We start from the raw sequence: 57,671 nt of genomic DNA, 5'->3' as shown, positions 1-57,671 counted from the left end.
TTCATCTGAAACAGTAGAACCAGTAATTCCTAAGGTAACATTAGAAGTTTCCCCATCTTTTCTTATTATGGAATCAACTACTCTTAAGGCATCATTTATCTCTATTGCATAATATATTCCTTCTTTTGAAAATTTCTTGGTAAAATATAGACTGTTTATTCCGATTACAACTCCATTATAATCACATAATATTCCACTATTATTTTCTGAATTTATTAAAGAATTAGTTTCTATAAGACTTAGAGAATCTGAATCATTATTTTCATCTTTTCTTAGCTCAAGTTTTTTTATAGGAGAAGTTATTATTCCATTTGTAACAAAACCTAAAGGCTCTTCACAACTTGAATTTCCTAAGGCAGCAACCTTTTCTCCTACTTCCACAACTTCTAATTCAGATGTTGAAATACTTTTTAATCCATTAGCACCTATTTTTAAAACTGCAATATCTGTTTCTTTGTCAAATCCAACAATTCTAGCTTCAAAAGGATTGATATCACTACCTGATATCTTAACATAAACTTTTGAAAATTCTTTTATGGCACTATAACTAGTTATTATGTATCCATCTGTTCTCACAATAGACCCTGAAACGTTTTTATCAGATTCTTTTTCTGACGATAAATTACTACTATCTTCACTAATCGTAACTAAACTAGACCCTGATTTATTAACTAAATTAGTTATATCATACCTTCCATCTTTTATCTCATTTAAAAGACTTTCTTTTTGTTCTTTAATCGTTAAATCTTTAGTATAGTGTTTAAAGGCAATAAAACTCACTAAAACAACTAGAATAATAAAACAAAATAACTTTAATAAGTTTTTTATCCAAAACCTTTTTTTATCCTTTTTAATCACTATATTGTCATAGTTATTTTCATTTACTCCATGGGTCTCCTTCCCCTTTTTAGAGTTTTTAAAAAAATTCCCCATAAAGCCCCCCTATGCAATACTTATTTAACTTTAGTTAAAGTAAAATTAAATCTAACACCTATTATTTGACCATTTTTATTTTTTACATTTTCAGCCCAAATATCCTCTTCTAATTGAAGAATTATATTTTTAACAATTGATAGACCTAATCCTGTACTAGTCTTATTGCTTCTTGCTTTGTCGACTTTATAAAATCTATCCCAAATATGGGTTAAATCATACTCATCAATTCCTTTGCTAGTATTAAATATACTAACAACAATTTTACCGCCTTTTGTTTTAGTTGATATTTTAACCTCACCATTTTCATCACAGTATTTTATTGCATTATCAACTAAATTAGTAACAACTTGTATAAGTCTATCATTATCACCATAAACATATTGTTTTTCGCTCTCTAGTAAAACTTCAACCTTTATGTTTTTACTTGTTGCCTTTTGATTCATCTTTAACACAGTTGTTTCTATTATTCTATTTAATTCTAACTCACTTATATTAAACTCAAGTTTTCCAGCTTGCATAGCTGATAAGTCTAATAAGTCATTTATAAGTCTAGTTAATCTACTTATCTCATCGTTTACTATAACAAGATAATACTCTTCTTTATCTTTAGGAATAACTCCATCTAATATGGCAGTTATAAATCCCTTAATAGATGTCATAGGAGACCTTAACTCATGAGACACATTAGATATAAATTCTCTTCTATTCAATTCTGCTTCCTCAATAGAAGTAGCCATTATATTAAAAGACTCTGCAAGTTCACCAACTTCATCATCATAAGAGACATTAACTCTATTTCCAATTTCACCATTAGCAATTTTTTTAGCAGCATTATTTATAACCTTTAAAGGCTTTATAATAATCTTCTTAGAAATAAAATATATTGCTAATCCTGAAAAAATTATTGCTACAGCTACACACATCCATACTATCTGATTAATTCTAACAAGAGAATCTGACAATGCACTTAAAGGTGTTACTATAGATATAGCTCCAGTAAATACACCTTTATAGAATATAGGTTTAGAATATATAAATTCTTTTTTCTTTTTTCTCTCTATAGATGTATTTTCTTTTAATACCTTCATATCTTCATCATCTATTTTTGTTCGTTTTAGATAATCATATTTTTCATTTGAAACTGAATATATGTAACCGTAACTATCAACTAAATAAATATCTGCTTTTAGTGAATCTCCAATAAATGATATAGACTTGTCTAATTCACTTAAAGTAGTTTCACTATTCATAAATGAATTTACAACTTGTTCTATAACCTTAGCCTCTCCAGATAAAGTTTTTAATCTTTCTTGATAATATTCTTTTCTAAATAAGCTAGAGAGTATTATACCAACAATAAAGAAAGTAATGCATATTGTTACGCTTAGTGTTAAGATTAACTTTGGAACTAAGCCACGACATCTCATTATTTCACCTCAAATTTGTACCCAACACCCCAAACAGTTTCAAGTTGCCAATCCTCTCCACCATTTAACTTTTCTCTTAATCTTTTTATGTGAACATCTACAGTTCTTGAATCTCCTGGGTAATCATATCCCCAAACCTCACATAAAAGTTGATCTCTTGTGAAAACTTTATTTTTATTACTTGCTAAGTAATGTAAAAGTTCAAATTCCTTAGGTGGAGTTTTAACTTCTTCTCCATTATATATAACCTTATAAGAATTAGCATCTATAGTTAAGCCTGGGAAGTTTAATACTACATTATCAGGTTCTTCTCCTGAATATCTTCTCATTACAGCTTTTACTCTTGCTAATAATTCTTTTGGTTCAAAAGGTTTAACTACATAGTCATCAGCACCAATTTCTAAAGCTAAGACTTTATCAAAAGTTTCTCCTTTAGCAGTTAACATTATTACAGGAACATTACTATCTTTTCTAATCCATTTTAAAACTTCCATTCCATCAATTCCTGGTAACATCATGTCTAAAACAACTAAGTTAGGGCTAAAGTTTACAAACTCTTCTTTAGCAGCTTTTCCATCATGTGCAACTTTAACATTGTAGCCTGTAGTTTCTAAGTACATTTTTATTACTTCGCATATATTTTCATCATCGTCTACAATTAAAATCTTTCCTAATAAACCTTCCATAAAATTCACCTCTTAAAATCCTTTCTGTAACTATTCTACATTTGTCCTTATTTGTGCAATTTTATACTTTAAAAATAAAATATTTTTCATTAAAAATATTATTAATGTATATAAATAAAGTGTAAAACATTTATTGATTTTTATCAATTTATAATTAACAAAATTATTTTATTTTTACATTTTAATCAAATTTAAACGTTTTTGTTTAAAAAATGTTTCATTTTTTAGTGAATTTATAAAAAAAAAGAGCGACATAAGCGCTCTTTTTTTAATCTTGGAATAATCCACTTAATGGTTCATCATCATAAATTCTATTTATTGCATCTGCCATTATAGGTGCTACTGATAAAGATTTAAATTTTTCTAAGCCTTCTGTTTTAGGAAGAGCTATAGTATTTAGCATAACTAATTCTTCAATAGCACTATTATTTATTCTTTCAAAGGCAGGACCTGATAATACTCCATGAGTACAACAAGCATATACATTTGTTGCTCCTAAATCTTTAAGCGCATTTGCGGCGTTAGTTATAGTTCCTGCTGTATCTATCATATCATCTATTAAGATACAAACTTTTCCCTTAACCTCACCTATTATATTCATAATTTCAGATACATTTGCTTTTGGTCTTCTTTTGTCTATTATAGCTATAGGAGCATTAAGCTTATCTGCAAATTTTCTTGCTCTAGTTACAGAACCTAAATCTGGAGACACTACAACTACATCGTCTCTATCAGCTAATCCTTTATTAACAAAGTATTTTGCTAATATAGGCGAACCTAGTAGATGGTCTACTGGTATATTAAAGTATCCTTGAATTTGAGCTGCATGTAAATCCATTGTAAGAACTCTGTCAGCACCTGCTGCTGTTAATAAATCTGCCACTAACTTAGCTGTTATTGGATCTCTTGACTTAGCTTTTCTATCTTGTCTAGCATATCCATAATAAGGTATAACAGCGTTTATTCTACCTGCTGAAGCTCTTTTGAAAGCATCAATCATTATTAATAGCTCCATTAAATTATTGTTTACAGGACTACAAGTTGACTGTACTATAAATACATCACAACCTCTAACAGTTTCTTTTATATTTACTGATATTTCTCCATCACTAAAAGTTCCAACTTCAGCTTTACCTAATTCTATGTTTAAAGCCTTTGCAATTTCTTTAGCTAATTCTGGATGAGAATTACCTGTAAATATTTTTATGTTTTTTAAATGATTTTCCATTTAGTGAAGACCTCCTTAAAATTAAACCTAGCCTTTGGCCTTTGTATATTTAATGCTTATTTAAGCTTTTTTCTTTCAACCCAGCCCTCTATATTCTTTTGTTTAGCTCTTGCTATAGCTAAACTTCCTTCTGGAACCTCTTTAGTTATTGTTGAACCTGCTGCTATATAAGTATTATCTTTTACTTCAACAGGAGAAACTAAATTAGTATTACATCCTATAAATGAATCATCACCTATTATTGTTTTATATTTATTCTTTCCATCATAGTTAACCACAACTGTACCACAACCAAAGTTACATCTTTCTCCAACTTCAGCGTCTCCAATATAAGTTAAATGTGAAATCTTTGTATTATTACCAATAGTTGATTTTTTTATTTCAACAAAATCCCCAATTCTAACTTGTTGCCCTACAACACTTTCTGGTCTAACATAAGCAAATGGTCCTACAGTTGTTTCATCACCTATTTTACTCTCTAAAATAACTGAACTTTGAATTTCAACACCATTTCCTATTACACTATCTTTAATTCTTGAATTAGGATATAAAATGCAATCTTCTCCAATTTCCGTTTTTCCTTCTATAACATTACCTGGATATATTATAGTATCTCTTCCAATAACTACATCTGGTTCTATATATGTGTTTAGAGGGTCTATTATAGTAACTCCATTATCTAAATGAGTTCTATTTATTCTATTTCTCATTATGCTTTCAACTCTAGCAAGTTCAGCTCTTGAATTAACTCCTAAAGTTTCTTCAAAATCTGTTATCATAGCTCCAACTTTTTTGTTTTCTTTCTTTAATATTTCTATAACATCTGTTAAGTAATATTCTCCTTGAGCATTATTATTTGAAAGCTTTTCTAGAGAAGATAAAAGACTTTCTATATCAAAACAATACATTCCTGCATTTATTTCTTGTATTTTTATTTCTTCTTCATTACAATCTTTATGTTCTACTATTTTTTCAACTGAATCACCACTTCTAACTATTCTTCCATATCCTGTTGGATTTTCTATAATTGATGTTAAAAGTGTAGCAGAATTATCTTCTTTTATATGTGAATCTATTAGATTTTTAACAGTTTCAGCTTTTATTAAAGGAGCATCTCCTGTGAAAATTGCCACAACTCCTGTTTTTCCTGCTAAAAATTCTTTCGCACATTTTACTGCATGGCCAGTACCTAACTGCTCTGATTGTAAAGAATAACTGACATTTCTTGATTTTGTTCTTTCTTTAACTAAGTCAGCACCTTTTCCTATTATTACGTTAACATCATCTATATCTGCATCTCTCATAGCATCTATTACATGGTTAACCATTTCTTTTCCACAAGCTTTATGTAAAACTTTTGGTAACTTAGATTTTATTCTAGTTCCTTGACCTGCTGCTAATATTATAGCACATTTATTCATAAAAACACCTCTTTGTGATACTCATTTTATTATATAAGCTATACTATTTAAAATTAATCTCTTATTTTTTTAAGAAATCTTTAAATTTCTCATTTTCAATTATATGTTAATAAATATCTTATTTCAACATTAAGTTACCACTTTTACCCTAAATAAAATATTAGAATAAAAAAATAAAAGGAAGTTAACTTCCTTTTATTTAAATTATTCCTGAGTATCTAAATTTTTAACCTTTTCATATTCATCAAGAATAGCTTTTTGAATTTTTTCTCTAGTTTCAGTATTTATAGGATGAGCTATATCTTTAAACTCTCCATCTGGTGTCTTTCTACTTGGCATTGCAATAAAAAATCCATTTTGTCCTTCTATAACCTTTATATCGTGGACTACAAATTGATTTTCAAAAGTTACTGAAACTATAGCTTTCATTTTACCTTCTGAAGCTATCTTTCTAATCCTTACATCTGTAATATTCATTATGGTACACCTCCAGTTGTTGTTATTATGTATATTCTATGAAAAATTTTGAAATCCTTCTTTTTTTCATATTTTTTGTAAATTATTTTTTAACATAATAACATTTTCTTATTAAATAGAGGGTACCATTTTCACTCCGTTTTCATTTATCTCTATAATATCTATTAAAGAAACATAGTCCTTAGTTATTTTGTTTGTAGATAATTTGTTATCTATTAATACACCAATTCCAAGAAGTTCAGAATCAAATTCCTTTAATAAATCTACTAAACCTTTTGCAGTTCCGCCACCTCTCATAAAATCATCTATAAATATACATTTACTTCCTTGCTTTAAAGATTTTCTAGATAAACACATTTGTTGTATTTTGCCTGAAGTTCCTGAAACATAATTAATAGAAACTGTAGAACCTTCTGTTACTTTACTATCTCTTCTTGCTGTTATTAATTGAACACCTAAACATTTGGCAACTTCATAAGCTAAAGGAACTCCTTTAGTTTCTACAGTTATTACATAGTCTATATCCATATCTTGAAAATAAGATGCCAATATAATAGAAGCCTTACTTATTATACTTGGATTAAACATGATATCGGTAACATATAAAAAATTACCTGGAACAACTCTGTTGCTTTCACTTGCAATATCACAAAGTTCATCTAAAAACTTTCTTTTTTCTAAATCTCCAACTTCAGGAATATACTTTATTCCACCTGCCGCTCCTGCTATTGTTTCTACCTTTCCCATAGAAAACTTAGATAAAACCTCTCTAACTATAACTATATCTTCACTTATAGTTGATTTTGCCGCATTTAAAAGATCTGAAAACTTATTTAATCCTATTATTTTATTAGGATTTTCTATAAGAACTTTTGTTATAATCGATACTCTGCTATTTCTACTTAACTTCTCCATATTAATCACCTGACCTATATAAATTTCCAGTACACAAGTATATATTTTTCCACAATTTATTGATATTTTCTCCTAAAAAACCACACACATTAATATAATTAACCATTAATCCTACATTTAAAATAATTATAACAAACTTTGTTAATACTGTTAACCAGTTATATATTACTCTGTGCGAATTTTAATTTTTTTTTATTAATAATTATTAACATTTTCCTTTTTAAGTGTATAATTATCTATTATTCTATTTTCACTAAAATAAGTAAATTATCATAAAATACTTTTAAAAATAATTTTTTTGTGTGCTTTTCCAAAAAAGTGTATATAATTATTAGTGTATATAAGTAAAGGAGTTGGTATCTTGTCTTTCGATTTATTAAAAGATATTGATAAAAAAGTTCATTTTATAGGAATTGGCGGAGTTAGTATGAGTGGCTTAGCTGCTGTACTTCTTAATGCTGGTTATAAAGTTTCAGGGTCTGATTCAAAAGAATCAGAAATTACTAATAGATTAAAGGAAGAAGGAGCAAAAATATACATAGGTCATAAAAAAGAAAACCTAGAAAATGTAGATATAGTTGTATATACTGCTGCTATTTCAGATGATAACCCAGAAATAATTAAAGCTAAGGAAGATAACCTTATCTTAATGGATAGAGCTGAATTTTTAGGCCAAATAATGAAAGGGCATAAATTTAATGTTGCAGTAGCTGGAACTCACGGAAAAACTACTACAACATCAATGATTTCTCATGTTGCTCTTAGTGCAAACTTAGACCCTACTATATTAGTTGGTGGCGATTTAGATATAATAAATGGAAACTTTAGAGTTGGTAATAGTGAATACTTTATAACTGAAGCTTGTGAATATAAACAAAGTTTCTTAAGATTTTTCCCATATGTTGGTATAATATTAAATATAGATGCAGACCATCTAGATTTCTACAAAGATATAAATCACATAAAGGATACATTCAAAGAGTTTGTTGCACTTATTCCCGAGGATGGATATATAATAGGAAATGCTGATGACGAAAAAGTCTTAGAAGTTATTAAAGATGCTAAATGCAATGTATTAACTTATGGAATTAATAATGGAGATATACAAGCTAGAAATATTGAGTTTAACGAAAAGGGTTGTGCTACATTTGATGTATTTAAAGGAGAGGAAAAACTTTTATCACTTTCTTTAAATGTTCCTGGTATGCATAATGTATCAAATTCATTATCTGCTGTATGTGTAGGTGAAATATTTAATATAGACTCAAAATCAATAATTTCAGGACTTTCCTCTTTCGGTGGGGCTCATAAAAGATTTGAATATAAAGGTACTAAAAACGGAGTAACTGTTATTGATGATTATGCTCATCATCCTGTAGAAATAAAAGCTACTTTAAGTACTGCTAAAAAAATGAAAAATAATAAAATAATTTGTGTATTCCAACCACATACTTACACAAGAACTAAGACTTTATTTGATGATTTTGTTAAATGTTTTGATGATTGTGATGAGCTTGTTTTAATGGACATATATGCTGCTAGGGAGAAGGACTTAGGAGAAGTAAGTTCTGACCAATTAGGAGAGGCTATAAGAAAACATGGAGTTAAGTGTAAAAATGTACATTCTCATGAGGAAGCACTAGATTATGTAAATGCTAACTTATCAGAAGGAGACCTACTTTTAACAGTTGGAGCTGGCGATGTAGTAAAAGTTGGTGAACTTTTTTTAAAGTAAATTAAAAAAAAGACTATTTTATTAAAAAAATAGTCTTTTTTTATTTGCATTCTTGTAAAAATAATGTTATCATTTACACATAGTAATCCTTTTTTTGTACAATTTTATGTAAGCGATAACACAGAAAATCAAATTAAATTTTTATTGGAAAATATTTGTTTAATTATTTTCTCAGTTAATCTATAATATGTACAAGGGGGTGAATGAAATGTCTGTAACCATAAATAACATTGCAAAAGAAGCAGGTGTTTCCTTAGCAACAGTTTCTAGAGTTATAAATAACTCAGGATATGTTAAAGATGAAACCCGCGAAAAAGTTATGCAAGTTATAAATAAATATAATTATACGCCTAGTGCAATAGCTAGAAGTCTTTCTAAAAGTATTACAAATACTATAGGCGTTATTGTTCCTGATATTACAAACCCCTTTTTTGGGTCAATAATAAAAGGAATAAGTGATGTTGCAGAAAAACATAATCTTAATTTAATTCTTTGTGATTCTAATGAAAGTATAGATAAAGAAATTAAAGCTATAAAAACTTTAAAAGAACAAAGAATAAGAGGCATGATAATTTGTCCAACCTCTGTTGAAAATGATTTAAATAGCGAATATTTAAAAACAATAACAAACTTAGGTATTCCTGTTATATTAGTTGATGGAAGTCTTAAGTATCATAATTTCAATGGAGTTTTTGTAGACAATATTAAAGGTTCTTATGATGCAGTTGAGGCCTTAATTAAAGCTAACCACAAAGAAATAGCTATAATAACTGGTCGCATGACATCTAAACCTTCTCAAGACAGACTATTAGGATATGAAAAAGCTTTGCTCATGAATAACATTCCTATAAATAAAGATTTAATTTTTTACGGAAACTATGATGAGGAAAGTGGTTATGAATGTACAAAAAAAATACTAGCAATGAAAAATAGACCAACGGCTATTTTTGTATGTAATAACCTTATGACTTTAGGGTGTTTAAAAGCTTTAAGAGAAGCAGACCTTAAATTATCAAAAGATATTTCATTAATTTCCTTTGATAATATACCTATTTTAGATACCTTAGGTGTAAACCTTAGTCATATAAATGGTCCTACTAGAGAACTTGGAGAAATTGGCATGAACTTGCTAATAGAATCTTTAAAAGACGATTCAAAAAAAGAACTAAACAGTATAATAATAACTCCTGAACTTGTTTTAAAAGGTTCAGAGAAGTTACTAAAATAAATTAAGTTTAATTTAGAATTCTATACATTTTAAAGTAAGCGTTACCACAAACTAGAAATATTCCACAATTAAAATTATTACTAAATTAAAATTTTATTAAAGAGGTGTAAAGTTATGGATTTATCAATGAAAATTAAAACAGCTGCAGAGTACATAAAAGGAAAAAGTAAGTATAATCCAACATTAGGATTAATTTTAGGATCTGGCTTAGGTGCTATAGCAGACCAAATAGAAGATGCTGAATACTTCCCATACAATGAAATCCCAAATTTCCCTGTATCTACAGTTGAAGGTCATGCTGGAAGATTAGTTATAGGAAAATTCCAAGGTAAAGAAGTTGTTGCAATGCAAGGAAGATTCCACTTCTATGAAGGATATTCAATGCAAGAAGTTACTTGTCCTGTAAGAGTTATGAGATTATTAGGAGTAGAAACTTTAGTAGTTACTAATGCAGCTGGTGCTGTTAATAAAGATTACACTCCTGGAGATTTAATGATAATATCAGATCATTTAAATTTATCTGGCTCAAATCCTTTAATAGGTAAAAACTTAAGCGAATTTGGTACTAGATTCCCTGATATGTCAAATGCTTATGATAAGGATTTAAGAGAACAAGTTAAAGATATAGCTAAAAACCTTGGTATAGAAGTAAAAGAAGGTGTTTACGCTATGTTTAGTGGTCCTACTTATGAAACTCCTGCTGAAGTTAGAATGGCTAGAATTTTAGGAGCAGACGCTGTGGGTATGTCAACAGTTCCCGAAGTTATAGTAGCTAACCATAGTGGAATGAAAGTTATTGGTGTATCTTGCATGACTAACATGGCTGCTGGTATTTTAGAACAACCACTTAACCATGAAGAAGTTATGGAAACTTCAGCTAAGGTTAGAAAAACATTCATAGAACTAATGACTAACATAATAAAAGAAATTTAATTTTTATTAAATTTATATACTTTAAATAAAATAATATAAAAAACATAAGAAAAGGAGAATAAATGTGGATAGGTTTATTGGTGTAATTGGTCTTATTTGTATTATTGGTATAGCTGTTCTTTTTTCTGAAAATCGTAAGAAAATCAACTGGAGATTAGTTGGTACTGGACTTTTATTACAAATAGTATTTGCCTTACTAATTCTAAAAGTTCCAGCTGGTAGAGCAGTTTTTGAATGGATTAGTAGTGGAATAACTAAATTATTAGACTTTACTAAAGAAGGTAGTTCATTTTTATTTGGACCATTACTTGATACAGACAAATTCGGAATGATATTTGCTCTACAAGTATTACCAACTATTATCTTCTTCTCATCATTAATGAGTGTACTTTACCACTTAGGTATAGTTCAAATAGTAGTTAAAGTTATTGCTAAAGGAGTTTGTAAGGTCTTAGGAACAAGCGGTGCTGAAACTTTCAGCGCAGTTGGTAATATATTCTTAGGTCAAACTGAAGCTCCTCTACTAGTTAAACCATACATAAAAAACATGACTAAGTCAGAAATATGTGCAATTATGGTAGGTGGTATGGCTACTGTTGCCGGTGGTGTTATGGCTGGTTATGTTGCTATGGGTGTAAATGCTGGTAACTTATTAGCTGCTTCAATTATGGCAGCTCCAGCAGGACTTATATTAGCTAAGATATTAGTGCCTGAAACTGAAGTTCCTGAAACTAAAGGTGGCGGAACTTTAGAGCTTAAAGTTGAAAGTGAAAATGTTATTGAAGCTGCAGCAAATGGTGCTGCTGAAGGTTTAGGATTAGCTTTAAATGTTGGTGCTATGCTTCTTGCATTCGTTGCTCTTATAGCTATGATTAATGCTTTATTCGGAGCAATAGGCGGAATTTTTGGTGCACCTTGGTTAAGCTTAAACTGGATTCTTGGTAGATTATTCTCTCCACTAGCTTTCATTATGGGAGTTCCTACTAAAGACGTTTTCGCAGCTGGTGACTTACTTGGAATTAAGTTAGCAGTTAACGAATTCTTAGCTTACTCACAATTATCAAACTATATAGCAAATGGAACTTTAGAGCCAAAGACTATAATGATATTAACTTATGCTCTTTGTGGTTTTGCTAACTTAAGTTCAGTTGCTATTCAATTAGGTGGTATTGGTGGCTTAGCTCCAGAGAAGAAACCAATCATAGCTAAATTAGGATTTAAAGCACTTTTAGGTGGTGTATTAGCAACTTGTATGACAGCAACTATAGCAGGTATCTTATTTAGCGCTTAATACTTTAATTTAAAAAATTACCTAAAAAATAAGAGAACATTCTTCAAAGGAAGAATGTTCTTTCTATTTTAAATACTATTTTATAACAACAAATTCTTTATTTAAATGATTTAATCTCTCGCAACCATCTTCAGTTACTAAAACTAAATCTTCTATTCTAACTCCCATATCTCCTTGAAGATATATTCCTGGTTCTACAGAAAAAATCATTCCTGGTTTTACACAATCAGTATTAGTTGAACCAACATCTCCAAAATCATGAGTTTCTATTCCAATTGAATGACCAGTTCTATGAGTAAAGTATTTTCCATATCCTTTGCTTTCTATAACATCTCTAGCTGCCTTATCTATATCACAGAATCTAACGCCTGGTTTAATCATTTTAATAGCTGCTTTATTTGCCTCTAAAACTATATTGAATATTTCTTTTTGATGCTCTGTAGGCTCACCAAAGAAAACACATCTAGTCATATCTGAGCAATAATAATCTTTTCTACATCCAGTATCTATTAAAACTCCCATACCTTTTTTCAACTTTTGGTTTCCTGATTCTGCATGTGGGTCTGCTGCATTAGCTGCAAAAGCAACTATAGGTTCAAAAGAATATCCTTGACATCCATACTCCTCATATCCCTGTCCTAAAACTGCTACCACTTCTTTTTCTGTCATTCCTTCTTTTAAGCTCTTTATTGCTTTTTCAACTACAATATCATTTATTCTTGAAGCTTCTTTCATTAAAGCTATTTCTTCATTATCCTTTATCATTCTAACTCTATCAATAATAGGAGAACCATTTACAAATTTCTTAGCTGAATTTCTATCTAATAATTGAATTAGAAAATGAGCCTTCCAATCCTTATCTATTCCTAAAATTTCTTCATGGTCTATTATTTTATCTAAGATATCTATAGGATTCATAGTATCGTTATACCATAAAATATCTATTCCTAAATCTTCATTTATAGGAAATAATTCATTTACTACAAACTTATTTTCTCCTTTTGTATTTAAATAAAGTGTTACTAACCTTTCTCCTGGCTCTATCCATTTACCTGTTAAGTAAAATATTGCTGCCGGTGATGAAACTAACATTTGAGGTATATTATTCTCTTTCATAGCTTCTATAATTCTTTTTACTCTTCCCTCTTTCACCTTAATCGCTCCTCTCTAATAGTTAAACTCTTTAAATAAATTATACCATATTTAAATATGCCTAATGCCAAGCAATTTATACATAATATTCTTATTTGTAATATTTATTTTTCATTTTGTCCACTAAATTGTTATATAATGTTTATAAGGAAAATTTTTAATAAATAAGGAGGTCTTTAAATTGAGAATAGCAGTAATATCAGATATACATGGAAACTTATATGCCTTAAGAGAAGTTCTAGAAGATATAGATAACCAAAATATTGATTCCATAATATGTTTAGGAGACTTAGTTGGTTATGGGCCTCATCCTAATGAAGTAATAGCACTTATAAGAAGAAGAAATATATTGTGCTTAAAAGGGAATTATGATGCCTCTGTTGTTGATAATGATTATACATACATTAGAGATACAGAAATAAACTCATTTTCTCTTCCATGGACAGTAGAAGAACTTAGAACTTCTAATAGATATTATTTAGATAATCTTCCTGATAACCTATCTATGAATATCTGTGGAAAATCCATTAAATTTGTACATGGAAGTCCAAGAAAAATAAATGAATATTTAACTGAGAACTCTCCTTGCTTAGAGGAAATAATGAATGAACTTTCTGAAGATGTTTTAGTTTGTGCTCATACTCATATTCCTTATGCTAAAAAACTAGGAAATAAAGTTATAATAAATGATGGAAGCGTTGGGAAACCTAAAAATGGTAAACCTAATGCAACTTATGTTATATTAGATTTCTCAAATGAGTTCAAATTAAAAGTTGAAATGAAAAGTATTCCTTATGAATATAAAAGAACTATGAAAGACATGGAACTTAAAAATTTCCCACAAAAATTAATCTATTCTTATGAATCAGGTAAAGAATAAATAAAAAGCTAGACCTATTTAAACAATTAATTAAAACTAAAATATATCTTATTAAAGTTTTAATTTAATTGTTTATATGGCAATCTAGCTTTTATTTTACTAAGGTAATTTTAAATTAATAGCTATTTTTAATTTTCTATATGTTTTCCTCTAATAGATTCTTTAAATTCATGAAGAATCCCTATCTTTTTAGCTCCTTCTAAAATCTTTTTATCTCCTCTATATTTATTCTTAAATTCTTTTGTAAGATCTTTGCCTAAACTTAACCCCATATTCTTTAATATATTTACTAAAGGTAAATTACTTATATCATAAACTATTCCCTCTATGGCTATATAATATAAAGAACCTTTTTCCCCATTATTCTTTGAAAGTTCTTCTAAAGGAATTATATTTAACTCCTCTTTATTAAAATTATCTTCCTTATCCTTAATAACTTCTTCTTCATAAGGTTCTGCTAAAAGAGCAACCTTATGAATATTTTTAAGTATGTCATAATTTCCATCTTTAAGTAAATTGTTATATTCTTCTGTTACATCACTTCCAGCCTTTAAAGAATTATATGGACTTTCTTTAAATTCTTTTAAATTTGAAATATCATAAATTACTCCTTCTATAGCTATATAAATTTTTTCTTTATCCTTGCCATTAAAGCTTGCTAATTCCTCCCTAGTAATAATAGGGAAAGTCTCTTTATTAACTTCATCTTTTTCTAAAATAAATTCCTTAAAAACCTTCTCCAAGTTCTCCCTATATATATTTTTTTGATTTTCCTCTTTACAAAATGTCATTAAATATTTTATTTTGTTTATTTCCTCAAACTTTTCATCAAAAAAATTACACATAAAAACTCCTATATTACGCACTATATCTATATATTTCTATGCGCTTAATATTGCAAATGTTAATATTTTATTGTAAAATCATTATTAATTGAACTAAATAGATTTTATTTACTATGAAGAGAAGAGTAGTTTTAGGATTTAACTTTAAGCGAGCAGATTATGGTGTAAGTTCTGTAGTGTGTCCTATTTTGAAGAACATCTCTGAGTTTCTAACCGAAATCCCTTAGGAGAGTAGACTTAGACGGTTTCAGGCCGTTACACTTGAGGAACATTTTAGTGTTCATAAAGCCGGCTATTTTATAGCAATTTGGGTGGTACCGCGAATAATGCCATTCGTCCCATTAAATATGTGGATGAATGGCTTTTTTATTTGGAATAAAACTTAATTAGGAAAGAGAGGAAAATAATAATGAAAGACGTAGTTTTAGTAAAAAGTCTTTACAGAAATACTAGTGAATACAGTGATAAAAAAGTAAAAATCTCAGGTTGGATAAGAACTTTAAGAGCTTCAAATGCTTTTGGTTTTATAGAAGTTAATGATGGTTCTTTCTTTAAAAACGTTCAAGTAGTTTTTGATAGTGCTAAAATAGCAAACTATAAAGAAATTTCAAAACTACCTATAAGTTCATCAATATCAGTTGTAGGTACTTTAGTTGAAACTCCAGATTCAAAGCAACCCTTTGAAATTCAAGCAGAAGAAATAAATGTAGAAGGTATGTCAGATTCTGATTATCCTCTACAAAAGAAAAGACACACTTTTGAATACTTAAGAACAATTGCTCACCTAAGACCTAGAAGTAACGCTTTCTCAGCTACATTTAGAGTAAGAAGTGTTGCAGCTTATGCTATTCATAAATTCTTCCAAGACCAAGGATTTGTTTATACTCATACACCAATATTAACAGGTTCAGACTGTGAAGGTGCTGGAGAAATGTTTAGAGTAACAACTTTAGATATGATGGCTCCTCCTATAACTGAAGATGGTGGGATTGATTTTTCACAAGATTTCTTTGGAAAAGAAACAAATCTTACAGTTTCAGGTCAATTAAATGCTGAGTGTTTTGCATTAGCATTTAGAAACATATACACATTTGGCCCTACATTTAGAGCTGAAAATTCAAATACAGTAAAACATGCTGCTGAATTCTGGATGATAGAACCTGAAATGGCTTTTGCTGATTTAATAGATGACATGGAAGTTGCTGAAAACATGTTAAAATACGTTATAAAATATGTTATGGATGAATGTCCTGAAGAAATAGCTTTCTTTAATCAATTCGTTGACAAAGGATTATTAGAAAGATTAAACCATGTTGTAAATTCAGAATTTGGAAAGGTAACTTATACTGAGGCAGTTAAATTACTTCAAGAATCAGGTAAAGAATTTGAATATCCAGTTGAATGGGGTATAGACCTTCAAACTGAACATGAAAGATATTTAACAGAACAAATCTTTAAAAAGCCTGTATTTGTAACTGATTATCCAAAAGACATTAAGGCTTTCTATATGAGATTAAATGAAGACGGAAAAACAGTTGCTGCTATGGATTGTCTAGTTCCTGGAATAGGAGAAATAATAGGTGGTAGCCAAAGAGAAGAAAGACTTGATGTATTAAAAGCTAGAATGGCTGAATTAAATCTAAATGAAGAAGATTACTGGTGGTATTTAGAACTTAGAAAATACGGTGGAACAATTCACTCAGGATTCGGTTTAGGTTTTGAAAGATTAATAATGTATATAACTGGAATGGCTAATATAAGAGATGTAATACCATTCCCAAGAACTACTGGTACTGCAGAATTTTAATAAAAAAAGAAGTGGATTAATTCCACTTCTTTTTTATTAAACAAAGTTAAATTTAAAGAACTTTAAATTTATATAGTTTTAAAATGATTATTTACATCTTCTATTAACTAATTCATATAATGTTCTAACACCAGCACCTGTACCACCAACTACACAATAATCTGTATTTTTCTCAGTAAAGGCAGGACCAGCTATATCTAAATGTAACCATGGTTTATTTTGAACAAATTCTCCAACAAATAAACCAGCAGTTATTGCTCCTGCGTATCTTCCACCAAGATTTTTTAAATCTGCTATGTCAGACTTTATAAGCTCTTTATAATCTTCAAAGTTTGGCATTTGCCATACCTTTTCTCCTGTATCCTTAGCAGCTTCTTTTAATTCATTATAAAATTCATCTTTATTAGTTATAACAGCTGTTACATCTTCTCCTAAAGAAACTACAGCAGCACCTGTTAAAGTAGCCACATCTATTACTTCAGTAGCATTCTCTTTTTCTATTGCATAAGTTACTGCATCTATTAAAGTAAGTCTTCCCTCTGCATCTGTATTTAAAACTTCTATAGTTTTTCCAGCCATAGAACCTATAATGTCACCTGGCTTATATGCATGACCTGAAATTAAGTTCTCACAAGCAGCAACTATAGCTATAACATTTGCCTTTAATTTTTTCTTAGCTATAGCACTTATTGCACCAATGACTGCTGCTGCACCACCCATATCAGATTTCATTGTAACCATACCATCTGTTGGTTTTAAAGAATATCCACCTGAATCATAAGTTAAGCCCTTTCCAACTAAAGCTAATCTCTTATCCATATTTTCTGTATCACCAAAATATCTCATAACTATAAGTCTAGGTAAATTATCTGAACCTTTTCCTACAGATAAGAAAGCTTCCATTTTAAGTTCTTCTATTTCCTTCATTTTAAAAACTTCAACTTCAAAGCCATATTTTTCTCCTAGAGTTTTAACTTCCTTAGCTAAAGTTTTTGGATAAATTTTATTAGATGGTTCATTTACTAAATCTCTTGCTAAAGAAGTGGTTTCTGAAAGTAAGATTGCCTCATCAATAACTTTTTCACAAAACTCTACTTCATCTTTCTTTATGTTATGTCCTCCTATATGAATTGTAACTTCATAATCTTCTTTTTTATCACTCTTATATTTATCAAAGGAATATGCACCTAAATTTAATCCTTCAACCATAGCCTTTAATGTATTTTCTAATCCTATGCTTTCTGGAAATTCAACTCTTATAAAAACACTTTTGCTTTTTAATCTTTTTATTTCCTTTGAAGCTTTTCCAAAAGCTCTTCTAATTTTTTCTTTGCTTATTTCCTCTTCTTTTCCAAGACCTAATAAAATAACATCTTGTAATTCACCATCAGCAGTTGTAGTTATATTAAATATTTCTCCATAAGCACCTTTAAATTGTCCTTTTTTATTTAAAAGCTCTACTCTTTTACTTACTTCTTCATTAGTTATATTAGTTTTCCCTTCAAAATAAGGTATTACTAATGCTTCTACATCTATACACTTACACTTTAATTTTTTAACTAAATATTTATACATTATTATCCACCTCTCTTAAAATTATTAATACTTATAATTTATAATCTACATTTAATATATACCTAATTAAAACTAAAATATGTGACTTAAATTACTAAAATAATAAAAAAAGCTTAACTAAAAAGTTAAGCTTATGCTAATCCTATGATAGATAATATACGTTCTCTAACTTTATTTCTATCACTATTTATTTTGTTTAAAAAAGAAATACGTTCTCTCTTACTATAAAAAGCCTCTTTTGGAATTGAAATATAATCAATTGAGGATATAAAAAAGTATATGTTTCCTTTAAAAGAAAATACCTCCCTTATTATCTTCCAAGGATATATTCTCTCTACCTTTCCTTCATTATATTGAATTCTTATCCCATCACTTAAAACTTCAATTTTACAATTTCCAAACATGTCCCTTTTTTCTAAGAATTCAACTTTCTCTTGTATATTATGTTCCATTATTTTTTTATTTTTAACATTGCATATAATTGAAAAAACTAGCCAAATCATTAAAGTTATAATATAAAAGCTGTTATTTAAATTATCGCTTGCCTTAATAAAAACCATAGACATTAATAATACAAATATTGCACCTATGATTTCAAAGAAAATCCAAAAGAAAAATTCTCTAATTATAAAATCTTTTCTACAACTTACAAATTCATTTTTATTTAAAATAAATTCTAACATATTCGCTTTCTACTCCCCTTAAGCATTTAATATCAACTATTTCCAAAATTTATATAAATAATTTTACCACAGCTTTTTTAGATAAACTATTATGAACATATTACAATTAAATTTATTAAAAGTCCAATTCTATAACTTTTCCTTCCTTTAGACTTTCTTTAACATCTATTATTCTTTGATTTGAAGAACCTCTAAATTTAAGCCCTTCCTCTTTTTTATTTATGTCAAACTTTCCATCAACTAAAACATCAATATTTTCTAAGTACTCTCTCCACTTGTTAATATCATTAGCGTTTTCTAATAAATATTCAAATCTATATCCTGTATAACTCCAAATATTTAATCCTAATTTTCTTGCTGCCTTAGCAATATAAATAAATTTACTAGCTTGTTCTAAAGGGTCTCCTCCACTAAAAGTTACTCCTTCTATAAATGGGTTTTTAGATAAATCTTCTATTAAATAATCCATATCCTTTTCTTCCCCACCATTAAAGTCATGAGTATCTGGATTAAAACATCCCTTACAATTATGTTTACATCCTTGTGAGAAAAAAACTCTTCTTATACCTGGTCCATTTACTAAACTTTCATAAGCTATACCTGATAATCTAATAGTATTACTCATAAAAATACCTCCTATTTATGTATATGATTATTTTTTTTAATTTATTTGTTTAAAAATGTTAACTATTGTTAATCCTTAAAATAAGTAATAATTAGGGGGTACAAAATGACTAATAAAAACTTATTTTTAGAAATAGAAAAACATTTATTAGAGGATAAAAATCCATCAAAATTTTTAGAACAAATTAAAAATGAAGAATCTTTTAAAAATTCTTCCTTTAATATTTTCAACCAAATTAATGAGGAAAATCAAATCGAAAAACTTAACCCTTGGTCCCATACATTAAATGTAGTGGATATTGCTACAAAATTCAAAGCTTTATCTAGTAACCCTAAAGCTTTTATGTTAGCTGCATTTTTTCACAATATTGGTAAATCAAAAACATTAAACTCAATACACCCTAAAATAGGTGGAGAAATTACAAGAAGAATACTTAGAGAATACATAAATGATAGTTATTTAACTAATGAAATAATATCTTTAGTAAAGCACCAAAATGCACCTTTATTTATAGTTAATAGAATTTCCTATAGCATAATAGATTTAATTGATACTACTAACATTTTTGATGTAGCTTTATTATCTTTTTGCATAAGCTTAGGAAGCGAAGATTTTAAAAAAGAAAATTATGATAAATTCCTTTTAAATAGTAATAAATTTCTTAGCATAATGTCAAAAAAGACAAACTTAACCTCTGATAAAATAGTTATTTAAAATAAAAAATCTATATTAATAGAACATATTCTATTAATATAGATTTTTGTATTTACACAGTTATCAAGGAATTTTTCTCTTCATTTTCTATATCACCAATAACATTTTTTATCCATTTTCCTGATTTTAATCTTGCTAATTCAAATATAATTTTTAAAAATTCTTCTGTACAAATTAAGAAGTAAACTCCATAAACAGGTAATGAGAAAACAGTAGCGCCTAAAAATGCTATAGGAACAGCATATAACCAAATGGTACCACATTGAACTAACATAGAATATGTAGTATCTCCACCACCTCTAAATACTCCAACTATCATAACCATATTAAAGGCTCTTATAGTAAAGAATATTGCTATTACTCTTAAAACCTTAACAGTATCTAAATAAGTTTCACTACTAACATTAAAAGGAGTTAAAACTAAAGGTGCTGTTATATATATAATAACTCCTAATATAAATCCTATTAATACGGAAATAACTGCAATATCCTTTGCATATAATTTTGCAGTTTTCTCCTCGTTAGAACCTATTTTGTTTCCTATCATAATAGAAGATGCAGTTGCTAAGCCTATCAAGAAAACCATAAACATATTATTTAAAGTTGTAGCAATTTGCATACTTGCCACAGCATTTGTCCCTATTCTTGCATAAGCTATAGAATATGCAGTCATTCCTAAAGACCATATTATTTCATTGGCAATTACTGACCATGAAGTCTTAAAATATATTTTTACAAAATTAAAATCAAAGGATGTAAGCTCTTTTAAATTAGATGCAACTTTATTATTTTTTAAGTATACAAATGAAATTATAAATATCATTTCTATAAGTCTTGCAATAGTTGTTGCAAAAGCAGCTCCTCCTACGCCCTTAGCTTCAAAACCTAAATTTCCAAAAATAAATACCCAATTTAAAAATGCATTTATTAAAACTCCTACTATACTTGCATACATTGGAACCTTTGGCTGTTCTGTACTTCTTAAAGCTGATGAATATGCTTGAGTAAAATTTGTAAATATACAACTTATAGCAACAACTTTTAAATAATTAGAGCCCAATTCTATAACATTTATATCATTAGATAAAATTTTCATTATCTCATAAGAAAAAATTCCTGCACCTAAAGCAAAAATACTTGATACTATAAATCCTATCGATATATCTAACCCTAAAACTTTTTTGATATTTTTCACATCTTTTTTACCCCAAAATTGAGACATAAAAACACTAGCACCTGCATTTATTCCCATTATACATAAAGTAAAAATAAATACATATTGATTAGCAAGTCCTACTGAAGCTATAGATTCTTCTCCCAACTTTCCAACCATTAAATTATCTACTAAATTTAAAGATGAAGTTATAAAACTTTGAATAGTTATAGGAATAGCTAATTTAGTCATAGTCATTAAAAAATCTTTGTTTTTAAATGCTTTCATATAAATCTAAATCCCCCACTTCTTTATAAATAAAAAAATAAAAGCAAATGGGTAGTATTTAGCCGCCCATCTGCTTTTAAACCGTATTAATTTTCTAATAAATTTACTTATTAGTCAATAGTATTAAGCTCTTATTCATGCTTTTTTAAATTTTTCTACAGAAAAATTATAAAATTATCAAAAATATACTGGAATTTTAGATACATTCTATTGTATAATATACATCTCACTAATTTTTTAGTGAGAGTACACCAATTACACTCAATAATACATTCAAGGAAATTTATCCACATAAATTTTTCTTGAAAAATATCCACAGTTGTTGAATTAAAAAAATAATCCACAGGCAAATAATTTTTTATTTCCTGTGGATTGTTTTTTTAATTTATATATGTTCTTAACTTTCTTTTTATATCCTCATTACAAAAAGAAGCCTCAATACTATTTAAATAAATTTTTTTATAATCTTCTAAGTTCATTTTAAAAGTTTTATGTAAATTATTATATTCTTCTAAAAGAGTAATGTCTGATACTGTTCTATTATCTGTGCTTAAATTAAGCTTTATATCATCTTTATGATAATTATAAAAAGGATGTTGTGAATAACTTTCAACTCCTTTTGTGTCAATATTGCTCTTTGGACACATCTCTAATACTATTCCTTTTTCTTTTACTAATTTATAAGCCTCTGCATCATTAAAAATAAATAAACCATGTCCTATTCTTTCTGCCTTTAAAATCTCAATAGCATCTCTTACATTTTTCCCAAAACCAGTTTCTCCTGCATGTATAGTAACTCTATATCCTAAACTTCTAGCAAAATTTATAGCCTTCTCATAAGGCTTAACAAAATCTTCAATCTCACAACCTGCTAAATCTATAGCAACCACACCTTTATCTAAAAAATCTTTTCCAGCATTAATAACCTCATAAACACTATCAATAGAATGATGTCTTAAACAAGATAAAATTAAATTTCCCTTTATGTCATAAATTTCTTCTGCTTTTTTAATACCTCTTAAAATACTCTCTATTACTTCTTTTTGACTTAATCCTTGCCTAATGTGAAGTAAAGGTGCAAATCTTATTTCTATATATTTTATATTTTCTTTACTAGCATCCTCCATAAGTTCAAAGGCAACTCTTTCTAAGTTTTTAGATTTTTGCAATATCTTTATGGGAATATCAAATTTTTTAAGATATTCAGCTAAAGAAGAGCATTCTTCATTAACAGATAAATATCCCTTAAAACTCTCATAATCATAACTTTCTAATTCAATTCCTTCTTCTTTCGCTAATGCAATGGCTGTATCTACTCTTATTGAACCATCTAAATGACAATGTAGTTCAATTTTTGGTAAATTAATTAAGTCCATTAATATATCCTCCCTTATTTCAACTTTATTTATAAAAAAAATTCTTGATTACGAAGAAAGCAAAAGCTCTCTTCGTAATCAAGAATTCTCGGTTCTTGGTAGAAACCTCTAAGCCCTATTCTTAGAGTTATACGAAGCAAAATTATTTTTATATTTTACCATATAAAAAATTATAGTCAATATAATTATTTTATTAAAATAAAAAATATGCAATATATTTATAATATATTGCATATTCTATATAAAACTTAAGTAGAATTTATAAGCTAAACATAATGATAAGCCTTTTTATTCCCTTCTAAATGAGAACGTCTTTCTTCTCTTTCCTCATATTTTCCAGGGCCAAATCTTTCATCAAGACTTAAATATCCTGTAACTCTTGATATTCCTTGTATATCTTGGCTTCCACACTTATTACACTTACATTCATTATTGTGAAGGTATGTTCCACAATTTTTACAATATCTTATATGAAAATTAATTCCCATATAACTTATATTAGTTTCTTTATAAGCATAATTTATTATTTTCATTATAGTTTCTTCATTTGGACAATCATCAACTTCTATATAACTTATATGTCCACCATTACATAATTTATGATAAGGTGCTTCTATATCAATTTTATTTTTTATTGATATAGGACAATATACAGGAACATGATAACTATTTGTATAGTAATCTTTATCTGTTACACCGCTAATTATTCCAAAAGCTTTCTTATCTTGTTTTATAAATTTACCTGATAACCCTTCAGCTGGTGTTGCATAGCAACTCCAATTTAGTTTAGTTTCATCAGTTAAAATGTCGCAGTATTCTCTTATTCTTTCAACTATTTTTATTCCTAGCTCTCTTGAAAATTCATCTTCACCATGATGCTTGCCTGTTAATGCTATTAAAGTTTCTGCAAGACCTATAAATCCAATTCCCCAAGTACCTTGTTTTAAAATTGGTTCTATTGAATCATCTGGTCCTAAGTTTTCAGAACCTCTCATAAGCCCTTGCCCTGCAACAAAAGGTAAGTCTTTAACCTTTAAATTTTTAAGAACACCATATCTATGCATTAAAGATTCTTTAACTATTCTTAATCTATCATCTAATAATTCAAAAAATTTATCAATATCTCTCTTTGCTAATATTCCAAGTCTAGGAAGATTTATAGTAGTAGGAGCAATATTACCTCTACCCTTACAACCTGGCTCTCCATTAACATTTTTCATAAGATAAGTTCTACATCCCATAGTAGCTGGCATATATCCTTTATCATAAAATTCTTTATTAAAGTCCGCATCGATATTCATGAAAGTTGGATTCATTCTTTTAGCTGCTACTCTACAAGCTAATTTATATAAATAAAAATATGGATCCTCTACTTCTCTATTTACACCTTCTTTTACTCTAAATATTATATTAGGGAAAATTGGTTGTTCTCCTTTACCTAATCCTTTTTCATATTCAAGTAAAAATATTTCACAAACTAAGGCAGCATCTTTATTATAAGGAATACCTAAGTTTAATGAACTAAAAGGAACCTGTGAACCTGCTCTTGAGTGCATAGTATTTAAATTATACACAACTCCTTGCATTGCTTGATGTATTCTCTCTCTTAACTTTTTCTCTACTAGTTCATCTAACTTAGAGCCTTCTAAACCTAAAGCTATATATTCTTCTTTTATTTCTTGTCTTGTAGGTTCTACAAAAACACTCATATCATTATCAAAGTCTGGATGTGATTGTCCTCCAAACATATCATTTTGAGTTGATTGTAATAAAATACATGATAATTCAGCTGCTGTTTCTATTCTTCTTGGTGCATTAATAGTTCCGTATCCTGTATTAAATCCACTTTGTAAAAGCTCTCCTGTTGGTATGTGTAAGCAATTAGTAGTTAAATTATAACTATCTAAATCATGATAATACACATCTCCATTTTCATGAGCCTTTGCTAATTCCTTAGGCATAGTAGCTAAGTTATACCATTTGTTAGACTCAGAAGCTATTCTTAAAAGTTTTGATGAGAAGTTATTTCCTACATTTGCATTATCTCTATCTGTTTCTACTCCGATTTTACTTATAGCTTTCATTAAATCTGATTTTATCTCTCTAACCTTGGTTCTTTCAGTTCTATATGCCTTATATGCTGTTGCTACTTGGTTAAAACCATTATCCACTAAAGCCTTTTCTACTAAAACTTGAATTTCCTCAACAGTTACCTTTGTTTTTCCTGACATCTCAATATAATTAATTACCTTTTGTATAGTATCTAAAACTTGGCTTTCCCTTACTGCAATACCAACCTCATTAGCTGCTCTCTTTATTGCATTTGCTATTTTATCCGCATTAAATCTTGATTCTCTACCGTCCCTTTTCACAACATGTAGCATTTTCAATTCCTCCACTCCACTATATCTTGTACTTGAACAATTATACTCTACTATTAATACTTATGCTAATTTCAAAAGATACTTATAACAAAAATAATACTTGTTATCTCCCTCTTTCCTTCTTTTTCTTAGCATATATTCATTTTTTCTTTAGTTGACATTAACAAAATGTTATTATTTTCATGCCCATAAGATGAATAATATTCCATATTATGTAACATAATAAATTTATGAAAAATAATGAAATGGAGGATTATACATGAAAAAGACCTTAATTATTGTATCAGAAATAATACTTAGTATAATTTTTGGTATAGTTTTTGGAAATTTAATTATGCCTACAAAAGTCTATAAAAATACAGAGGCTTTGAAAAATCTAAACCCAAAACTCTTAACAAATAAAAATTCTATTGAAGATATTAATTACGAAAACGAAGTATCTCTAAAAACCTTTAACCCCTACACAGGAAATATCTTAAAAGAATCACAATTAAATGAAATACCCTTTATGTGTATAGTTGAAAATTCTAAAGAATCAAGACCTCAAAGTGGTTTATCTGAAGCAGATATTATATATGAAACAATGGCAGAAGCAGGAATACCTAGATTTTTAGCAATATTTTTTGAAAATTCTCCTAAAGTCATAGGTCCTGTAAGAAGTGTTAGACCTTATTTTTTAGAAATTGCTAAAGAATATAATCTTCCTTTTGCTCATTGTGGAGGTAGTTTTGAAGCATTAGATGAAATATCAAAAAACGAATCCTTAAATAGCATAAACGAAATCAAAAATGGCTCTGCTTTTTGGAGAGATAAAACTAGAAAAGCTCCCCATAACCTATACACTTCCTCTGATAACATAAGAAAATTTATTCTAAATAAAAACCTTAATTACTCCAAAGATAACTTATTAAAATTCAAAGATAATGCACTTTTAACTTCTTCTAAATACGCTTCTGAAATTATATTAAATTTAAGTGATTACTATAAAACCTCTTATAAATATGTAGATGGCTTTTACGAAAAATATATGGATGAAGAATTATCAATAGATAAAAATAACAATGCCCCACTAAAATTTAAAAATATTGTAATACAAATAACAGATATGTCTCTTCAAAAAGATAATATACATATAAATGTAAACTTAAATGGAAGTGGAAAGGGATATGTTATTTCTAATGGAAGAGTTGAAAATATAACTTGGGAGAAAAAATCTCCTGAAAGTAAAACCATATTAAAAAACCAAAATGGAGAAATAATTTATTTATCTAGAGGAAATACTATTTGGAATATTGTAGATAAAAATTCTAATATAATTTTTAAGTAAACCTAATATTAAGTTTATAAGTAAACCGTTTTCTTTAAAAACTCTTAATTTTTATATATTGTTAACAGATTGTTCTTTCTTTGTACTATTATCAATATTGATAATGATATCAGTATTGATATATAATGCAAATAAAGATAACTAATTTCTAGTTATATATATAAACATTTACTTATTAAGAATTAAGTATAAATAGATTGGGGGCATAATATAAATGCAAAAAATCGCTATAATAACTGACAGCTCTTGCGACTTAACTATAGATGAAATTACAAATTACAAATTAAATATATTACCATTAAAAATAATATATAAAGACAGAGAATATAACGATATTTTTGACATAAAACCAAATGATGTTTATGAAAATTTACACAAAGAAGTTCCAACAACTTCTCTTTGTAGTCCTGACTATGTAAATTCACTTTTAGATGAGCTAGAAAAAGAAGGTTATACTCATATAATAGGTATTTTTATTTCAAGTTCACTATCTGGTACCTTTAATGCAGCTAGACTTGTTATTGAAGAACGTAGTGCTTTTGAATCCTACTTATATGATAGTAAAATAATCGGTTATCCTTTAGGTTCAATAGTTATAAAAGCTTGTGAACTTCTTAATGAAGGTGCAACCTTCTATGACATTGTTGAAAATCTTAAGGAAATAAGAGAATCTACTACAGGATACTACACTCTTAGCACCTTAGAATATTTAAGAAGAGGTGGAAGAATTGGTAAAGTGGCTGGTACTGTTGGAGATTTGCTTAATTTAAAACCTATAATATCAGTAGATGAAGATGGGGCTTATGCTACTGTGGCTAAGGCAAGAGGTAGAAAGCAATCTCTTAAAAAACTTACAAGTATAATTTTAGAACATCTTGATAAAAGTAAATGTAGCGTAGCTATACTAAATGGTATGGCACAGGAAGAAGCTAAACAAATACTTGATTCTATTAGTTCACATCCTAACTTATTAAATGCGCAATTAAGAGATATCGGAGCAGCTATGGGAGTTCATGCTGGTCCTGGAATGGTTGGAGTTTCAATTCAAAAGGAAATTTAACTATGTATGATGATGAGTTTATTAAAGCTGAAGAAAAACGTCTTTATAATGAATATAAAAAACAAATTGCTAATTTAAAAAAAGTTCAAAAGGAAAAAGATGCTGTAGGACAAGTTTTCACCAAAGGTTTACTTCCTATATATGCTTTATATATTTTAAGCATTAATCCTACTAACGGAAATGATTTAGCTCAAAAAATTGGTGAACAAACTCACGGTCTTTGGTTTCCAAGTACAGGAGGAATTTATCCTTTACTAAAGAAATTAGAAAAGCAAGGTTTTATAAGAGGTTCATGGGATGACCCTGTAAAAAAAACACAAAAAGTTTATTCTTTGACAGAGGAAGGCTTTAAAGAGTTTGAAGAAAAAAAATATTTATTAAAACCTAAGATTAAAGAAGCTCTTGAGGTTTTTGAAATAATATATTCTCAACTCTATAATTAAAAAAGATTCTAAAGGATATTTTCCTTTAGAATCTTTTTTTAATATTATTCAACAGATATAGCTGCAACAGGACAACTTTCTTCTGCTTCTTTAGCAGCTTCTTTACTATTTTCAGGAACTTCATCAACAATTGCATGAGCCTTTCCGTCATCATCCATATCAAAAACTTCTGGTGCAATTGTTGGACATAATCCACATCCAATGCATGTATCTTTATCTACATTAGCTTTCATTATTTTTCCTCCTTAAAATTTGTATTAACAATATTATTATTCCCTAAAATTTAATTTATATTACAATATAAAATAAAAAAAGAAGCAAAAGTTATTTCTTTTGCTTCTTTTATCTTATTAATATAAACCTTCAAAAATTAAAGAATATAATGGATTTTCAGCTACATATTCTTCTGCATTACCATTTTCTAAGGCTTCTGTTAAGTCTAAGTTTATTGGTAACTCTCCTATTAGAGGTAATCCTAAATACTCAGCATGCTCCTCTGAAGATTTTTTACTAAATACTTTCATCTTTTTACCACATTCACATTCAATGTAAGCCATGTTTTCAACTACACCCCTTACATCTACATTCATTTTATGTGCCATAGTAACTAATTTCTTAACTATCATAGATACCATATCTTGTGGTGTTGAAACTATTATTAATTCCTTTATAGGGAATGTTTGCATTACTGTTAAAGTAATATCACTAGTTCCTGGTGGCATATCGATTAATAAATAATCTAATTCTTCCCACTCAGTATCTTTAAACATTTGATTTAAAACTCCAGTAACCATTGGACCTCTCCATATAACTGGGTCATCTTCAACTTCCATAAGTAAGTTCATAGATATTACCTTAATACCTAATTTAGTTTTAACAGGGATAAATTTAACTTGTGTTCCCTCTTTATCCATAGCAACTATATCTGCTCTTTTTTCATTTATTCCAAAGAATCTTGGCATTGATGGTCCTGTTATATCAGCATCTAAAACTCCAACTTTATATCCTTTTTTAGCTAATTGAGTTGCTAATATCCCAGTAACAGTTGATTTACCAACTCCACCTTTACCACTTATAACACCTATAACATTTTTAATATTTCCATAGTTAGTTCCTAATTTTGCTGGTACTGAAGAACTACATCCTCCATTTTTACTAGCTGAACTACATTTGTCTTTATTTGCACAACTTGCACAACTTCCCATAAGAAAAATCCTCCATTCTGTTTATCTATCCCATTCCTTTTCAACATCTTTCCAACTGTCATAAACATTTATATCCCAAGAGTTTTTATAAACTCCGTCTACATAGAACTTTTTCTCTGAATGAGTTATTCTGTTTTCAATGGTTACTATAGTTCTAAATTGAGTAGATGTGTAACCATAATTTCTTACAGTAACTATTATATCAAAGTCATCTCTATTGTGGTTCATTATTGAAGAATTTGGAACTATTTTTTTCACTTGTTTTTCAAAATTTTCAATATCTGATGATAACATGTACTTTGTACAATCTCTATCAACAAGTATATCTATTCCGACTTTAGCATTATCTTTATTAAGTTCATCCTTTTCTTTTTTTATTACTTCAAGGATTGAATCATAATATATCTCATCAAAAGCTCTAGGTTTTCTTATAGCTTGCATATTTTGCATTAAATAGTTATCTAACCTTTTAGAAATTCTATAAAAATTCTCATCATCATAAAAATTTCCCTCTCCATTACTCTTAACTCCTGTTACGTAGTAAAATTTCTTTACTTCATCACCAACATGAATTTCAAAAATATAATCTGGAGGTAAGTCAGTTTTCTTACTAACCACTTCAGCTTTAGATAGCATATTGTATATGTTATCTATTACCGATTTTTCTTTTACTAAAAATCTAAAACCTGAATCTCTTGTACTTTGAATAACTATCTTATCAACTTTATTGTCCTTTATATATTCAAAATTATTGTTATTATTTCCAATAAATTTTGCACCTATATTTTTAGCTAAGTATCCAACAATACCTATTCCTATTATTAAACAAAGTACTACTAGAATAACTTTCCTATTTTTCACTTGTTACTTTTCTCCCTTTGAATTTACTTATATTATATAGTAATATTCCACCTATTAATATAAATATTGATATAAATTGAGATGTAGATAAAATACCTACACTTCCTCTAGGGTCATTTCTTAAAAATTCTACAAAAAATCTACCTATACTATATATTATCATATAAAGACTTGTAGTCTTTCCCTTTTCTTTGTGTTTACTTCCATACCATAGTAAAAACAACCCTAAAGCAAAATCAAAAATTGATGAAAAAACTTGTGTTGGATATAAAGGTATTCCTGCTGGTGCTAAAGAACCCTCTGGAAATACAATTCCCATTTTACTACTTGTTTCAGCTCCATAACAACACCCTGCAAGTAAACAACCAATTCTACCAAATCCTTGAGCTATAGCTAAGCCAGGAACTGCTAAATCTGCTAACTCTAATACACTCCATTTGTTTCTTAAGCAACAGAAAACAACACCTAAAGCTCCACCTATAATAGCCCCATAAATCACAAATCCATTACCAAAATCTCTAAAAATCAAACTTGGATCTTGCATAACAGTTTTAAAATCAGTTATTAAATAAAGTATCTTTCCTCCTAATACTCCTGCTATAACTGTTATAATAGTAGAATTAAAAAGCTTATCTTCATTGTAACCTCTTTGAGCCCCTTTTTTTAAGAATAATATTGTAGCACAGATTATGCCTAATCCTATCATAAATCCATAGCTATAAATCTTAAAACCAAAGATTTCCCCTAAAACAATTCTCATAAACTCCTCCAATATTTATTTTTTAAATTTAAAAGAGAAGCATATTTTTTATGCTTCTCTTTTAAATTTAATTATAATACTTATGTTAAAGCAAATCAAATTTTCTCTTAATCATGTTCTATACTATCTATTATAGATTTATATATAACTGAATAATCTTCTTTTTCTTTTCCTTCCATAGAACTAAAAAGTACCTTAATTACTTTACCTTCTTTTATTTTTTTGTAATAAATAGTGTTAAGATAAGTAGCTCCTTCATCATTTTTTTCCTTAAATATAACCTTTTTTACTCCATTGTCTTCTTCTGAAATTTTATAATCTGTAATAAGATTAAAATTTATATTTGATTTTTCTTTTTCAATTAAATCCTCTAAGGATTTATCTGAATTTATTATTTGAACATATCCTAAAAGTCCCATAGAATCACTTATAAAACTATTATCATAAATTATATAATTCCCTGGATATTTCTTTTCTTCAACATCCCAACTATCTGGAAGCTTATAACTTAAAACACCATCTAAAGCGTTATAAGTAACTAATTCTTCTATATTATTATTTGTAAAAACAACCTTTTTAATATTTCCATTAAACATCTTTTCTCCAGTAACCAATATAACCATTAACAAAATAAGCATCAATGTTATACTTAACTGTTTTTTATTCAAAAAATCACCTCTTTTCTCTATTTAAGAAAGTCTCTAATTAAATATATTCAAAAACAAAGTAAAAATTACTAAACATAAGAATAAATTTAAAATATAAAAAAACTGTTTATAAAGAAAATTAATCTTTACAAACAGTTTTTTTATTTATTATTTCATAGGTATAACTACTGTTGAATTTTCAAAATCATAAAACATTATCCAGTATCCTTTATTATTTGCCTCATAGTTATCCCAAGTAACAAAGCCAGTTCTTCCACCATATGGTTGTTCCTCTCTCTCTTTATTACCAGGTATAGCATATAGCATATATTTTATATTATTATCCTTATCACATTTAACACCAAAGAAGAAATGTCCTTCCTTTGCTATATAAGGATAATAATTTATCATAGGATAATAAAGCATTGTGTACTTATTATAATTTGACATATTACACATATCATCAAAATTATCTATATTAATCTTATACCAATTGCATCTTTTTATATCCTTTGAAAAGTCAGAAATCTTTTCACAATCATGTAAAGCTCCCCTTAATATCTCACCTATAGGACAATCAAAGTTAACTTCATACTCTTCCTCTTCATATTTATCTCTCTTCATATCCTCTATTTGATTTTCATAATCTGAGAATTTTTTACCCATTTCATAACGCTCATTTTCATAAGGATACTCTTCTTTGTTTAAATCTTCTTTACTTAAGAATTTATCACATTCCTCAATTTTAGACTTATAATCTAAAGCACTATCAAAATTACACTTTTCCTTATAGTACTCCTTAAATCCTTTTTCATCTTTTTCTTTGTTATTATCTTTTAATTCCACTTCCTTATTATTTTCCTTTTTAATTTCAACTTCTTCTACTTCATTTTCCTTATCCTTCTTATCTTCCTTTTTCTTCTTACTCTCCTCTTCTTTTTTTATATATTCTTTTTCCTTTTCTTTTAAATATTCTTTATAATTATCCTTATTTTTATCCTCACTACTCTTTAAAGAATTATCTTTTTCTTTACTAAATTTTTCTTTTCCTTCTAAAGAAATAACCTCATAATTCTTCCAATTATCCTTTGGTATTTGATTACTTAAAAATCCACACATAAAGAATGTCATTTTTCCATCTATATTTTTACCTATAGCTGTTCCAACTATTTCTTCACAGGACACCTTTAAATCGCCTATGTTAACAGAGTCATATTCTAAATATTTTTCAGCCTTTCCTAGTTTATTTATGTTCATTGGACCAAGATTTATAACTTTCTTAAAATCTTTTTTATTACAAATAAGCATTACATAGCAATCTTTATATTCTTTCTTTAAATTTTGAGCATAAAAAGAAACCTTACATTTATCATTTTTATTTTCTATTTTGGCATATCCAGTTAAAGGCTTGTCTTTTGATATAGAGTGCCCCTTTTCATCTTCTTGTAATATTATAAAAGTTCTATATTTAATATGTGCCAATTCTCTGGTCCCTCCAATTTTAAAAATTTTATTCTCTACAGTATATGAAGAAATAAAAAAAAAGAGAATAAAAATTTTAAAATTCTTATTCTCTAAAAATCTTCTAATTATTCATATATTTATCTATAGAATCAGAAAGAGCACCGAACTCTGCTAAGCTTAAAGTTTCTCCTCTTCTTTTAGGGTCTATATTAGCTTCTTCATAAGCTTTTTCCATTAATTCCTTAGGAAGTTTTACATTTTTAGTTGCATTCCATAGTGTTTTTCTTCTCATATTAAAAGCGTGTCTAACAATTTCAAAAAATAATTTTTCATTCTTTACTTTAACACTAGGTTCTTCTAATCTTTCTAATCTTATAACTATAGAATCCACCTTTGGTCTTGGTATGAAACATGAAGGTGGAACCTTTCTAACTATTTTAGTATTACAGTAATATTGAACTAAAATAGATAAAGCTCCATAATCTTTACAATTTGGTTCAGCATTCATTCTCTCAGCAACTTCTTTTTGTATCATTATAGTTAAGGATTTAAAGTTATATCCTCCTTTTAATAGATTAACTATTATAGGAGTTGTTACATAATAAGGTAAGTTTGCAACTAGTTTAACACTTTTTTCATCACCTATAATTTCATTGAAATCAACCTTTAAAGCATCATTATGTATTAATTGAAACTTTGGATTGTCTCCAAGTTCCTCTGTTAATATTGGAATAAGTGAACTATCTAATTCAATAGCTACAACTCTCTTTGCTCTTTTAAGCAATTGAGCAGTAAGAGTACCAACTCCAGGTCCTATTTCAATTACTAAATCTTCTTCACACACCTCTGCTCCATTTACTATATCTCTTGGAACAGAATCATCAATTAAAAAGTTTTGTCCTAAGCTTTTTGAAAATCTAAAATTATACTTCTGAACAAGTTCCTTTGTCTTTATATCTTTTATTTCATTTATATCCATTAACTACTCTCCTACCATATTCTTTTCTATCTTTTCTATAGCTTTAACAAACTCTTCCTTTGTTATACCATAGTTATTTAATCTTGAAAGTACTTGGTTTGCATTTCCATAACCGATTCTTAATTCTTTACCAAGCAACTCTCTTCTAATTTTAGCCTTTGGATCTGCTGACAGACCAAAATATATTAAATCTTGTATTGTAAACTCTTCTCTTTTTTCTTCTAAAGTTATTTTTGCATTTTCTAAAGCTCTAATTATAGCCTCTGGTGATGCATTTTCTACGCCTATATTTCCATCTTTAGCTCTCGTTCCCTCAGTTCTTCCTATGTAAGCATGTTTAACGCCTTTAACTCTCTTTGATATTATTGATCTTATTTTTTCTCCAGCAAAATCTGGGTCTGTAAATACAATAACACCTTTTCTTTTTTGAGCTTCTTTTATTCTCTCTATAACTTTTGCATTTATTCCGAATCCACCTACAGCTATTATTTCAGCATCTATAGCTTTTTTAACAGCTGTTATATCATCTCTACCTTCAACTACTATAACTTCTTTAATCAAGGTCAAAACTCCCTTTCTTATTATATGTACTATATCTAATTTACCTATATCTCATTTAACTGTCAATAAACCCTTTAATAAAAAAGAAATAGAGGGATAAAAGAATTACTCTCTATCCCTCTATTAAAATTACCATTCACCAGGATATGCTACTATATAAAGATTTACATTTCTTCTTCCCCATGCTTTACATTCAGAGGATGAATTTAAAAATAAATCTATTATATTGTTCTTTATAGCACCACCAGTATCTTCAGCTACTGCATAACCATACCCTTCTATATAAACCTTTGTTCCTAAAGGTATAACTCTTGGGTCAACAGCTATAGTACTTAATCCATTAGGATCTCTCCTTGGAACAGTTCCTGTTGCAGTTACGCCATCTCCTGAATAAGCAGTTGCTTCAACTACCATGGCTTTTTTATAATTTATATTATCTTCTCCTCTTGAAAGGACTAGTTTTTCCATAGTTCCTTTAAGAACTACTTCATCTACAGGTTCTTTTACAACCTTAGATTCAACAACCTCTCTAGATACTTCTTTTCCATTTTCCATAACTAATTTCATAGTTATTTCTTTTTCTCCTAAAGAACCTTCTTGTGTAGTCTTTTTAACTCCACTTTCTAAATTCTCATCTTCTTTTACTACTGTTTCAAAATTTATTGCCTCTTTTTCAACAATAGTTTTTTCCTCAACTCTTGTAATTTCAACCTTTAAATCCTTTGATATTTCTGAGTCTAAAGAAGGTTCTACTTTATCTAAATCATTTAACTTTATTCCTTCTTTTTCTAACATAGATTTTACTGAATCTTCAGCTGAATCTATAACTATGTTTTTTCCATCAACCATAATTTCAACAGGAAGTGCCCTCTTAATATTTATTATATCATTATCAGAAATTTCACTCTCTAATTTAGGTTCTATTTTATCTTTTTCAGATAAAGCGATTCCTTCCTCTTTTAGAAGTTCGCCTACACTCCCTTTAAAAGTTTTTACCTCTAAAGTTTTCCCCTCTAAATTTATGGTTATGTTTTTATGTGATGTAACTAAAACTACTATAAAACTTGCTAAAACTAAACTAAATACACCTAATGCAATTTTACCATTTTTCGAGGCAACCTTCTCTTTTAATGCCTTAATTATCTTTTTCATATAATCTTCCCCCTTTTAGGCAAGAGTCATTTTGACATTATATATCAGCTTTTTAAGTCTGTCAAATTTAATGACTCCTACAATTTATACTTTTAGTTGTAAATTATAATGAATAAATAACCTCTGATTATACAGGGATTTCTTAAAATAAAGGTTGTTTCTTACTTAAAAAAGTACACTATATTATATTAGTGTACTTTAAATGTTATTACAGTTATTTTTCTTTAGTTTAATTATCTATATTAAATTTTAAATAAGCATTTTTTATTATTTAATAGAATTTCATTCATTTCCTCTCCAGAAATTCCTCTTATTTCACTCATCTTATCTATTATATATTCAATATAATCTGATTCATTTCTTTTCCCTCTAAAAGGAACTGGTGCCATGAAAGGACAATCTGTTTCAACTAACATTCTATCTACTGGTATCTCTTTACAAACTTCAACTAATTTTTTAGCATTTTTAAATGTTAAAACACCAGTAAAACCTATATAATATCCTAGTTTTATGCATTCCTTTGCAAACTCTACAGAACCTGAAAAACAATGAACAACTCCTCTAACTTTAGGAAACTCTTTCATAATTTCTAAAGTATCTTTATGAGCATCTCTGTCATGTATAACAACAGGTAAATCAAGTTCCTCTGCTAGTTTCATCTGTTCTCTAAATACTCTTTTTTGAACCTCTCTCTCTGGATTTTCTTCCCAGTAATAGTCTAATCCTATTTCACCTATAGCTTTAACCTTTTCTTCTTTAACATATTCTTTTATTTCCTCTTTAACAGAATCATTAAATTCATCAGCATTTTCTGGATGTATTCCAACTGCTGCATAAAATATATCAAAATTTCTTGAAAGTTCTACAGATTTTCTTAATCCATAAAGGTCAGAACCACAATTTAAAATTCCAATTACTCCTTTTTCCTTAAGTTCTTCTATTAAACTTTCTCTATCTTCATCAAAGCTATCTGAATCATAATGAGCATGTGTATCAAATATTTTATATTTCATAGTTTTCTCCTTTGAATTTTACATATATATTGTAGATAGTAGAGGAGATAATATTCCTAAAACTCCCCCTAATAAAGCACCAAGCCATGTTATTGCTCTAAGTTCCTTATTAGCTATTCCAATTATTATTTCTTCTGCATAATCTACTTCAAAAGCATTTATTTGATTTTCAACTATAGAAGCAATATCTACAATTTCAAGCACTTTTGCTGATTTGTTCTCAACAAAGTCATCATATAGTTTATCTAAAATGCTAACAAGATTATTTTCTATGTTTTGTTTATTATAACATAGGTCTCTTGGGGAATTTTGTAAAAATTTATCAAATACCTTTTCTATGACTTTACTTATTTCTAATGGAATTTCTTCTTTATTAACAATCTGATAAATAATTGACTCTATATTATCAATTATTATATTTTCATAATTATTTGACAGTAGCTTAACCATTTCTTCATAACTATTAAATGAGGAAATTTTATTATTTAGTTCTCTTATAATTAAGTCTATATTTTCTTCTCTATTTATTTTCTTTGATAATTTATCTCCTAAAATCTCTGAAATAGATTGTAATTTTTCTTCTCCTAAATTTTCTAAAACTTCTCCTACATTTTTCTTCATACTTTCATTTAAAAAGGCAATAATAGCATCACATATGTATTCTTTATTTTCCTCTTCATTTAAAGCCTTATCAAGTATTGAAACTAACTTTCCATAAATTAAATCCCCACTTAAAAACATAGATACTATAGATGGAATATTCTCATTTATAGCACCTTTTATCTTACTTGAAATTTCTTCATCGTTTAAAATATTTTTTATAATATCACAAAGAGTATCTTTTTGAGATTTTATATATTCTTCAACATATAACTTAATATTTTCAGGAATAACTTCTTCTATAGTAATATCTTCCTTCTGCATTTTATTAAGTTCTTTTAAAATACCCTTACTTATAATATCTTTTATTTTTTCCTCAGAAATAGATTTTTCTATTAAATTTCTAAATTTATTACTATTTATAAATTTAATTATAGCTTCTGGTTTCTTACTTAATATGTTTTTTATGTAGTTTAGAGCATAAAAACTTATTTTTTCTTTAAATTCATCTTCTTTTATGCAATTTACAATTGTATTAGTTATTCTTTCAACCATACTACTTTTTAAAGCTATGTAATTTTTTTCACCTAAAGTATCCTTTAAGTAAATATCTAAAGACTTATCACTATCTAAAACTTCTTTTATTTTTTCCTTAGCTATTTTATTAAATTTTCCTTTTATCTTCTCATCCTTTAAAGCCTTATTCAAACTATCTGAATTTAATAAATGAGTTCCTACTGTCTCTCCTACTTTATTTGCTATTCTACTTTTTTCTTTAGGTATTAATCCTGGCGTAAAGGGTAGTTTTTTACCAAAAATATATTTTGCTTCTCTTGGTCTAAATAACATTTTTATTGCAAGCCAGTTTGTTATGTATCCTATTACAGCACCTATCAAAGCTCCTATAATATAAATTTTCATTTAATTTCACTCCTATCAATCTTAAATTCACTTAAATAGTGTAAAATATATATGTTTATATTAATATAATACTACTTATTTTAAAAGGTGGTGAATAAAATAGATTTCAACATAATTAATGATATAAAAAAATGTTCGCTATTTTCTCAATTTACTGATTATGATATTCAAAATTTATTAAATTCTAGAGATGTTTTTATAAAATCTTATTTAAAAAATGACTTATTATTTTCAGAGGGAGAACACTGTAATTTTTTAAGTGTTATTTTAAAAGGGAAAATAGAAATTCAAAAATTAGATGTTAAAGGAAATCTTCTTGTGGTTTCTAATTTAAATAAAGGAAATGTCTTTGGAGAAAATCTTCTCTTTGGTGATAAAAATAACTATCCTATGTCTGTATTATCAAAGGAAGCCTCTAAGGTATTGCATATAAAAAAATCATACATATATGAACTTTGTCATTCAAAGGAGTTTTTTCTAAAAGAGCTTTTAAGAATACTTTCAAATAAAGCTCTTAACTTAAGTTCAAAACTTAAAGAAGTTTCAATGAAATCAATAAGGGAAATGATTTGTGAATATCTTATAAAAAGATATGAAAAGGACAACTCCTTAATAATACACTTAGATTTTTCTAGAAAAGATTGGGCAGAAAAGCTAGGTATTCAAAGACCTTCTTTATCTAGAGAACTTATTAAAATGAGAAATTCAGGTTTAATAGACTTTTCAAAAAATATAATAGAAATAAAAAACTTAGAGGAACTTAAATTAAATTTAAAATAAAATTATAAAGTTAATATTTTTGTACACTTTTTGACACATAAATGCCACATAAGAACCTTAATATAATAATTGTAACGTAGCTAAAACACTAATTTAATTTTACCCCTTAAATGGCCCTTGAATAGTTTGTCCCCCTTACGCAAATATCAAGGGCTATTAAGTTTAATTAATTTAAAAAATTTCTATATAATAATTCCTAACCTTAAACCTTAAGATTTAAAAATAAACCTAGTTTCTAAAAACTTAGAAACTAGGTTTATTTTTAATTTTTTCTCTTTTTAAGCCTATTTAATTCATTTATTGCAGCTCTTTTATCTATTTTTTCAAATAAAAATTCTGCTTTATTTATATTAATTTTATTTTTTTCTAAAAAGCTCCATTTAAGCTCCTTTATATTTAAAATATTACTTATTTTCTTTGAAGTAAACGGAAGAATTGGATTTAATAAATCTATAAGTGCTACTAATATTTGAGAAGCAATGTAAATAATTCTTTCACATTCCTTCTTATCTTTTTTTAAAAGTTCCCAAACATTATTTTTATCTAATAATTCATTTCCCTGCTTTATTAATGTAAAAATTTCTTCTGTACCGGCTTTAAATTCACCATTTTCAAATTTATTCCCAACAGAAGCATAGGTTCTTCTTATTAAATTCTTCCATTGAAGTGGAATATCTTGTCCTATTATTTGACCATTAAAGTTTTTATATATAAAGTTTGAAACTTTATAAACAAAATTACCAAGAACTCCTGCTAACTCTGTATTATTTGCTTTTATAAAATCTCTCCATGTAAAATCTGAGTTTTTCTCCTCTGCTCCTCTACTTATCAAATAATATCTAATCAAATCTTTATCATATTTTTTTAATATATAAGGCATCCATATAGCCCAATTTCTATTAGTAGAAAAAGGCTTTCCTTCTAAAGTTAAGTATTCAGAAGAAAAAATTCTAATTTTACTTTTATTAAGACCTAAAGAACATAATAGTGATGGAAACATTGTTGTATGAAAAGGAATATTTTCTTTTCCATGAATCAAATAAATTCTACTTTCTTCATTGTTCCAATAATCTTCTAAACTTTCTTTTCTCTCTTCTATTATTTTTTTAGATGAAGTAAGATAAGCTAAAAGAGCATCAACCCATACATATAGTCTTTTATCAGAAAACCCCTCTATAGGAATTTCTATTCCCCAGTTAATCTCCTTTGTTAAAACTTTATCTCTAAGTCCTCCTTCTAAATGTCTATTAGTTATTTTAATAGCATTTTCTCTCCAAGCTTCCTCTCCTTTTACCAAATTATTAATATAATTTTGAAAATAAGATAATTTAAAATATAGATTTTTAGAAACTTTATGTAAAACCTCTCCACTACATTTAATACAAATTCCATTATTAAATTTCAAATCATCAAAATCTTCTAAGCAGTTTTTACAATAAAATTCCTCTGTTTCCTTTTCATATATAAAGCCCTTATTATAAATTGTTTTTATTATATTTTTTACTTGCTCCTCATGATATTCACTATCAGTTCTTGAAAATATATCAAATGAAAAGCCTAATTCCCTAAAACATTTAGAAAATTCTTTATGATATTTATTTATAAGTTCCTCAGGCTTTTCATTAAGTTCCTTTGCTCTATTTAAAACTGGTGCTCCATGACAGTCAGAACCTGATACAAAAATAACCTCATCACCTTTAACTCTATGATATCTAGCTAAGATATCTCCCCCAATCCAAGAGGATACTCTACCTATGTGAAGTGGTCCATTTGCATAAGGCCATGCATTACCTATAATTACTTTCATTATTATCCTCCCAAAAAATCTCTTTATAAATTGTCTTTATAAAATTATATTACAAAAGGGCTCCTATATTCTATAAACTATGAATATAAGAGCCCTTAAGATTAATTATCTTACTTGACTTCCTGTTGGTAATTCACCTGGATTTACTAATAAAAGTTCTGAATCATCTGAAGGTGCTGCTGCAAGTATCATTCCTTGAGATAATTCTCCTCTTAATTTAACTGGTTTTAAGTTAGCAACTAACACAACATATTTTCCAACTAACTCTTCTGGTTTATAGTGTTGTGCTATTCCTGAAATAACCTGTCTTTCTTCTCCACCTAAATCAACTTTAAGTTTTAATAACTTTTTAGCCTTTTTAACTGGTTCACACTCTAAAACTTTAACAACTCTTAAATCAATTTTGTCAAAGTCTTCTATAGTTATCTCCTCTTTTATTGGATTTTTAACTAATTCTTCATTTTCTGCCTTTACTGGTGCTGGTTTTAAAGCCTCAAGCTCTGCTAATTTTTCTTCCACATCTATTCTTGGGAATATAACATCACCCTTAACAACTTTATCTCCTGGAACTGTTCCATTAAACTCTTTTAAACTATCCCAAGTTGTAACCTTAGTATTTAATTGAGCATCTATTTTTTCACTTGTTTCTGTTAAGAATGGTGAAATCATAACTGAAACAAATCTTAAAGTTTCTAATAAATTATATAAAACTGTTCCTAATCTTTCTTTTTTATCCTCATCTTTAGCAAGTATCCAAGGTGTTGTTTCATCTATATATTTATTAGCTCTTCCAATTAAAGTCCATATACTTTCTAAAGCTTCTGGAATTTTTAATGCTTCTATACTAGATTCAACTTTTCCTGGAGTAGCTAATGCTAAATTTATTAATTCATCATCAATAGGTTCTTTACATGTTGGTGCTTGAATAACTCCATCAAAATATTTATAAACCATAGCTATAGTTCTTGATAATAAGTTTCCTAAATCATTAGCTAAATCTGTATTTACTTTCTTTATGAATATTTCATTATTAAATAATCCATCTGAACCAAATGGTATTTCTCTTAATAAGTAATATCTTACAGCATCAGCACCAAACATATTAACTAAAACTACTGGGTCAACAACATTTCCCTTTGACTTTGACATTTTTCCTCCATCAACAAGTAACCATCCATGACCAAATACTTGTTTAGGTAACTCTAAACCTAAAGCCATTAACATTATTGGCCAATAAATTGTATGGAATCTTAAAATATCTTTTCCTATTAAATGAACATCAGCTGGCCAGAACTTTTTAAATAACTCTTGATTTTCTTGACCATATCCTAGAGCAGTTATGTAGTTTGATAATGCATCTATCCAAACATATATAACATGTTTTTCATCAAAACTTACAGGAATTCCCCAAGTAAAACTTGTTCTTGAAACACAAAGGTCTTGTAAGCCTGGTTTTAAGAAGTTATTTAACATCTCATTTTTTCTTGATTCTGGTTGAATAAACTCTGGATGTTCTTCTATATACTTAATTAATCTATCAGCATATTTACTCATTTTAAAGAAATAAGCTTCCTCTTTAGCTTTTTCAACTGGTCTTCCACAGTCTGGACAATTACCATTTACTAATTGAGTTTCTGTCCAAAATGATTCACATGGAGTGCAATAAAGTCCTTCATAAGAATCTTTATATATGTCGCCTTGGTCATATAATTTTTTAAATATCTTTTGAACTGCTTTAACATGATAATCATCAGTTGTTCTTATAAATTTATCATAATTTATATTCATCATTTTCCAAAGGTCTTTAATACCTGCAACTATTTCGTCAACATGTTCCTTTGGAGTAATTCCTTTTTCATTAGCTATTCTTTCTATTTTTTGACCATGCTCATCAGTTCCTGTTAAGAACATTACTTCATGACCTGTAAGTCTTTTAAATCTAGCTATAGCATCAGCTGCTACAGTTGTATAAGTGTTACCTATGTGTAGGTTTGTTGATGGATAATAAATAGGCGTTGTAATATAATATGGTTTTTTACACATTATTTTTTCCTCCTTAAATTATTACTTATTATTTTTTCCAAAAATTTCTAAAATATAAAAAGCCTCTATGGATAATCCCATAGAGGCGTTAATTACGCGATACCACTCTAATTCATACTTATGTCGCCATAAATATCTCGTCAAGTAACTCCTAAGTTTAACTTATTTTATTACTCTGCAATGTAACGGTTGCTCCCGTACTTTTCTAAAATAAAAATTCTCAAAAAGTCTGCTCCAAGTCCATCTTCATAAAGATTAATACCTCTGGCTTTCACCTACCCCAGCTCTCTTTTTATGTATTATTTCCTTATTACTCTTCTCTTCATTGCATTTATTACTTAATTTTAATTATATGATTAATTTTGTATTAATGTCAATCGTTTTTATTTTATAATTCTTTAAAATTCTTTTAAAGACATAATTTGTATTAATATAAAAATGTTATATACTATCTATAAATAATCATAATTTGTCAGGGAGGTATTATTTTAATGAAAGGCTTAACTCTGCCTAAAGTAGGTGCAAGAAATTTAAAGACCGCTTTAGCTGTAACTTTATGTATAGGCTTATTTGAATTAATACATAGGGAATATCCATTTTATGCTTGTATTGCTGCTGTAATATGTATGAAAGATACAGTTGAAAACTCTTATAAAATGGGAAAAAGCAGAATGATTGGGACTATAACAGGAGGATTAGTTGGTCTTACTCTAACATTTTTAGCCTTAAACCTTAGGTTAATAAAATTTCCTGGAATAATAACAGGAATAGGTATAGTTGTAACAATATATTTACTCAATGCCTTTAACAAAAAAGGTTCTGTTTCTATAGCCTGTATAGTATTAATAGCTATTATGACTAATTTACATGGTAAAGCACCTTATGCTTATGCCATAGATAGAATCATAGATACCTTTATAGGTATAATAATAGCTCTATTAATAAATAAGTATATATATAAATATGAAAATAAAGTAAAAAGTGATTTAGAAAATGTTGAAAATAAGATATCTGAAATAGAAAAAAATATAAAAAAGATATAATTAATTTTGAGGGAAATAAAAACACTAAAATTTATAGGAGGAAATTGTTTGTTTAAATTTAACCTGCAAACTATAGGCGCTAGAAACCTAAAAACTTCTCTTGCTGTATTTACATGCATAATAGTTTTTCATTTATTAGGTCGCTCTAGCGCATTTTTTGCCTGTATAGCTTCTATGATGTGTATGCAAGATACTGTTGAAAACTCTTATAAAATGGGTAAAAACAGAATGCTTGGAACATTTTTAGGTGCTGTAGTTGGCTTAATACTAACTACAATTTGTAACTACTTTTCTTTTACACACTTTCTTATATACGCCTTTTTAACGGCAGTTGGTACAACTTTAGCAATATACCTATGCATACTGTTTAATTGTAAGGGAGCTATAAATAGTTCATGTATAGTAGTATTTGCAATAATGACCAACTTAAATGGTCTTGGTTCTTATGAATATGCTTTCAATAGAATCATTGATACCTTTATTGGAGTAATAATAGCTATTGTAATTAATAGACTTATTTTCCCATATCAAAAGAAAGAAGAAGAAAAAAAAAGTTAATAATTTTTTATATAATAAACTTTTATAAAACAAAAATAAGGAATAAAATCTTAATAAGATTTTATTCCTTATTATTTTTAAATTTATCTACTAACTACTCTTTCATCTACCTTTTTACCAAATATCATAGTTAGTACAAATAATGCTACTAAAGATAATGGAAGTATTATGAAAATACTTAACCCTAATCCAGCTGGAATATAACCAAATACAACAGTTACAATTCCTACAAAAACAGAATACCATATCTGTGTTCTAACGTGTTCTATATGGTCACACCCTGCACCTGTAGAAGAAAGTATTGTAGTATCTGAAATTGGAGAACAATGATCTCCAAAAATAGCTCCAGTTAAAACTGCTGAAGTGCTTACAATAACAAAATTCCACTCTGGATTTATTGCAAAAGCTAAAGGTATTGCAAGAGGCATTAAAATCCCCATAGTTCCATAAGCTGTTCCCGTAGCAAAAGCTATTATAGAACCTAGTATAAATATAATAGATGGTAATAAAAATCCTGGAATAGCATCAGATAAAACACCTACTAAATAGGATGCAGTTCCTAATTCCTTAATTACAGAACTTAAAGACCAAGCTAAAATAAGAATTACTCCTGTTATTAAAAGACCTTTCATGCCTTCAATCCAAATACCAATACCTTCTGATATTGTAAATATTTTTTTACCAACTCCCATTAAAAGTGCTACTATAGTTGCTAATAAAGCTGATTGGAATAAAACTATAGATGCATCAGCATTAGAGAAAGCTGCTTGTATGCTAGCAAAGCTAAAAGGTGAATTATTCATTATCTCTATAATTGCTAAATCTTCTCCTCCCATTACAGTTATCCATCCACTATAATAAAATCCTACTAAGGAGGAAATAATTAAAACTCCAATAGGAATTATTGCATTCCATATGCTTAACTTAATTCCTTTTATAGGTTCTAAATCTTCACTTTCTGAAGATACCTCTGTAACCTTTGGTGAAACTTCTCCTCTTCTAGCCCTTCTCTCTGCTTTAAGCATAGGTCCAAATTCTCTTAAAGTTATAGCCGATATAACAACAAAAGCTAAAATTAATATATTATAAAATCTATAAGGTATAGTTTCTAAAAAAACTCCAAAACCATCAGTCTCTATTCCAACTGTTTTTAATGAATCTCCTATTAGTCCAACTTCTAATCCTATCCAAGTTGATATTATTGCTAATCCTGCAATAGGTGCTGCTGTTGCATCTATTACAAAGGCTAATTTTTCTCTTGAAACTCCTAATTTATCTGTAACTGGTCTCATTATAGGTCCTACTATTAAAGAGTTTGCATAATCATCAAAGAAAACTGCTAATCCTAAAAGCCAAGTAGTAAGTTGAGCACTTTTAACTGTTTTAGCCTTTCTTGCTAAAGCCTCTGCTATAGCCTTTGCACCTCCCATTTTAGCTACTAAATGAATAACTCCTCCAATAACTAAAACTTGAAGTATTATTCCTGCATTCCAAGGGTCTGCTAAGGAATTTAAAGCCCTGTAAGTAAAATCAATAAATCCTTGAACTAAGGCACCAAGTATATTAGTTCCATTTAATTGAAGCATTATACATCCTGTTATTGTTCCTATAAACAACGAGACAACAACATTCTTAGTTAAAAATGCTAGAACAATTGATACTATAGGTGGTAATATTGTCCACATTCCAAATTTAGCTGAATTTGCTGCTGCTACTTCCTCAGAAGCAAAAACTAAAGTTGAACATAGCATTGTCATGACAAAAACCGCTAGAAAAACTTTAAATCTAGTTTTGTTTTTCATAAAAAATCCTCCTTTAAATTATAAAGTGAATTAATTTATAGAGGCTTTCCCTTATTTTTATCATAGAATTTATAAAAAAAGACCTTAGGCTTAATCAACCTAAGGTCTCAACGTTCAATAAAATTACTTTTTCAAATAAATTTTTGTTTGTTTAATTCCCTAAGATGATAGCTCTCCACATTTTTATGTGACAGTTTTGTATATATTCTATACAAACCCAGCATTTAGCTTTAAAGTATCAGCTAAAAACTTCGGCGATAATCCCTTTCCTAAAACTTCAACATCACTTAAACTCCATTTTAGTAATCTTGATTCTCGCACCTCTACATCTTCATTAAATAATTCACTTTTAACTTGTTATATTTGTATACATTTATACAATATAACCTTAATTCTTTCAAGCATTTAATAAGTTTATTAACTATTTATTAAAAAAAGTCTCTTTTTATTAAAAAAATCCAGATCTTATTATAGATACTAATAACCAAAATCCAAAAACTCCAGCTACTATAAAACCTATTAATCCTAAAATAGGAACTCCTTGAAAAGTAGGTCCTATTTTTGCATTTACAACTAAAGAAGAACCAATTATCATACAACCAACTATTAAGGCAAAAGCTATTCTATTGACCATTTTATTTAAATCAGCTAAAGGCTTTTCTACATCCTTCATCTGAAGTTGTAACTTAGCCCTTCCCTTAGTTAAACTGTCTACAAGCTCTGAAAATTTATCTGGTACTTCAATACTTTTTGAAACAAATTTATATGCATCAGCCATTAATTTATCTTTAGTTAAACTTTTTAAAATTTCTTCTTTGTTTTTTTCTCTAACATAAGGATATATACATTCCATTATTTCTAAATCAGGGTCTATTTTAGCTATAACTCCCTCTAATATAACTGTTGACCTAACTAAAGTTACTAACTCCTTTGGAAACTGTATATTGTTTCTTTCTGCAATTTCAAATATTTCCTTAAGAACATCAGATATTTTTATTGACTTTAAAGAAGCATTTATATATTTAGCTACTATATTTTTCAAGTCATCATATAGTACTGAATAATCTACTTTTCCTTTTTTTATGCCTATTATATTTACAAAATCAACTAAGGTATCTATATCATTTAAAACCATAGCTATCATTGCCTTGTTTAACCAATTTTTTAAATTTGATTCTAATGTTCCAACTAATCCAAAATCTATATAACAAATCTTTCCTTCTTTTATAAATAAATTACCAGGATGAGGGTCTCCATGAAAAAATCCATCTTCAAAAATCTGCTTAAAGAAAGAATTTGCTAATTTATCCGCTACATCATAAACATCATAACCATTTTCTTTTAAAACTTTAAGGTCTGTAATCTTAAAACCATCTATATATTCCATAGTAAGAATTTTTTCAGAGGTTAGCTCATCAATAACTATAGGTGCTTCAACACAAGCTACATTTTTATTAAGCTCTCTAAACTTTTTTGTATTATAGGCTTCCTTTTTAAAATCCAACTCTTTTAAAGTTGCATCCTCAATTTCATCAAAAGCTTCAATAGGATTAATTAAAGTGTTAGCAAAATGATGTGCTGTTAATTTACTAAGCTTTCTTAATATATTTAAATCTAATTTCATTTTTTCATCAATTTTATAATGCTGAACTTTAACTACTACATCTCTTCCATCCATTAACTTAGCTCTATGTACCTGTGCTATAGAAGCAGATGCTAAGGGCTTTTCACTAAATTCTAAAAAATATGTACTAATATCTGTTCCAAAGGAGTCATGAAAAACCTCTTTAACCTTACTAAACTCTGTTATTTCATTGCTATCTTGTAATTTTTCTAATTCATCTATATAAGCTTTAGGAAGTAAATCTGGTCTTGTGCTAAGTATCTGTCCAATTTTAACAAAGGTTGCTCCTAGCTCTTCTAAAGCCTCTCTAAGTGCTTGTGGTCCTGGTTCTACAAATTTACTATTTGGAAGTTTTGATGAAAGCAAATAATCAAAACCATAGTTAGTAAAAACCTTAATTATTTCCTTTAACCTTTTTGCACTTTCTCCCTTGCTCATAAAATTCACCTCCTAATTAAAATAAATTATAAAAACCCTACAAGGAACTGAAAAGCCTAATCCTCTTAGCTACTTAATATAGCTTTAAATTCTACCCTTCATTATCTTGTAGAGTTTTTTTATTAAATTAAATATTTTCTTCTTTTAACTTAGCTTCTAATTTTTTAACTCTCTCTTTTAATTCATGTATTTCTTTTAAGTTTTCTTTATTAGCTTCTTCAAACATTATCATAAATTCTTCCTTTGTTAAAGGATGCATACTATCTAACTTGTTTATTATTTCACTTGTTGCTTGACTAGTTTTTGCCTGTACATCTCTTTTTAACTCTTCTGATAAAATTTTTCCATCTTCCACAGTTATTTTACCTTTAGCAACCATATCTTGTACAAAAGAATCTGTTTTTTCATAAGCAGTAGCTGCAGTTCCTATCCCTGCTAATATAACTTTTTTTAATTCGTTCATCATGAAATCATCTCCTAAAACATAGTCTACTTTTTAGTTTATTACATTTTACTCTTAATTTCTTTAAATTTAAAGTTTATTATTCTTAACATACTGTTAATTCTAAAACTATTTTCTGCTCATAAATTTTTCTATATCTTCTACAGATTTTATACATTCCTTTGTTAGAACCTCACAACCATCTTTAGTAACTAATACATCGTCTTCAATTCTTATTCCTATAGCTTCTTCCTCAATATATAATCCTGGCTCTACTGTATAAACCATTCCTTCCTCAAGAATTATATCTCTTCTACCAACATCATGAGTATCAAGTCCTAAACTATGTCCTATTGAATGGAAGTAATATTTTCTGTAATCTTTTTTATCCTCTATAAGACCTAATCTTACACAGGCTTCAGCTAAAAGTTCATTTGCCTTATTGTTAATTTCATAAAAACCAACTCCTGGTCTTATTGAATTTATTATTTCTTCATTTACCTTTAAAACTTCTTCATAAACTTCTCTTTGTCTTTTAGTAAACTTTCCATTTGCAGGGAATGTTCTAGAAATATCACCATTATAATAATTTACTTGAGCACCTAAATCAAAAAGAATTAAATCCCCATCCTTTATCTCACTATTATTATCAACATAATGAAGAGTTGCTGCATTTACTCCTGCTGCTGCTATAGTTTTAAAAGCATAATCCTTTACTCCATTTTGTTTTAAGTAAAAATCAAAATAAGCTTCTAATTCATATTCCTTCATTCCTGGCTTACATTCTTTCATTAAAAGTTCTACACCCTTAGCTGTTATATGTGCTGCCTTTTTAATTTCTTCCACTTCTTCTTTACATTTAATTTGTCTTAATGAAGCTATATCAGCATAAACATCTTTAACAATTACTTGAGGATATCTTTCTCTAACTTCCTTTGCAAAGCTTTGACTTTTACTAACCTCCTCCTCAAAAGATACTCTTTCTAAATCTAAATAAAGCTTTTCTGAAATTCCATTCGTAAATATTACATTTAAATCATCTTTAAAATCCTCTAAATATTTAACATTACAAACTCCTGAAACTTCTTTAGCTTCATAATCCCTAATGGTTTTTCCAGTCCATCTTTCTTGCTCTAAATTAGGTCTTAAAATATATAATACTTCTTCAGTAACCCCATTAATTTTTTTAATCATCAATATATGATTTTCCTCATCTATTCCTGTTAAATAATAAAAATTTCTGTTAGGAGTAAATTGAAAATATTCATCAGCAGTCTTTCTTACTGCATTACCAGCAAATAAAACCACTAAGGAATTATCATCTAATTTTTTTAATAAATTTTCTCTGTTTTTAATAAAAACTTTCTTATCCATTTTAATACCTCCAATTCCTATTTATTAAATTTTACCATATTTAGAATAGAAAATCTTAACATATAATACATATTTATATTTTAATAAAAAAATACCCTTTAGAAAAATTCTAAAGGGTATTTTTTTATTATCTTAATTTCAAAGCTATATATTAAACTCTATCTTTTTTTCCTTCAAATGCATTGATGTACATTTGCTTAATTTCGCTTATTAATGGGTATCTTGGGTTTGCACCTGTACATTGGTCATCAAATGCATCTTCGCTCATTTTTTCTAATGTAGCGTAGAATGATTCTTTTGAAACTCCACAATCAGCTATTGTTGCAGGGATTCCAACTGTTTTCTTAAGGTTATCTATAGCTTTGATTAAGTTATTAACTTTTTCTTCTTCGTTCTTTCCACCTAATCCTAAGTAGTCAGCAATTACTGCATATCTCCATTTAGCATTTGGATATTTGTATTGTGGGAATGCAGCTTGTTTTCTTGGATTGTCAACAGCATTGAATCTTATTACATGGTCTATTAAGATTCCGTTAGCAACTCCATGTGCTATATGGTGTTCTGATCCTAATTTGTGTGCCATTGAGTGACATACTCCTAAGAATGCATTAGCGAATGCCATACCAGCCATTGTTGAAGCATGAGCCATTTTTTCTCTTGCTTTTATATTTGTAGTACCTTCAGCATAAGCTTGTGGTAAATATTTAAATATTAATCTTATAGCTTCTAAAGCTAATCCATTTGTAAATTCTGATGCTAAAACTGAAACGTAAGCTTCTAAAGCATGAGTTAAAGCATCTATACCTGATGCAGCAGTTAATCCTTTTGGCATATTCATCATAAGTTCTGCATCTATAATAGCCATATCTGGAGTTAACTCATAATCTGCTAATGGATATTTTACTCCTGATTGTTCATCAGTTATAACAGCAAATGGTGTTACTTCTGAACCAGTACCAGCTGATGTTGGAACTGAAATCATCATAGCTTTTTGACCCATAGTTGGGAATGGGTAAACTCTCTTTCTTATATCCATAAATCTCATTGCTAAATCTTCAAAAGCAACTTCTGGATGTTCATACATTACCCACATAATTTTAGCAGCATCCATTGGTGAACCTCCACCAAGAGCTATGATTGCATCTGGTTGGTAACTTCTCATTGCTTCAGCACCTTTTTTAGCACAAGCTAAAGTTGGGTCTGGAGTAACTTCTGAGAATACTCTAAAATCTATACCTATTTCTTCTAAAACACTTGTTATTTTATCAACATATCCTAAACTTGCTAATACGTTGTCTGTTACTATAAATACTTTTTTCTTATTTAAATCTTTTAATTCTCTAAGAGCAACTCCTAAAGCACCATATTTGAAATAAACTTTTTCTGGAACTCTGAACCAAAGCATATTTTCTCTCCTCTCAGCTACACTCTTAACATTTATTAAATGTTTAGGACCAACGTTTTCTGAAACTGAGTTTCCACCCCATGATCCACAACCTAATGTTAATGATGGTGCTAGCTTGAAGTTGTAGATATCTCCAATAGCTCCTTGAGTTGATGGCATATTTATTATTGTTCTACCTGTTTTCATAGTTGCACCGAATTTTTTAATTCTGTCTTGTGATTTCATTATGTCAGTATATAAAACTGAAGTATGTCCAAATCCTCCAAGTTCAACTAATCTTTCAGCTTTAACTAAAGCTTCATCAAAGTTAGCAACTCTATACATTCCTAATACTGGTGATAATTTTTCATGTGAGAATGGTTCTTCTAATTCAACTGATTCAACTTCACCAATTAAAACTTTTGTATCCTTTGGAACCTTAACACCTGCCATATCAGCTATTTTCCATGCTGATTGACCAACTATGTTAGCATTTAAATTACCGTTTATTAAAATTGTTTTTCTTACTTTATCTATCTCTTTATCTTTTAAGAAGTAAGCTCCTCTATCAGCAAATTCTTTTCTTACTTCATCATAAACTTTATCAACAACTAATACTGTTTGCTCAGATGCACAGATAACTCCATTATCAAAAGTTTTTGATAATAATATTGAGTTTACTGCCATTTTAATGTGTGCTGTTTCATCTATTATAGCTGGTGTATTACCTGCTCCAACTCCGATTGCTGGTTTTCCTGATGAATAAGCAGCTTTAACCATTCCTGGTCCACCAGTAGCTAATATAATATCAGCTTCTGACATTAATACTTGTGACATTTCAACTGATGGCTCATCTATCCATCCTATTATATCCTTTGGAGCTCCAGCTTTAACTGCTGCTTCTAAAACAACTCTAGCTGCTTCTATTGTTGAATTTTTAGCTCTTGGATGTGGTGAAAAGAATACAGCATTTCTAGTCTTTAATGATATTAAAGCTTTAAATATAGCTGTTGATGTTGGGTTTGTAGTAGGAACTATTGCTGCTACAACACCTATTGGCTCAGCTATTTTAGTTATACCAAAAGACTCATCTTTTTCTATAACTCCACAAGTTTTTTCATCTTTATATTTATTGTATATATATTCAGCTGCAAAATGGTTTTTTATAACCTTATCTTCAACTATTCCCATTCCTGATTCTTCAACAGCCATTTTTGCTAATCTTATTCTTTCATTGTTAGCCGCTACAGCTGCTTGTCTAAATATCTCATCCACTTGCTCTTGAGAGTAGTTTGAAAACTCTTTTTGAGCTGCTCTAACTTTCTCTAACCTAAGCATTAATTCATCTACATTTGTTACTTTCATTGATACCCACCTCATTTATAGATTAGTCTTATTTTCATAATATATAAAATTAATTAAAAGCACTAGTTAAGTTTTTAACTTTAATAAAATTCCATTTAAGAATTTTTTTTCATGTATTTTGGCTTTTAAAGGTAATAAATTACTTTTCCAAGTTCTTTACCAACCTTACGAGATTATAATATCATGATAAACAAAAAAAATCTAGACTTTTTTTAACATTTTTTACATTTTCTCGACAAAAATTCGTTATTTTTTTAACTATTTTGTGATTTTTTTATCAACCTTAAAGTTTTATTTTTTAGTTAAACGATTTCTGTAATATTTTGTATCCTTTACATAGCCTTTTCATATTTAAATTAAAAACTATTCGTTAACTCTTTTCAAAAAAAATTAACTTTCAAAAATTACAAAGCAAAGAAAATTCCTACTATTATTACTGCCATTATAATAGCTGTTATATCTGCCATAAAAGCCGCCCAAAAAGTGTGTCTTATTTTTTTTATTCCAACAGCTCCAAAATAAACTGTTATTGTATAAAATATTGTTTCTGTTCCACCCATTATTACAGAGGAAATTAAACCCTCTCTAGTATCTGGACCAAAGGTATTTATTATTTCTGTATAAACTCCTAAAGCTCCACTTCCAGATAGAGGTTTAATTAATACTAAAGGAACAACATCCTTAGGTAAACCTATTAAAGATACAACAGGTTCTAAAAGATTGTTTAAATAATTAAGTAAATTAGCATCCTTAAATATTCTTATAGCAATCATCATAGCTAATAAAGCTGGAAAGATTTTAAAGCATACCATAAGTCCTTCCTTTGCTCCTTCTATAAACCATTCATAAACCTTTCTCCCTTTAAACATTCCATAAACTATTATTAAAAGAAATATTATTGGAACTATATTATTCGCAAACAAAATTCTCTCCTCCTAAAAATACCTTTGTAAAATCTTTGAACACATAATTCCTACACAACAAGCAATAAAGGTACATATAATAGCAGGAACTATTATACTAGCAGGATTACTAGAACCTGCTGCTGCTCTAATTGATATAACTGTTGAAGGAATTAACTGAATACAAGAAGCATTTATAACTAAAAATAAGGCCATATCATTTGAAGCCCTTCCTTTTTTCTCTTTATTTATCTTATTTAATTCACTCATAGCTTTAATCCCAAGAGGAGTAGCTGCATTAGATAGTCCAAACATGTTAGCCGTTAAATTCATAACAATAGCTCCCATTGCTTCTTCATTATCTGCACTTTCCTTAAATATTCTTTTTAATATAGGATTTAATAACTTTGCAACCTTAGAAGTTAGTCCACTTTTTTCTGCAATTTTCATTACTCCACACCAAAAACACATAATTCCAACTAGTGAAATTATAAACTTTACTGCACCTTCTGAAGATTCTGTAAGCCCCTTTGTAATCAACTCTCCCTGGCCTGTCATTATGCTAAAAATCAATCCTAAGGCTATAATTGCAAACCATATATAATTAATCATCTCTCCTCCTAAATCACAAGTAATTTCTGTATAATATATGCCTTGCATAGTTAGAATAGTAGTGTTACCATAAAACTACAAAGAACGAATTTACTTCAAAGGAGAATTTTTATATGAACGAAAATAATTTAAAGTTAGCTCAACAAGATATAGATGAAGTTTTAAAAACTGTAGAAGAACTTGAAGTTCAAATAGATGCTTTAAGCAAAGATGATTTAAAGCAAAAATTCGTTACTCTAACAGAGAAAGTAAAAAAACTTGAAGATTTATTAAAAGATGAAGGTATTATATAAAAAAAAGCTGAGCTTAGTAATTACTAAACTCAGCTTTTTTTAATTTATAGCTTCTGATTTTATATTATCTTCTTTTTTAAATTCTTTAATTACAAAAGCTCCTGTAATTAATGTTGATAAGAAGTCTGATACTGTTCCAGCTAACCAAACACCTGTTAAGCCTAACCCAGCAACCTTAGGTAAAATTAAAGTTAAGGGTATTAATAATATAACCTGTCTTAATAAACTTAAGAAAGTAGCTAACTTAGCCTTTCCTATTGATTGGAAATAGTTAGAACCAACTATTGATATTCCTATGATTGGCATCATAAGTAAGTAAATTCTAAGACCAGGAACTCCTATCTCTAAAAGCTTAGGATCTGAATTAAATAAGCCAATAACAAAAGATGGGAAAGCTTGAATTAATATTCCGCCTAAAACTAGTATTATTGTTGCAGCTATCATTGCTAACTTTACTGTTTTTTGTGCTCTATCATACTTCTTTGCTCCATAATTATATCCAATAATAGGTTGAGACCCTTGATTTATTCCGAATATAGGCATTAAGAAAATCATAGATACTGATGATATTATCGCCATAGCTCCCATAGCCAAATCACCACCATAAGTTCTTAAAGCATTATTTGCTATTACTTGAACTACACTAGCTGCCATTTGCATTGAAAAAGGCGCTACACCTATTGCTAAAATAATCTTAACTAAAGGCCAGTCTAATTTAAGAGTTTCTAACTTCAATTTTAAATTTGAACTTCCTAAAGTATAATAATAAAACATTATTAAAGTTGTAATTATTTGAGATATTACAGTAGCTAAAGCTGCTCCCTTTATTCCAAAATCAAATACAAAAATAAAAACTGCATCTAATATTACATTTATAATACATCCTAAAATCATTACTGCAGCAGACATTTTAGGATTTCCATCAGCTCTTATTGTACTATACAGTGAAAAGGACATTAAATTAAATATAGTTCCTAAAAGTATTATATTTATATACTCTTTTGCATAAAAAATTGTAGTTTCACTAGCACCAAATAACCCTAAAATATTATCAGAAAAAGCTATTCCTATAAATGTTAATACTAAAGAAATTATTGTTACTAAAACTATAGAATTTCCTAATATTTTCTCTGCATCTTTTCTTTTGTTTTGACCAAATTTTATAGAAATATTTGCTGTTGCACCAATTCCTATAAGCATTCCAAACCCAAGTAATATAGACATAATAGGCATTGTTATAGCCACTCCAGTAATGGCCATAGGTCCAACTCCAGGAATATGTCCTATGAATATTCTATCAACAATATTATAAAGTGCATTAACTAGCATACCTATAATAGCTGGTACCGAGTATTTTATTAAAAGTTTTATTTCAGATTCTTCCCCTAGTAATTTTTGATCTCTCATAAGCCTTCCTCCTTTATTCTATATTTCTTAAATATATACTAACTTATCTATTATACATTAATTATTTAATTTTAGTCAGTTAATTTTAAAAAATAAAAAAACCACATAAAAGTCAAATTTATTTAAATACACTAAAATTAAACAAACTTAACTCTTATATGGTTTTATAATATTTACATAGTTAATTCTCTATATAGTAAAGTTCCACCTATTAATGTAGCTGATGTAAGAGTATTTACAATCAAAGAAAAAATCAATACAGTTATAAAATTTTGACCTAATATTGAAGCAAGTATAATTGTTATAAAATTAATTATAAAAACTAAAATTACCTGCTTTAAAACTACAGTTAAAAAGTTGTTTTTAACTAAAATAAAACTTTCCTTTATACTTTCTATTATATTTTTATTTTCAAATATAGAGCATGGCATAGCTATTACAAAAAATAAAGATATAACTATTCCTAATGGTGCAAAAATACTAGAACCTAAAGAAACAGCAAGATTTTGTATAAGAAATACACCTATAGGAAAAACAGGATTCTTAAAGGCAGACTTTACTGTTTCTAACCAAGAAACCTTTTCCCCATTAATAAAATTATTAGCTAATCTTATTATTGCTATAGATGAGATTGCTAAACTAAATATTCCTATAAAAGCAAATATAGGATTCCCACCTAAAAGTGTAGGAATAGCAAAAAGAATAGATATTATAGCTATGCTACCTAAATTTTTAATAAATATGCTAAATACAGCTTTTAAAAACTGTCCTACAGATAATTTTTTATTAATTTTTTGCTCCATAAAACTCCTCCAATCAAAATATATAATAATAATCATATCAAAATTAATATAAATTTTGCTTGAATTCACTTTAATTTAACACTTTTTGTATATTTGTTTTACATATTTTATACTCCTATATAAAATAAATAAAATCCTATCAATATAATAATTACTCCTAATATATTTTTTAATAAATTTCCTATCTTTTTTCCCTTTTCAGAATAGGCTATTTTTTCAACTAATCCAAAAGAAGTTCCTGC

At 28.1% G+C, this 57,671-nt stretch carries 52 protein-coding genes, 2 riboswitches and 2 other annotated features (2 of these 56 cut by a window edge); of the genes, 14 read left to right on the top strand and 38 right to left on the bottom strand.

Annotated features, from left to right (window positions below; genetic code table 11):
• From AC4FQV_RS09555 to purR, 7 genes are all read right to left on the bottom strand, one after another.
• Positions 1 to 933, bottom strand: partial view of a S1C family serine protease gene (locus AC4FQV_RS09555; protein WP_491139977.1) — the 5' portion only. The gene continues 225 nt to the left of window position 1, outside the view; the window shows 933 of its 1,158 coding nt (coding positions 1-933); its start codon is at positions 931 to 933; its stop codon lies beyond the left edge, outside the window.
• Positions 934 to 953: 20 nt separating this feature from the next.
• Positions 954 to 2,363: a HAMP domain-containing sensor histidine kinase gene (locus AC4FQV_RS09550; RefSeq protein WP_491165394.1), complete on the bottom strand. Its 1,410-nt coding sequence runs from the start codon at positions 2,361 to 2,363 to the stop codon at positions 954 to 956.
• Positions 2,363 to 3,049 carry a response regulator transcription factor gene (locus tag AC4FQV_RS09545; RefSeq protein ID WP_003450635.1) on the bottom strand — a complete coding sequence of 229 codons (687 nt, stop codon included), beginning with the start codon at positions 3,047 to 3,049 and terminating at the stop codon, positions 2,363 to 2,365. Before AC4FQV_RS09545 ends, AC4FQV_RS09550 begins: the two co-directional genes overlap by 1 nt.
• A 268-nt stretch (positions 3,050 to 3,317) precedes the next feature.
• Positions 3,318 to 4,277, bottom strand: coding sequence for a ribose-phosphate diphosphokinase (locus AC4FQV_RS09540; RefSeq protein ID WP_491139979.1), 960 nt, complete (start codon positions 4,275 to 4,277; stop codon positions 3,318 to 3,320).
• A 56-nt stretch (positions 4,278 to 4,333) separates the two neighbouring features.
• Positions 4,334 to 5,698, bottom strand: coding sequence for a bifunctional UDP-N-acetylglucosamine diphosphorylase/glucosamine-1-phosphate N-acetyltransferase GlmU (glmU, locus tag AC4FQV_RS09535; protein ID WP_491165393.1), 1,365 nt, complete (start codon positions 5,696 to 5,698; stop codon positions 4,334 to 4,336).
• 204 nt (positions 5,699 to 5,902) lie between these two features.
• Entirely contained in the window at positions 5,903 to 6,175 is a 273-nt protein-coding gene (gene spoVG / locus AC4FQV_RS09530) for a septation regulator SpoVG (protein WP_491165392.1), read from the bottom strand.
• 111 nt (positions 6,176 to 6,286) lie between these two features.
• Entirely contained in the window at positions 6,287 to 7,090 is an 804-nt protein-coding gene (purR, locus tag AC4FQV_RS09525) for a pur operon repressor (protein WP_491139982.1), read from the bottom strand.
• Positions 7,091 to 7,451: 361 nt separating this feature from the next.
• Between purR and murC the strand changes: the two genes are divergently transcribed.
• The 4 genes from murC to AC4FQV_RS09505 all read left to right on the top strand — a co-directional run bounded on the left by murC (position 7,452) and on the right by AC4FQV_RS09505 (position 12,277).
• Positions 7,452 to 8,825 carry a UDP-N-acetylmuramate--L-alanine ligase gene (gene murC, locus AC4FQV_RS09520; RefSeq protein ID WP_491139983.1) on the top strand — a complete coding sequence of 458 codons (1,374 nt, stop codon included), beginning with the start codon at positions 7,452 to 7,454 and terminating at the stop codon, positions 8,823 to 8,825.
• Between the two features lie 208 nt (positions 8,826 to 9,033).
• Positions 9,034 to 10,053, top strand: coding sequence for a LacI family DNA-binding transcriptional regulator (locus tag AC4FQV_RS09515; RefSeq protein ID WP_491139984.1), 1,020 nt, complete (start codon positions 9,034 to 9,036; stop codon positions 10,051 to 10,053).
• A gap of 114 nt (positions 10,054 to 10,167) precedes the next feature.
• Positions 10,168 to 10,986 carry a purine-nucleoside phosphorylase gene (locus tag AC4FQV_RS09510; protein WP_491139985.1) on the top strand — a complete coding sequence of 273 codons (819 nt, stop codon included), beginning with the start codon at positions 10,168 to 10,170 and terminating at the stop codon, positions 10,984 to 10,986.
• A 64-nt stretch (positions 10,987 to 11,050) separates the two neighbouring features.
• Positions 11,051 to 12,277, top strand: coding sequence for a NupC/NupG family nucleoside CNT transporter (locus AC4FQV_RS09505; protein WP_491139986.1), 1,227 nt, complete (start codon positions 11,051 to 11,053; stop codon positions 12,275 to 12,277).
• Between the two features lie 75 nt (positions 12,278 to 12,352).
• Here the strand turns inward: AC4FQV_RS09505 and AC4FQV_RS09500 are convergent, their stop codons facing one another.
• The gene (locus AC4FQV_RS09500) at positions 12,353 to 13,429 is read right to left on the bottom strand and encodes a M24 family metallopeptidase (protein ID WP_491165391.1); all 1,077 of its coding nucleotides are present in this window, start codon (positions 13,427 to 13,429) and stop codon (positions 12,353 to 12,355) included.
• A gap of 181 nt (positions 13,430 to 13,610) precedes the next feature.
• Between AC4FQV_RS09500 and AC4FQV_RS09495 the strand changes: the two genes are divergently transcribed.
• Positions 13,611 to 14,309 (top strand): metallophosphoesterase family protein, encoded by a 699-nt coding sequence (locus AC4FQV_RS09495; protein ID WP_491139988.1) that lies wholly within the window; start codon positions 13,611 to 13,613, stop codon positions 14,307 to 14,309.
• A gap of 128 nt (positions 14,310 to 14,437) precedes the next feature.
• Here AC4FQV_RS09495 and AC4FQV_RS09490 read toward each other — a convergent pair whose 3' ends face one another.
• Positions 14,438 to 15,154 carry a cytochrome b5 domain-containing protein gene (locus AC4FQV_RS09490; protein WP_491165390.1) on the bottom strand — a complete coding sequence of 239 codons (717 nt, stop codon included), beginning with the start codon at positions 15,152 to 15,154 and terminating at the stop codon, positions 14,438 to 14,440.
• 104 nt (positions 15,155 to 15,258) lie between these two features.
• Positions 15,259 to 15,498: a binding site (T-box leader), on the top strand.
• Between the two features lie 65 nt (positions 15,499 to 15,563).
• Here AC4FQV_RS09490 and asnS point away from each other — a divergent pair.
• Positions 15,564 to 16,961 (top strand): asparagine--tRNA ligase, encoded by a 1,398-nt coding sequence (gene asnS, locus AC4FQV_RS09485; RefSeq protein WP_491139990.1) that lies wholly within the window; start codon positions 15,564 to 15,566, stop codon positions 16,959 to 16,961.
• 87 nt (positions 16,962 to 17,048) lie between these two features.
• Here the strand turns inward: asnS and AC4FQV_RS09480 are convergent, their stop codons facing one another.
• The 3 genes from AC4FQV_RS09480 to nrdG all read right to left on the bottom strand — a co-directional run bounded on the left by AC4FQV_RS09480 (position 17,049) and on the right by nrdG (position 19,844).
• Entirely contained in the window at positions 17,049 to 18,536 is a 1,488-nt protein-coding gene (locus AC4FQV_RS09480) for a leucyl aminopeptidase (RefSeq protein WP_491139991.1), read from the bottom strand.
• A gap of 131 nt (positions 18,537 to 18,667) precedes the next feature.
• A complete protein-coding gene (locus AC4FQV_RS09475) occupies positions 18,668 to 19,219 on the bottom strand; it encodes a YcxB family protein (RefSeq protein ID WP_491139992.1) in 552 nt (183 codons plus the stop codon).
• Positions 19,220 to 19,334: 115 nt separating this feature from the next.
• Positions 19,335 to 19,844: an anaerobic ribonucleoside-triphosphate reductase activating protein gene (gene nrdG / locus AC4FQV_RS09470; protein ID WP_491139993.1), complete on the bottom strand. Its 510-nt coding sequence runs from the start codon at positions 19,842 to 19,844 to the stop codon at positions 19,335 to 19,337.
• 105 nt (positions 19,845 to 19,949) lie between these two features.
• On the opposite strand from nrdG, the gene AC4FQV_RS09465 reads away from it, so the two are divergent.
• Complete coding sequence (locus tag AC4FQV_RS09465; protein ID WP_491139994.1) at positions 19,950 to 20,558, top strand: HD domain-containing protein; 609 nt, start codon at positions 19,950 to 19,952, stop codon at positions 20,556 to 20,558.
• A gap of 52 nt (positions 20,559 to 20,610) precedes the next feature.
• On the opposite strand, the gene AC4FQV_RS09460 is transcribed toward AC4FQV_RS09465, so the two are convergent.
• The 3 genes from AC4FQV_RS09460 to AC4FQV_RS09450 all read right to left on the bottom strand — a co-directional run bounded on the left by AC4FQV_RS09460 (position 20,611) and on the right by AC4FQV_RS09450 (position 25,759).
• A complete protein-coding gene (locus AC4FQV_RS09460; RefSeq protein ID WP_491139995.1) occupies positions 20,611 to 21,999 on the bottom strand; it encodes an MATE family efflux transporter in 1,389 nt (462 codons plus the stop codon).
• 380 nt (positions 22,000 to 22,379) lie between these two features.
• Positions 22,380 to 23,375 (bottom strand): adenosine deaminase, encoded by a 996-nt coding sequence (add, locus tag AC4FQV_RS09455; RefSeq protein ID WP_491139996.1) that lies wholly within the window; start codon positions 23,373 to 23,375, stop codon positions 22,380 to 22,382.
• 55 nt (positions 23,376 to 23,430) lie between these two features.
• Positions 23,431 to 23,530: riboswitch (purine riboswitch) on the bottom strand.
• A 111-nt stretch (positions 23,531 to 23,641) separates the two neighbouring features.
• On the bottom strand, positions 23,642 to 25,759 hold the full coding sequence (locus AC4FQV_RS09450; protein WP_491165389.1) for an anaerobic ribonucleoside triphosphate reductase: 2,118 nt from the start codon (positions 25,757 to 25,759) through the stop codon (positions 23,642 to 23,644).
• 259 nt (positions 25,760 to 26,018) lie between these two features.
• Here AC4FQV_RS09450 and AC4FQV_RS09445 point away from each other — a divergent pair, with 259 nt between their 5' ends.
• From AC4FQV_RS09445 to AC4FQV_RS09435, 3 genes are all read left to right on the top strand, one after another.
• Entirely contained in the window at positions 26,019 to 27,086 is a 1,068-nt protein-coding gene (locus AC4FQV_RS09445) for a DUF3048 domain-containing protein (RefSeq protein ID WP_491165388.1), read from the top strand.
• Positions 27,087 to 27,300: 214 nt separating this feature from the next.
• A complete protein-coding gene (locus AC4FQV_RS09440) occupies positions 27,301 to 28,146 on the top strand; it encodes a DegV family protein (RefSeq protein ID WP_491139999.1) in 846 nt (281 codons plus the stop codon).
• A gap of 2 nt (positions 28,147 to 28,148) precedes the next feature.
• Positions 28,149 to 28,589 (top strand): PadR family transcriptional regulator, encoded by a 441-nt coding sequence (locus AC4FQV_RS09435; protein WP_491140000.1) that lies wholly within the window; start codon positions 28,149 to 28,151, stop codon positions 28,587 to 28,589.
• Positions 28,590 to 28,633: 44 nt separating this feature from the next.
• Here the strand turns inward: AC4FQV_RS09435 and AC4FQV_RS09430 are convergent, their stop codons facing one another.
• The 11 genes from AC4FQV_RS09430 to AC4FQV_RS09380 form a co-directional block, all read right to left on the bottom strand.
• A complete protein-coding gene (locus tag AC4FQV_RS09430; protein ID WP_491140001.1) occupies positions 28,634 to 28,822 on the bottom strand; it encodes a ferredoxin in 189 nt (62 codons plus the stop codon).
• A 117-nt stretch (positions 28,823 to 28,939) separates the two neighbouring features.
• On the bottom strand, positions 28,940 to 29,794 hold the full coding sequence (locus tag AC4FQV_RS09425) for an Mrp/NBP35 family ATP-binding protein (RefSeq protein WP_491165387.1): 855 nt from the start codon (positions 29,792 to 29,794) through the stop codon (positions 28,940 to 28,942).
• A 21-nt stretch (positions 29,795 to 29,815) separates the two neighbouring features.
• Positions 29,816 to 30,655, bottom strand: coding sequence for a YhfM domain-containing protein (locus AC4FQV_RS09420; protein WP_491140003.1), 840 nt, complete (start codon positions 30,653 to 30,655; stop codon positions 29,816 to 29,818).
• Positions 30,645 to 31,415: a prolipoprotein diacylglyceryl transferase gene (locus AC4FQV_RS09415; protein WP_491165386.1), complete on the bottom strand. Its 771-nt coding sequence runs from the start codon at positions 31,413 to 31,415 to the stop codon at positions 30,645 to 30,647. The genes AC4FQV_RS09420 and AC4FQV_RS09415 overlap by 11 nt, the downstream gene beginning before the upstream one ends.
• A 107-nt stretch (positions 31,416 to 31,522) precedes the next feature.
• A complete protein-coding gene (locus AC4FQV_RS09410; protein WP_491140005.1) occupies positions 31,523 to 32,083 on the bottom strand; it encodes a hypothetical protein in 561 nt (186 codons plus the stop codon).
• Positions 32,084 to 32,230: 147 nt separating this feature from the next.
• Entirely contained in the window at positions 32,231 to 33,544 is a 1,314-nt protein-coding gene (locus tag AC4FQV_RS09405) for a DUF7922 domain-containing protein (RefSeq protein ID WP_491165385.1), read from the bottom strand.
• 103 nt (positions 33,545 to 33,647) lie between these two features.
• Positions 33,648 to 34,505 (bottom strand): 16S rRNA (adenine(1518)-N(6)/adenine(1519)-N(6))-dimethyltransferase RsmA, encoded by an 858-nt coding sequence (rsmA, locus tag AC4FQV_RS09400; protein ID WP_491140007.1) that lies wholly within the window; start codon positions 34,503 to 34,505, stop codon positions 33,648 to 33,650.
• Between the two features lie 3 nt (positions 34,506 to 34,508).
• A complete protein-coding gene (rnmV, locus tag AC4FQV_RS09395) occupies positions 34,509 to 35,066 on the bottom strand; it encodes a ribonuclease M5 (RefSeq protein ID WP_491165384.1) in 558 nt (185 codons plus the stop codon).
• A 129-nt stretch (positions 35,067 to 35,195) separates the two neighbouring features.
• Positions 35,196 to 36,218, bottom strand: a complete 1,023-nt coding sequence (locus AC4FQV_RS09390) for a resuscitation-promoting factor (protein WP_491165383.1) — start codon at positions 36,216 to 36,218, stop codon at positions 35,196 to 35,198.
• A gap of 242 nt (positions 36,219 to 36,460) precedes the next feature.
• The gene (locus AC4FQV_RS09385) at positions 36,461 to 37,231 is read right to left on the bottom strand and encodes a TatD family hydrolase (protein ID WP_491165382.1); all 771 of its coding nucleotides are present in this window, start codon (positions 37,229 to 37,231) and stop codon (positions 36,461 to 36,463) included.
• 18 nt (positions 37,232 to 37,249) lie between these two features.
• Complete coding sequence (locus AC4FQV_RS09380; RefSeq protein WP_491165381.1) at positions 37,250 to 38,752, bottom strand: DUF445 family protein; 1,503 nt, start codon at positions 38,750 to 38,752, stop codon at positions 37,250 to 37,252.
• A 90-nt stretch (positions 38,753 to 38,842) separates the two neighbouring features.
• Between AC4FQV_RS09380 and AC4FQV_RS09375 the strand changes: the two genes are divergently transcribed.
• Positions 38,843 to 39,532 (top strand): Crp/Fnr family transcriptional regulator, encoded by a 690-nt coding sequence (locus AC4FQV_RS09375; protein ID WP_491140012.1) that lies wholly within the window; start codon positions 38,843 to 38,845, stop codon positions 39,530 to 39,532.
• A gap of 262 nt (positions 39,533 to 39,794) precedes the next feature.
• On the opposite strand, the gene metG (AC4FQV_RS09370) is transcribed toward AC4FQV_RS09375, so the two are convergent.
• Entirely contained in the window at positions 39,795 to 41,339 is a 1,545-nt protein-coding gene (gene metG / locus AC4FQV_RS09370; RefSeq protein WP_491165380.1) for a methionine--tRNA ligase, read from the bottom strand.
• A 105-nt stretch (positions 41,340 to 41,444) separates the two neighbouring features.
• On the bottom strand, positions 41,445 to 43,382 hold the full coding sequence (gene metG / locus AC4FQV_RS09365) for a methionine--tRNA ligase (RefSeq protein ID WP_491140014.1): 1,938 nt from the start codon (positions 43,380 to 43,382) through the stop codon (positions 41,445 to 41,447).
• Positions 43,383 to 43,460: 78 nt separating this feature from the next.
• Positions 43,461 to 43,717 (bottom strand) — a binding site (T-box leader).
• Between the two features lie 156 nt (positions 43,718 to 43,873).
• Between metG (AC4FQV_RS09365) and AC4FQV_RS09360 the strand changes: the two genes are divergently transcribed.
• Positions 43,874 to 44,425, top strand: a complete 552-nt coding sequence (locus AC4FQV_RS09360; RefSeq protein WP_491140015.1) for an FUSC family protein — start codon at positions 43,874 to 43,876, stop codon at positions 44,423 to 44,425.
• Positions 44,426 to 44,473: 48 nt separating this feature from the next.
• Complete coding sequence (locus AC4FQV_RS09355) at positions 44,474 to 44,983, top strand: FUSC family protein (RefSeq protein ID WP_491165379.1); 510 nt, start codon at positions 44,474 to 44,476, stop codon at positions 44,981 to 44,983.
• 83 nt (positions 44,984 to 45,066) lie between these two features.
• Here AC4FQV_RS09355 and AC4FQV_RS09350 read toward each other — a convergent pair whose 3' ends face one another.
• The 7 genes from AC4FQV_RS09350 to AC4FQV_RS09320 form a co-directional block, all read right to left on the bottom strand.
• Positions 45,067 to 46,785 carry a Na+/H+ antiporter NhaC family protein gene (locus tag AC4FQV_RS09350; protein WP_491165378.1) on the bottom strand — a complete coding sequence of 573 codons (1,719 nt, stop codon included), beginning with the start codon at positions 46,783 to 46,785 and terminating at the stop codon, positions 45,067 to 45,069.
• A gap of 160 nt (positions 46,786 to 46,945) precedes the next feature.
• Positions 46,946 to 47,119, bottom strand: a riboswitch (Lysine riboswitch).
• 114 nt (positions 47,120 to 47,233) lie between these two features.
• On the bottom strand, positions 47,234 to 48,847 hold the full coding sequence (locus AC4FQV_RS09345) for an ABC1 kinase family protein (protein ID WP_491165377.1): 1,614 nt from the start codon (positions 48,845 to 48,847) through the stop codon (positions 47,234 to 47,236).
• A 127-nt stretch (positions 48,848 to 48,974) separates the two neighbouring features.
• Positions 48,975 to 49,313 (bottom strand): phasin family protein, encoded by a 339-nt coding sequence (locus AC4FQV_RS09340; protein WP_491165376.1) that lies wholly within the window; start codon positions 49,311 to 49,313, stop codon positions 48,975 to 48,977.
• A gap of 105 nt (positions 49,314 to 49,418) precedes the next feature.
• Positions 49,419 to 50,663, bottom strand: coding sequence for an aminopeptidase P family protein (locus AC4FQV_RS09335; RefSeq protein WP_491165375.1), 1,245 nt, complete (start codon positions 50,661 to 50,663; stop codon positions 49,419 to 49,421).
• Between the two features lie 151 nt (positions 50,664 to 50,814).
• Positions 50,815 to 53,412, bottom strand: a complete 2,598-nt coding sequence (gene adhE / locus AC4FQV_RS09330; protein ID WP_491140022.1) for a bifunctional acetaldehyde-CoA/alcohol dehydrogenase — start codon at positions 53,410 to 53,412, stop codon at positions 50,815 to 50,817.
• Positions 53,413 to 53,816: 404 nt separating this feature from the next.
• Positions 53,817 to 54,335: a spore maturation protein gene (locus tag AC4FQV_RS09325; RefSeq protein ID WP_491140023.1), complete on the bottom strand. Its 519-nt coding sequence runs from the start codon at positions 54,333 to 54,335 to the stop codon at positions 53,817 to 53,819.
• Between the two features lie 12 nt (positions 54,336 to 54,347).
• Positions 54,348 to 54,926: a nucleoside recognition domain-containing protein gene (locus tag AC4FQV_RS09320; protein WP_491140024.1), complete on the bottom strand. Its 579-nt coding sequence runs from the start codon at positions 54,924 to 54,926 to the stop codon at positions 54,348 to 54,350.
• A 113-nt stretch (positions 54,927 to 55,039) separates the two neighbouring features.
• On the opposite strand from AC4FQV_RS09320, the gene AC4FQV_RS09315 reads away from it, so the two are divergent.
• A complete protein-coding gene (locus AC4FQV_RS09315; RefSeq protein ID WP_491140025.1) occupies positions 55,040 to 55,219 on the top strand; it encodes a hypothetical protein in 180 nt (59 codons plus the stop codon).
• 39 nt (positions 55,220 to 55,258) lie between these two features.
• Here the strand turns inward: AC4FQV_RS09315 and AC4FQV_RS09310 are convergent, their stop codons facing one another.
• From AC4FQV_RS09310 to AC4FQV_RS09300, 3 genes are all read right to left on the bottom strand, one after another.
• Complete coding sequence (locus AC4FQV_RS09310) at positions 55,259 to 56,626, bottom strand: MATE family efflux transporter (RefSeq protein ID WP_491140026.1); 1,368 nt, start codon at positions 56,624 to 56,626, stop codon at positions 55,259 to 55,261.
• Positions 56,627 to 56,799: 173 nt separating this feature from the next.
• The gene (locus AC4FQV_RS09305) at positions 56,800 to 57,429 is read right to left on the bottom strand and encodes a hypothetical protein (RefSeq protein ID WP_491140027.1); all 630 of its coding nucleotides are present in this window, start codon (positions 57,427 to 57,429) and stop codon (positions 56,800 to 56,802) included.
• Between the two features lie 107 nt (positions 57,430 to 57,536).
• On the bottom strand, positions 57,537 to 57,671 hold the 3' end of the coding sequence (locus AC4FQV_RS09300) for a cytochrome c biogenesis CcdA family protein (RefSeq protein WP_491140028.1). It continues 558 nt past the right edge of the window; 135 of the gene's 693 nt are visible here — the last part of the coding sequence; the start codon falls outside the window, past its right edge; it ends in the stop codon at positions 57,537 to 57,539.

The organism is Clostridium sp. TJA038, assembly GCF_058310255.1.
This window is presented reverse-complemented; position numbering and strand designations above follow the sequence as displayed.

What these genes read in the sequence shown, in the direction of transcription:
- AC4FQV_RS09550 (WP_491165394.1), bottom strand. Translation starts at nt 2,363, where the DNA reads ATGAGATGTCGTGGCTTAGTTCCAAAGTTAATCTTAACACTAAGCGTA.
- AC4FQV_RS09545 (WP_003450635.1), bottom strand. Translation starts at nt 3,049, where the DNA reads ATGGAAGGTTTATTAGGAAAGATTTTAATTGTAGACGATGATGAAAAT.
- AC4FQV_RS09540 (WP_491139979.1), bottom strand. Translation starts at nt 4,277, where the DNA reads ATGGAAAATCATTTAAAAAACATAAAAATATTTACAGGTAATTCTCAT.
- glmU (WP_491165393.1), bottom strand. Translation starts at nt 5,698, where the DNA reads ATGAATAAATGTGCTATAATATTAGCAGCAGGTCAAGGAACTAGAATA.
- spoVG (WP_491165392.1), bottom strand. Translation starts at nt 6,175, where the DNA reads ATGAATATTACAGATGTAAGGATTAGAAAGATAGCTTCAGAAGGTAAA.
- purR (WP_491139982.1), bottom strand. Translation starts at nt 7,090, where the DNA reads ATGGAGAAGTTAAGTAGAAATAGCAGAGTATCGATTATAACAAAAGTT.
- AC4FQV_RS09515 (WP_491139984.1), top strand. Translation starts at nt 9,034, where the DNA reads ATGTCTGTAACCATAAATAACATTGCAAAAGAAGCAGGTGTTTCCTTA.
- AC4FQV_RS09510 (WP_491139985.1), top strand. Translation starts at nt 10,168, where the DNA reads ATGGATTTATCAATGAAAATTAAAACAGCTGCAGAGTACATAAAAGGA.
- AC4FQV_RS09490 (WP_491165390.1), bottom strand. Translation starts at nt 15,154, where the DNA reads ATGTGTAATTTTTTTGATGAAAAGTTTGAGGAAATAAACAAAATAAAA.
- asnS (WP_491139990.1), top strand. Translation starts at nt 15,564, where the DNA reads ATGAAAGACGTAGTTTTAGTAAAAAGTCTTTACAGAAATACTAGTGAA.
- AC4FQV_RS09480 (WP_491139991.1), bottom strand. Translation starts at nt 18,536, where the DNA reads ATGTATAAATATTTAGTTAAAAAATTAAAGTGTAAGTGTATAGATGTA.
- AC4FQV_RS09475 (WP_491139992.1), bottom strand. Translation starts at nt 19,219, where the DNA reads ATGTTAGAATTTATTTTAAATAAAAATGAATTTGTAAGTTGTAGAAAA.
- nrdG (WP_491139993.1), bottom strand. Translation starts at nt 19,844, where the DNA reads ATGAGTAATACTATTAGATTATCAGGTATAGCTTATGAAAGTTTAGTA.
- AC4FQV_RS09465 (WP_491139994.1), top strand. Translation starts at nt 19,950, where the DNA reads ATGACTAATAAAAACTTATTTTTAGAAATAGAAAAACATTTATTAGAG.
- AC4FQV_RS09460 (WP_491139995.1), bottom strand. Translation starts at nt 21,999, where the DNA reads ATGAAAGCATTTAAAAACAAAGATTTTTTAATGACTATGACTAAATTA.
- add (WP_491139996.1), bottom strand. Translation starts at nt 23,375, where the DNA reads ATGGACTTAATTAATTTACCAAAAATTGAACTACATTGTCATTTAGAT.
- AC4FQV_RS09450 (WP_491165389.1), bottom strand. Translation starts at nt 25,759, where the DNA reads ATGCTACATGTTGTGAAAAGGGACGGTAGAGAATCAAGATTTAATGCG.
- AC4FQV_RS09445 (WP_491165388.1), top strand. Translation starts at nt 26,019, where the DNA reads ATGAAAAAGACCTTAATTATTGTATCAGAAATAATACTTAGTATAATT.
- AC4FQV_RS09440 (WP_491139999.1), top strand. Translation starts at nt 27,301, where the DNA reads ATGCAAAAAATCGCTATAATAACTGACAGCTCTTGCGACTTAACTATA.
- AC4FQV_RS09435 (WP_491140000.1), top strand. Translation starts at nt 28,149, where the DNA reads ATGTATGATGATGAGTTTATTAAAGCTGAAGAAAAACGTCTTTATAAT.
- AC4FQV_RS09430 (WP_491140001.1), bottom strand. Translation starts at nt 28,822, where the DNA reads ATGAAAGCTAATGTAGATAAAGATACATGCATTGGATGTGGATTATGT.
- AC4FQV_RS09425 (WP_491165387.1), bottom strand. Translation starts at nt 29,794, where the DNA reads ATGGGAAGTTGTGCAAGTTGTGCAAATAAAGACAAATGTAGTTCAGCT.
- AC4FQV_RS09415 (WP_491165386.1), bottom strand. Translation starts at nt 31,415, where the DNA reads ATGAGAATTGTTTTAGGGGAAATCTTTGGTTTTAAGATTTATAGCTAT.
- rsmA (WP_491140007.1), bottom strand. Translation starts at nt 34,505, where the DNA reads ATGGATATAAATGAAATAAAAGATATAAAGACAAAGGAACTTGTTCAG.
- AC4FQV_RS09390 (WP_491165383.1), bottom strand. Translation starts at nt 36,218, where the DNA reads ATGAAAAAGATAATTAAGGCATTAAAAGAGAAGGTTGCCTCGAAAAAT.
- AC4FQV_RS09385 (WP_491165382.1), bottom strand. Translation starts at nt 37,231, where the DNA reads ATGAAATATAAAATATTTGATACACATGCTCATTATGATTCAGATAGC.
- AC4FQV_RS09380 (WP_491165381.1), bottom strand. Translation starts at nt 38,752, where the DNA reads ATGAAAATTTATATTATAGGAGCTTTGATAGGTGCTGTAATAGGATAC.
- metG (WP_491165380.1), bottom strand. Translation starts at nt 41,339, where the DNA reads ATGAAAGTAATTATAGGTAATGCATGGCCTTATGCAAATGGACCACTT.
- metG (WP_491140014.1), bottom strand. Translation starts at nt 43,382, where the DNA reads ATGTGTAAAAAACCATATTATATTACAACGCCTATTTATTATCCATCA.
- AC4FQV_RS09360 (WP_491140015.1), top strand. Translation starts at nt 43,874, where the DNA reads ATGAAAGGCTTAACTCTGCCTAAAGTAGGTGCAAGAAATTTAAAGACC.
- AC4FQV_RS09350 (WP_491165378.1), bottom strand. Translation starts at nt 46,785, where the DNA reads ATGAAAAACAAAACTAGATTTAAAGTTTTTCTAGCGGTTTTTGTCATG.
- AC4FQV_RS09345 (WP_491165377.1), bottom strand. Translation starts at nt 48,847, where the DNA reads ATGAGCAAGGGAGAAAGTGCAAAAAGGTTAAAGGAAATAATTAAGGTT.
- AC4FQV_RS09340 (WP_491165376.1), bottom strand. Translation starts at nt 49,313, where the DNA reads ATGATGAACGAATTAAAAAAAGTTATATTAGCAGGGATAGGAACTGCA.
- AC4FQV_RS09335 (WP_491165375.1), bottom strand. Translation starts at nt 50,663, where the DNA reads ATGGATAAGAAAGTTTTTATTAAAAACAGAGAAAATTTATTAAAAAAA.
- adhE (WP_491140022.1), bottom strand. Translation starts at nt 53,412, where the DNA reads ATGAAAGTAACAAATGTAGATGAATTAATGCTTAGGTTAGAGAAAGTT.
- AC4FQV_RS09320 (WP_491140024.1), bottom strand. Translation starts at nt 54,926, where the DNA reads ATGATTAATTATATATGGTTTGCAATTATAGCCTTAGGATTGATTTTT.
- AC4FQV_RS09315 (WP_491140025.1), top strand. Translation starts at nt 55,040, where the DNA reads ATGAACGAAAATAATTTAAAGTTAGCTCAACAAGATATAGATGAAGTT.
- AC4FQV_RS09310 (WP_491140026.1), bottom strand. Translation starts at nt 56,626, where the DNA reads ATGAGAGATCAAAAATTACTAGGGGAAGAATCTGAAATAAAACTTTTA.
- AC4FQV_RS09305 (WP_491140027.1), bottom strand. Translation starts at nt 57,429, where the DNA reads ATGGAGCAAAAAATTAATAAAAAATTATCTGTAGGACAGTTTTTAAAA.